Raw genomic sequence first — 57072 nt, 5'->3', positions numbered from 1 at the left:
GGCGTACACCTTCGCCACCAACCTCACCCAGGTGCTCGACGACGCCGAGGCGCTCGGCCTGCCGCATGTGGGCACCGCCTCCGGGCCCTGGCGCTACGGCTCCACGGTGGACGGCTGGAAGCGCTGTGCGGAGGAGTTCAACACCTACGGCGCGGCCGCCAAGGCGCGCGGGATGAAGTTCTACCAGCACAACCACGCCGAGGAGTTCTCCTTCGCGACCGACCGGCCGGACGTCCGCCTCTACGACGTGCTGCTCGCCGAGACCGACCCCGACCTGGTCCATCTGGAGATGGACATCTACTGGGCGTATGTGGCCCAGTACCGCTTCGGAAGGAAGGCCGACGGCTCACCGGCCCCCTTCGAGCCGCTGAACTACGTCCTGAAGGCCCCGCACCGCTATCCGCTCTTCCACGTCAAGGACGGGGAGCACGACGAAACCGTCCCCGACGGCTACCGGATGGTGGACGTCGGGGACGGTGACATCGACTACCGCCGCTTCCTGAGCGCGGTGGGCAAGACCCATGGCGGGCGGCGTGACCACCACTGGATGGTGGAGCACGACCAGCCCGCCGATTCGCTCACCACCGCCCGCCGCTCCGCCCGCTATCTGCGGTCGTTGCGCTGCGGCGGACGGGGCTGAGCGAGGGTCCCTCGCGGCCGGGCCGGGCGGGCCCGAGGCGCTAGACGGCCTCGCGGCTGATCGGCTGCGGGTTCGGGGCGATGCCCCGGGCCCGCGGCCGTCCTGGCTGCCGCAGCAGCAGGGCCACCGCGGCCGCCACCATGGAGATGCCGCCGGCGAGCGCGTACGCGCCGTCGTAGCCCCAGGAGTCGACCACCATCGAGCCCAGGCCGCCGCCGAACAGCCCGCTGATCAGCTTTCCGCTGTACACCAGGCCGTAGTTGGTGGCGTTGTAGTTCTCCCCGAAGTAGTCCGGGGTCAGCGCCGCGAACATCGGGTAGAAGGCGCCGCCGCCGAACCCGGAGAGGAAGGCGAAGAAGAGGAACAGCACCTCGTTGTGGATGTTGCCGGCCCAGATCACCCCGAACTGGGCGAGGCCCAGCACCACGATGACGAAGACCAGCGTCGTCTTCCGCCCCCACAGGTCCGAGAGCCAGCCGACCACACCGCGCCCGACACCGTTGACGACGGACATGATGCCCATGGACGAGGCCGCCACCAGCGGGCCGAAGCCCACCTCCTTGGCGTAGTCCACCTGGAAGGAGATGCCGAATATGGACACTCCCGCGGTGAGCACCAGGGAGAACCACATCAGCGGCAGCATGCCGGACTTGATGGCCTCCTTGGGCGTGTACTGCCGCACCGCCGGCGGGTTCTTGGCCAGGCTCGCCGCGCTCTTGGCGTTCCCGGCGTAGCTCAGCGGGTCGATGTCGGCGGGCCACCAGTTCTTCGGCGGGTCCTTGAAGAACCAGGCGCAGACCGCCACGACGATCAGCACATAGACCCCGATGAGGTCCAGGACCTCGTCGAAGTTCCCGGTGTCGAACCAGTAGTTGAAGATGAAGATGAACGGCAGCGCGCCGTAGGCGAACCCTCCGTTGACGAACCCCGTCCTCGCCCCGCGCCGCTCCGGGAACCACTTGCCCACCATATTGATGCAGGTGGCGTAGACGAACCCGGAGCCGAGGCCACCGATGACCCCGAAGCCGACGATCGCCGCGAAGACGTTGTCCAGGTGGGACAGGGCCAGGAAGCCGATCAGACACAGCCCCGCACCCAGGAACATCGCCTTGCGGGCGGTCAGGATCCCCTTCTCCCGCAGCCATCCGGCCGGGAAGGCGATGCCCGCCTGGAAGAACACCCAGACGCTCAGGATCCAGAAGGTGTTGCTCTGGGTCCAGCCGTGCGCCTCCGAGAGCGTGTCCTCCGCCGAGCCGTACGCGTACTCGGACACGCTGATGGCCATCATCGCGATCCACGGCAGATAGACCATCAGCTTCCGGCTGTGGCCCAGGATGTCGCGGTCGGTCTCGCCGATGCGATACGTACGTCCCTTGCTGTCCCGCACTTCACGGAAGGGGAGGACCCCTTCCGGCTGTTCTGCTGTGCTCATGTCGTCCCCTTGGCTTCGAAGGAACCCGGCCAGCGCCCCCTGTCCAAACTCTTCGTGCTCCGGGAAACGCGGGTTGCTCTGTGGATCGCTGGAAGTCGGCCGCGGTTCGATGGCGCCCCGAAGGGGCGCGAGGCCGTGTCGATGTGCGGCTCCGCCACGCGGGCGCGACCAGCCACGACGGCGCCGCAGACGATCGACGGCAAGGTCGGGGCACTTCCAGCGGAGCGCCTACGTGAGCAACCCCGCCGACCTGGCCCAGCGGTACTTGGCACCCAGGACGGCCACCGGCTTCTCGGTGGTGTACGGATAAGCCACGACCCCGCGCTCGAAGAGGTAGGCGCACGCCTCCTCGACCTCGGTGTCGCCCGCGAGCGAGGCCACCACCGGTTTGGCGATGCCCCGCGCGCGGAACTCCTCGACGACCCGCGCGGTCAGCTCGGCGAACACCATCGGCGGGGTGACGATGGTGTGCCAGTAGCCCAGGACCAGTGAGTGGATCCGCGGATCCGCCAGGCCCAGCCGGATGGTCGCCTCGTAGGTGGACGGCGGTTCGCCGCCGGTGATGTCCACCGGGTTCCCGGCCGCGCCGAACGGCGGGATGAAGCGGCGGAAGGCGGCGTCCAGGTCCTCCGGGATCTCCATCAGGGACAGCCCGTTGTCGACGATCGCGTCCGACAGCAGCACCCCCGAGCCCCCGGCGCCGGTGATGATGACGACGTTGTCACCCTGGGGTGCGGGCAGCACGGGCAGCGCCCGCGCGTACTCCAGCATCTCGTTGAGGCCCGGCGCCCGGATCACCCCGGCCTGCCGCAGGATGTCGTCGTAGACCGCGTCGTCCCCGGCCAGCGCGCCGGTGTGGGACCCGGCCGCCCTGGCGCCCGCCGCCGTACGGCCCGCCTTGAGCACCACCACCGGCTTCCGGGGCACCGTGGCCCGTGCCGCCTCCACGAAGGCCCGGCCGTCCTTGAGGTCCTCCAGGTGCATCGCGATGCACTGGGTGCGGTCGTCCTCACCGAACCAGGTGAGCAGGTCGTCCTCGTCCAGGTCCGACTTGTTGCCGAGGCCGACGATGGCCGAGACACCGGTCCTGGTCGTCCGGGCGAAGCCGAGGATGGCCATCCCGATGCCACCGGACTGCGAGGTGAGCGCCACCGGCCCCTTGACGTCGTACGGGGTGCAGAAGGTGGCGCACAGGTCCTGCCAGGTGGAGTAGTAGCCGTAGATGTTGGGCCCCAGCAGCCGCACCCCGTGCTCCTCGGCGATGGCCACGATCCGGTCCTGGAGCTCGTGTTCACCGGTCTCGGCGAAGCCGGACGGGATCAGCACCGCGTTCGGGATGCCCTTGCGGCCGACCTCCTCCAGCGCGGCGGGCACGAACTTCGCGGGGATCGCGAAGACCGCCACATCCACCTCGCCCGGGACGTCCGTGACGGTCTTGTACGCCTTGCGGCCCAGGATGTCGTCGGCCTTGGGGTTCACCGGGTGGATCTCCCCGGGGAAGCCGCCGTCGATGAGGTTGCGCATCACCGAATTGCCGATCTTCCCCTGCTCGCTGGAGGCGCCCACCACCGCCACCGAGCGCGGCTGCATCAGCCGGCGCATCGAGCCCAGGATCTCCTCGCGCGAGTAGCGGCGGCGCGTCCGCGGCGCCGGGTCCCCGATCAGCAGCCGCACATCGGCGGCGAGCACCCCGCTCGCGGTGGCGAACACCGGGTTGAGGTCGACCTCGGTGATCTCGGGGAAGTCCGCCACCAGCCGGGAGACCCGCACGATCAGATCGGCGAGCGCCGCGCGGTCCACCGCCTCACCGCCGCGCACCCCGCGCAGCACCTCGGCGGCGCGGATCCCGTCCAGCATCGACAGCGCCTCGCCCTCGGTCGCCGGGGCCAGCCGGAAGGTGATGTCCTTCAATACCTCCACCAGCACCCCGCCGAGCCCGAACGCCACGACCTTCCCGAAGGTGGGGTCGGTGACGGCGCCGACGATGACCTCCTGGCCGCCGTCCGGGATCATCTGCTGCACCTGGACGCCCAGGATCCGGGCCTTCGCGTCGTAGCCACGGGCGTTGTCGACGATCGTGGTGAACGCGCTCCGCACCTCGGCGCAGGAGGTCAGTCCCACCCGCACCCCGCCCGCGTCGGTCTTGTGCAGGATGTCCGGGGACACGATCTTGAGGACGACGGGGAAACCGATCCGGTCGGCGAGCGCCACCGCCTCGTCCGCGGTCTCCGCCAGCCCCTCGGCCGGGGTCGGGATACCGTACGCGTCGGTGATCCGTTTCCCCTCCGGGGCGGTCAGCGCCGTGCGCCCCTCGGCGCGGGCGGTGTCCAGCACCGCGCGCACGGCATCGTTGTCATACGTCACCGTCAGATCACTCCGTTCGTCTTGAGCAGCCGCACTTCCTCGTCGCCGAGCCCCAGCTCCCCGACGTACACCTCTGCGTTGTGCTCACCCAGCAGCGGGGAGCGCTCGACCCGGACCGGGGAGTCGGAGAGCTTCAGCGGGGAGCCGACCGTGGTGAAGGAGCCGCGTTCGGGGTGGTCGACCTCGACGATCATCTCGTTGGCCGCGAGCGACGCGTCCTCGACGATCTCCTTGGTGGACAGGATCGGCCCGCACGGGATGTTGTGCGCCGTGAGCTGCTCCAGCACCTCCCACTTCGGCAGCGTGCTGGACCACTCCTCGATCAGCTGGAACATCTTGGCCAGCTTCGGCAGCCGCGCCTCGGGCGAGGCCCACTCCGGGTCGTCGGCCAGCTCGGGGCGGCCGATCAGCCGGGTGATCGGCTCCCAGCCGACCGGCTGCACGATGACGTAGACGTAGTCGTTGGGCCCGCCGGGCGCGCACTTGACCGCCCAGCCGGGCTGGCCGCCGCCGCTGGCGTTGCCACTGCGCGGCACCTCGTCGCCGAAGTCCTCATTCGGGTACTCGGCGAGCGGACCGTGGGCCAGCCGCTGCTGGTCGCGCAGCTTCACCCGGCACAGATTGAGCACCGCGTGCTGCATCGCCACATTGACCCGCTGGCCGCGCCCGGTGTGGGTGCGCTGGTAGAGCGCGGCGAGGATGCCCGCCACACAGTGCACCCCGGTGCCGGAGTCGCCGATCTGGGCGCCGGTGGCCAGCGGCGGGCCGTCCTCGAAGCCGGTCGTGGACATGGACCCGCCCATGGCCTGCGCGACCACCTCGTACGCCTTGAACTTGGTGTACGGGCCGTCGCCGAACCCCTTGATCGAGGCGTAGACCAGCCGGGGGTTGATCTCCTGGATGCGCTCCCAGGAGAACCCCATGCGGTCCACCGCGCCCGGACCGAAGTTCTCGACCAGGACGTCGCTGCGGCGGATCAGCTCGGTCAGGAGCTCCTTGCCGCGCTCGCTCTTGGTGTTCAGGGTGATGCTCCGCTTGTTGCAGTTGAGCATCGTGAAGTAGAGCGAGTCCACATCCGGGAGGTCGCGCAGCTGCTTGCGGGTGATGTCGCCGGTGACGTTCTCCAGCTTGATCACATCCGCGCCGAGCCAGGCGAGCAGCTGGGTGGCGGAGGGACCGGACTGCACATGCGTCATGTCGAGGACGCGGATGCCCGACAGGGCCTGATTGGCCTCGGGAGCCTGGGACATGGTGGCGCCTCCCTACTTGTACATGGTCTGGTTCATGGTTCCGGGGGCGTACGCGTCCGGGTCCACCCAGACGTTGATCAGCGACGGCTTGCCGGACTCCCGGGCGCGGCGCAGTGCCGGGCCGATGTCCGCCGGGTCGCGGACCTCCTCGCCGTGGCCGCCGAGCATCCGCGCGAACTGGTCGTACGGCACATCGCCGAGGGTGTTGCCGACCCGCTCCCGCTCCTCGCCGTACTTGGCCTTCTGGCCGTAACGGATCTGGTTCATCGAGGAGTTGTTGCCGACGATGCCGACGAACGGCAGGTCGAAGCGGACCAGCGTCTCGAAGTCCCAGCCGGTCAGGGAGAACGCGCCGTCGCCGAAGAGCGCCACCACCTCCTTGTCGGGGCGGGCCTGCTTGGCGGCCATCACGAACGGAACGCCGACGCCGAGCGTCCCCAGCGGGCCCGGGTCCATCCAGTGGCCGGGCGACTTGGGCTGGATCACCTGGCCGGAGAAGGTGACGATGTCGCCGCCGTCGCCGATGTAGATCGAGTCCTCGGTGAGGAAGTCGTTGATCTCGCTGACCAGGCGGTAGGGGTGGATGGGGGAGGCGTCGGACCGGAGGTTGGGCAGCCGCTTCTCGATCGCCTTCTGCTCGGCGGCGCGCAGCTCGTCCAGCCACTCCTTGCGCTTGCTCGCCCCGCCGTTGATGGAGCCGGAAGCGGCCTGGGTGACGGCGGAGAGGATCAGCCCCGCGTCGCCCACGATGCCGAGGTCGATGTCCCGGTTCTTGCCGACCGTGCGGTAGTCGAGGTCGATCTGGACGACGGTGGCATCGGGGGAGAGCCGCTTGCCGTAGCCCATCCGGAAGTCGAAGGGCGTGCCGACGATGACGATGAGGTCGGCGTTGGAGAACGCGTAGCGGCGGGAGAGCTGGAAGTGGTGCGGATCGCCGGGTGGCAGGGTGCCGCGCCCCGCGCCGTTCATATACGCGGGCACATTGAGCGTACGCACCAGCTCGGTGGCCGAGTCGGTGGCGCGGGTGGTCCACACCTGACTGCCCAGCAGGATCGCCGGCTTCTCGGCCTGGACCAGCAGATCGGCCAGCTTCTGGACGGACTCGGGGTCGCCGGCGTTGCGGGTGGAGGCGCGGTAGTGCCCGGCCTGCGGGACGCGGGCCTTGTCCACCGGCACCTTGGCGTCCAGCACATCGCGCGGGATCTCCAGGAAGGAGGGCCCGGGGGCGCCGTGGAAGCACTCGCGGAAGGCCATGGAGACCATGTCGGCGGCGCGGGCGGTGTCCGGGACGGTGGCGGCGAACTTGGTGATCGGCGCCATCATGTCGACGTGCGGAAGGTCTTGGAGGGAGCCCATCTTGTGCTGGTTGTGGGCGCCCTGGCCGCCGATGAGCAGCATGGGTGACTCGGCGCGGAAGGCGTTGGCGACACCGGTGACCGCGTCGGTGGTGCCGGGGCCCGCGGTGACGACGGCGCAGCCGGGCTTGCCGGTGATCCGGGCGTAGCCGTCGGCGGCGTGGGCGGCGACCTGTTCGTGGCGCACATCGATGACATCGATGCCCTCGTCGACGCAGCCGTCGTAGATGTCGATGATGTGGCCGCCGCAGAGGGTGTAGATGACCTCGACGCCTTCTGCCTTGAGTGCTTTGGCGACCAAGTGCCCGCCGGAGATGAGGTCCTGGCTGTCGTCGGGCATGGCGAATCGCGTCCCTTCGTAGGGGTTCGGTGCTGCCTCGCGGATGGATCGCTGGATTGCGCATCGCTGGATTGCATACAGTCGACGTTATCCTGTATGAACTTTGTTATCCCACCATCGGCCGAGCGATGTCCAGGGGGCGTGCGCCACTCGTTCCATCCAGTGCTGGATCAAGCGCTGTTGACGGGCCATCAGGGAGCACAGGGAGCTGGCAATGGACCTGTACGAACATCAGGCACGGGAACTCCTCCATGACAACGGTGTCTTGGTGCCCAGGGCGGAGGTCGTGGACACGGCCGAAGCCGCCCGCGCGGCCGCCGAACGGCTCGGCGGACGCGTCGTCATCAAGGCCCAGGTGAAGACCGGCGGCCGGGGCAAGGCGGGCGGGGTGAAGCTCGCCGACGACCCGGCCGCGGCCGAGCTGACCGCACGCCGGATCCTCGGCATGGACATCAAGGGCCACACCGTCCACCGGGTGATGGTCGCCGAACCCGTCGAGATGGCACGGGAGATGTACCTCGGCTTCACCCTGGACCGGGCCGCGGGCCGCTTCCTCGCCATCGTCTCCGCCGAGGGCGGTATGGAGATCGAGGAGGTCGCGGCGCGCCGCCCCGAGGCGGTGGCCCGGATCGCCGTCGACCCGGCCGAGGGGGTGACCGAGGCGAAGGCCGCCGAGATCGCCGTCGCCGGGGGACTGCCGCGCGAGACGATCGGGACCATCCGCCGGCTGTGGACCGTCCTGACCGCGCACGACGCCCTCCTCGTCGAGGTCAATCCGCTGGTGGTGACCCGCGACGGCGCGATCGTGGCCCTGGACGGAAAGGTCACCCTGGACGACAACGCCCGCTTCCGGCAGCCGTCATGGGACGCCGCCGACGACCGTGCCCGGGACCCGCTGGAGGCCCGGGCCGCGGCCGCCGGGCTCGGCTACGTCAAGCTCGACGGCCGGGTGGGCGTCATCGGCAACGGCGCGGGCCTGGTGATGTCCACCCTGGACGTCGTCGCGGGCTGCGGCGCCCGCCCCGCCGACTTCCTCGACATCGGCGGCGGCGCCTCGGCCCAGGTGATGGCCGACGGTCTCTCCCTCGTCCTCGACGACCCGGATGTGCGCTCCGTCCTGGTCAATGTCTTCGGTGGCATCACCGCCTGCGACGCGGTGGCCGACGGCATCGTGCGCGCCCTGGGCGCCGTGACCCTCACCAAACCGCTCGTGGTCCGGCTGGACGGCAACAACGCCGCACGTGGCCGGGCCATCCTTGGCCAATTGGCTCATCCACTCGTCCACCAGGCCGACACCATGGACGGCGCCGCCGCGCGCGCCGCCGAACTCGCCGCGTAGGGGGCGCACATCATGGCCATCTTCCTCACCAAGGACAGCAAGGTCATCGTCCAGGGCATGACCGGCGCGGAAGGCATGAAGCACACCCGGCGGATGCTCGCCGCGGGCACCGATGTCGTCGGCGGTGTCAATCCGCGCAAGGCCGGGACCCGGGTCGACATCGACGGCCGTACGGTGCCCGTCTTCGGCTCCGTACGCGACGCCGTGGACACCACCGGCGCCGATGTGAGCGTCCTCTTCGTCCCGCCGCCGCACGCCAAGGCCGCCGTCACCGAGGCCGCCGACGCCCGGATCCCGCTCGCCGTCGTCATCACCGAGGGCATCCCGGTGCATGACGCGGTCGCCTTCCAGGCGTACGCCCGGGCCCGCGCCACCAGGGTCATCGGCCCGAACTGCCCCGGACTGATCTCCCCGGGCCAGTCCAACGCCGGGATCATCCCCGCCGACATCACCAAACCGGGCCGGATCGGGCTGGTGTCCAAGTCCGGCACCCTCACCTACCAACTGATGTACGAGCTGCGCGACATCGGCTTCTCCACCTGTGTGGGCATCGGCGGCGACCCGGTCATCGGCACCACCCACATCGACGCCCTCGCCGCCTTCGAAGCCGACTCCGAAACGGACCTCATCGTGATGATCGGCGAGATCGGCGGCGACGCGGAGGAGCGGGCCGCGCGGTACGTCGCCGATCACGTCACCAAGCCGGTCGTCGGCTACATCGCGGGCTTCACCGCCCCCGAGGGCAGGACGATGGGCCACGCGGGCGCCATCGTCTCCGGCTCCTCGGGCACCGCGGCGGCCAAGAAGGCGGCGCTGGAGGCGGCGGGCGTCAGCGTCGGAGCGACCCCCACCGAGACCGCCGGGCTGGTATTGGCCCTTCTGGCCGAAACACCCGGCAACCTCGCGTGATGTGAGCCATACCCGGCCCGCCACCGGGTCACGGTCACGCTCCGTGCCACTACCTTGCTCCCCGTACGCACACCCATGCCGTACGGGCGTCGTACGCACACCCATGCCGTACGGCGTCGCCGCCGTACGGCCCGCCACATCCCGCCCCGCCTGTGCAACGAGAGCGGAGATCACCGATGGCACCCACCCTCACCCTCAAGCCCGGAACCGCCTGGGGCGACGCCTGGCAGCGCTGCCTGGCCGTCGCCCCCGAGGCGTTCCAGGACGACCGAGTCCTCAACCTCTGGGACGGCACCTGGCACCGCGACGGCCGGGCCCTCCCCGCCACCACCCCCGTGGACGGCACCCCCATCGCGGGCCCGCCACGGCTCGACGCCACCACCGCCCACCAGGCCGTACGCGCCTCCCTCGACCAGCACCGCGGCTGGCGCCACATCGCCCTCCCGGAGCGCCGGGCGCGGGTGTCCGCCACCCTCGACGCGCTCTGTGAACACCGCGAGCTGCTCGCCCTGCTCCTGGTCTGGGAGATCGGCAAGCCCTGGCGGCTGGCCCAGGCCGATGTGGACCGGGCCATCGACGGCGTCCGCTGGTACGTCGACGAGATCGACCGCATGGCCGAGGGCCGCACCCCGCTGCCCGGCCCGGTCTCCAACATCGCCAGCTGGAACTACCCGATGAGCGTCCTCGCCCACGCCATGCTCGTCCAGGCGCTGGCCGGCAACGCCGTCATCGCCAAGACGCCCACCGACGGCGGGCTGGCCTGCCTCACCCTGGCCTGCGCGCTCGCCGCCCGCGAGGGCATCCCGGTCACCCTCCTCAGCGGCAGCGGCGGAGAGCTCTCCGAGGCCCTGGTCCGCTCGCCCGAGATCGGCTGCGTCTCCTTCGTCGGCGGCCGCGACACCGGCGCCCGGGTCGCCACCGCCGTCGCCGACCTCGGCAAGCGCCACATCCTCGAACAGGAGGGGCTCAACGCCTGGGGCATCTGGAACTTCACCGACTGGGACGCCCTCGCCCCGCTGATCCGCAAGACCTTCGACTACGGCAAGCAGCGCTGCACCGCCTATCCGCGCTTCGTCGTCCAGCGCTCGTCCTTCGACGCCTTCCTCTCCGTCTACCTGCCCGCGGTGCGCTCGATCCGCGTCGGCCACCCCCTGGCGGTGGAACCCCCCTCCGACCACCTCCCCGACCTGGACTTCGGCCCCCTGATCAACGCGGCCAAGGCCAAGGAGCTCGCCGACCAGGTGGCCGAGGCCATCGACCGCGGCGCCGTCCCCCTCCACCGCGGCGACCTCGCCGAAGGCCACTTCCTCCCCGGCCAGGACCTCTCCGCCTACACCGCCCCCGTCACCCTCCTCAACCCGCCCTCGACCTCCCCGCTCCACCACGCCGAACCCTTCGGCCCGGTCGACACCCTCGTCCTGGTCGACACCGAGGCCGAACTGCTCGCCGCCATGAACGCCAGCAACGGCGCCCTCGTCGCCACCCTCTCCTGCGACGACCCCGCCACCTACGACCGCCTCGCCCCCCAGATCCGCGCGTTCAAGACCGGCCACGGCAAGCCCCGCTCCCGCGGCGACCGCGACGAGCTCTTCGGCGGCTTCGGCGCCTCCTGGCGCGGCGCCTTCGTCGGCGGCGACCTCCTGGTCCGCGCCGTAACAGAGGGCCCGGCCCCCGAACGCCTCCCCGGCAACTTCCCCGACTACCACCTGATGCCCGACTGACCACCCTCCGTGCCAACCCCCGCTTCCCCCCAGGTCGGCGCGGGGGTGGGCGCCCGGCATACGCAGGTGAAACGCACTCCGAAACCTTGGTATCGTGGTCCATGTCGCCGCGGCCGAGCCGCGGAGCACACCTGGTCCGGGTGGCGGAATGGCAGACGCGCTAGCTTGAGGTGCTAGTGCCCTTTATCGGGCGTGGGGGTTCAAGTCCCCCCTCGGACACGTTCACTATGCACGTAGTCGGTGCGGGCCGGGTTTCCGCCAGCACCGTTTGCGTTTCATGGTCGTAGGTCAGGTGCAGTCCGAGCTGCCGGTAGACCTCGGCCTTGTCGGCGGGGTCGGCCTGACGGAGCACGGACAGCAGTCCGCCGAGAGCATCGACCAGGCCCCGGATCTCGTCCCGGCTCATCCGGTGACGGCGGCCGCGCCCGTTCTCGATCCGGGCCAGATTGGCTTCGGCTGTCACGCGCTGGGCCTGGACCTCACGGCTCCAGGCGGCGACCAGGGCGGGGGTCCGCTCCCGCCTCCAGCGCGGCGCGGTGGCGGGCGAGCTTGCGGTCGTACTCCTCCAGGTCCCTGCGCGCTGCCCCCACCCGGGCGTCGGTGTCGGTTTGCGCTTCCTCCATCACGGTGAGGGAGTGCTCGATGCGCTGCGGGGCGAAGGCATCGGCCAGCCAGGCGTCCAGCGGCTCCAGGACGGCGTCCTCGCGCACGTAAAAGGTCAGCATCTAATGGTTCAACTGCCTACCGGCATAACCAGTCGCGGGCACCAACGGAAGACCCAGCACCGCTCCTACCGGCGCTGATAACGCACTCGGTCCTTCCCGGCTACAGGGAGATCGAATGGGAATGCGAAGTGGAGAAGGGGTTGGTATGGCTACTGGCGATGCGGTCGAACTTCAGCGGATGAGCATCAGGCGTGCGGCCACTGTCTAAAACGCGATTCGTTCCGACTACTCGCTGTGCCTCAAGAGCCTTCCGGCATCCTCTGCCAGGTAGACGGAGGCAAGGCGCTGGGGATGCCACATGACGATCTGTGTTGTGCCGGACCCGTACCAGCCCGGTCCGCCGAACGCTGCCATCAAGCCGGATTCTTGCCACTGCTCGATTCGGCTGCGGTCGTCCTGACTCACCGAATACGGCGAGGACGTGATCGCGGTCGGCAGTCCGTCCTTGAGCCAGAAAATGGGGTGATCAAGCCAGCTCGCATCGTCGCGAGGGGCAGAACCATACATCCCGCACGCGTCGGGTTCACACTGCCTACTGGCATTGCGCAACAGCCACCGCGGGCAGCACCCGCTCTCGCTGCTTCGCAGACCGTGGTCTTCGGCCCATTCGACGATGACCTGTTGAGCTACGCGAGCGTGGGCAGCTGCCTTCTCATACTGCTCCTCGCTGAGCCCGCTGCGTCGCCGGTTCGGGGTAGCGAGTCCGTAAGGCCACAAGATCTCGCCTTGCTGCTTCTTGAAGATCTTCGACGCCCGCATTTCCAATTCGCGGCTCAATTCTGCCTCCTGGGGTCGGCGAACAGGTCATGACCGTCGTGTCGCCCGGTGAGGGGCTACGGCTGGACTACCCAGAACAGAAGCCATCGTACGCTCGGCGACAGGGCACGGCGGTGGCTCTGTCCTTCTTTCATGCTGTCCATTCGCTTACATGAGCACAAGTTGTTGGACCGTGTGTCCCGTGTTGCTGCGGCAGCGTGTCTCGCTACATCCGGTCCCGGCGCCGGAGCGAGCAGTGGGCTCTCGCCGAGCGGGAAGCCCGCTCGTTGCGGCTTATGACTCCAGCCTTGAGATAGACCACCTCGTGCGCAGCGAGCGCCATGAGCCCGGCAAGGACCCGAGCTCGTGCCAACTCTGGGAGGGCTGCGACGGCATGAGAGACGGGAAGCGCTCGCAGGGCCGCCCGTCCATCGCGATAGGTCAGAAAGGCGGCGTCGGCGTGGGTGAGGGGGTAGGTCGCCACGATGTGTGTGAAGACCTGTCGGCGGCGCGTCTGGGACCAGTCAACGGCCACCTGCCGATGGACGGGGAGGCTGCTCGGCGACCGAAGGAGAACCTGTTGGGCGGCCTGCTCCGGTGTCTGCCCGTCGCGGACAGGGCCGGAGGGCAGGAGTAGATCGCCGCACAGTTCGGTGAGGAGCAAGTCGGTCCCTACGGGGACGAGAAGGGTCACCGCCGCTATTGGGGGTCGCCAGTTCTCGTATCGGGCTCTGATGGGCCGCGGTCCGGCACGGTCGGCAGTAGAGATCGCGACAGTGGGCGTTGGCTTAGGTGCCATGCCCAAGCTCCGTCACAGAGGCCACGAGCTGGTCGAGGTGCTTGGGGCTGCTGGTGCTGGGGATTGGCGCGACGTGGTCGCCGAGACTGAGTAGCCAGTTGAGGGCTGCGTCGATGCGTCCCTGAGCCGCGAGGGTGCCGGCGTCGAGCGGCCGGTATGGCACGTAAGGGATGGAGAGGTCTCGGCAGACTTCGAGGGCCGAGTCGTGCCGGTCGGTCATGTTGAGCACGTTCTGCACGGCCGCGATGGTGATGTCATTGGAGAGCGTGCGGATGTGTTCGGGCGTGACCTTGGAGAGGCCGATGTGCCTGATCTTGCCCTCGTCCTTGAGGGCTTGGAGGGTGCCGATCTGGTCGGTGATGGGCACCTCGGGGTCGATGCGGTGGAGGTAGCAGAGGTCCAGCCGGTCCGTTCCCAGCCGTCGCAGGCTCGCTTCGACGCACGCCCGGAGGTAGGCGGGATGGCCGTGCGGGGTCCATACGTCGGGGGCAGGGCGCAGTAGGCCGACCTTGGTCGCGATCAGCACGTGCTCGGGGTAGGGGTGCAGGGCGTCGTGGATGAGGTGTTCGACGGTGTGGGGCCCGTAGGCGTCTGCGGTGTCGATGTGGGTGATGCCGTAGGTGTGGACGGCTTGGCGGAGCAGGGTGAGCGCGGTGGCGCGGTCGGTTGGGTCACCCCAGATGCCGGGGCCGGTCAGGCGCATCGTGCCGAAGCCGAGTCGGGAGACGGCCTTCCCGGCGATGGTGATGGTGCCCGCGGGCAGCGTGATGGTCATAGGGCGGCCTCCGGGAGGCAGAGCTGAAGGGCGCGTTCGATGGCGTGGGTCTGGCTTTCGTGGTCGCTGGTGACGCGCTGGTGCCGGATCCCGTCGTCGCTCAAGAGGCCGTGGACGTGGTGGTCCACCAGGAGGCGGTAGCGGTGGTCGTGGTCGTGACTCTGGTCGACGGGTACGTCCGGGTCCAGCACGGTCGCGAGAAGGAGGTCATACTTCGGCGCCTGCGTCGAGGCAAGGAGCCTCAGGCGTTCCCTCTCCAGCCGGTGAACGTGCTCGCCGCGGTGCTCGAGGGCCGCGTGGTAGTACGCGAGGGCGTCGAAGGAGGCGCGGTCGACGAGGACGACGTCGGCGCCTTGTGCTGCGGCGGCGATGTCGTCGGCGATGCCCTGCGTGATGATCCACTCAGTGGAGGCCGCGGTGTGGTGCTGCATTTTCGGCAGGCCGATGGCCGCAGCGCGTTTGGCGAGTCGGCCTGTGCGGGCCACGGTGAACCCGTGGCCGCGCAGTTCCATTTGGATCCGCTTGAGCAGGGTCGTCTTGCCGGTGGAGTGGGTGCCGAGCACGCCGATACGGATGGGTGGCTGGTGGGTCACCACAGGGTGGGGTCCTCTTCTGGCTCGGGGGCGCCCGGCAGGCCGGGCGGCACGGCCGCGGCGACGAGCTGGTCCCAGGTGTCGTAGTGGCGGGCCATGGTGATGAGGAGCTGTGCCGTGGCGTAGGCGTCGTAGGTGGCACGGTGCCGCTGGGCGGGAGCGGCCGTGAGGTCCGGCGCGGTGTGCTTGATCAGGGCGTCGAGGCTGTAGCCGGGCAGGTCCTTGTACGTGGCCTTGGCCAGGCGGAGCGTGTCGAGGACCCCTGCCGGTTCCCACGTCGGCAGGTGTGCCTTGAGCACGCGGTAGTCCGTGTGCGCGTTGTGGGCGCAGATCCACGCCTTACCCAGGAGCCCGTGGACCTGCTCGGCGACCTCCCCCCACCGGGGGGACTGCGCCAGAACTCCGTCGGTCAGGCCGTGGATGCCGCCTACGCGGGAGGTGACGGGCCGGGGCGGGCGGATGAGCCACGCCCCGGCCGTGCTGGTGTCCGGCCCGCCGTCGCGAACGGGTAGGGCGGCCACCTCGACCAGGTCGGGCGGGTTGGCGCCGTTGCCCTCGACGTCCACGACGAACAGGGTGGGCCAGGTGGCGAAGTTCATGGTGCGGGCGTTCCGTTCTCTGTCGGCCAGCCGATGGGGGCGCGGCCGTGCTGGCGGTAGTGGTGAGGCTTCTCGCGGTCGTGGCACTGGTAGCCGAAGCCGTGCTGGAGGTAGTAGCGCGGCGGCTCGTCCAGGCCCTCGACGATGATGGCCCGGTCGGTGATCTCAACGGGCCCGGTCGCGCCAAGGGCTCGGGCGCTTTCGGTGACGTCCGCGAGGTCGGGTTTGTCCCAGGCTGCATGGCACAGTGCGAGCTGCCTTTCCGGACAGATGTTGCACAGCTCACGGATGCCGTAGTGGCCGTTGTAGTCGGCCTCTCCGTGGGCGTAGGCCACGCCGCAGCTCGTCTTGCGGAACAACGCTCCCCACGGGGCGCAGACGTCCTCGAGGGTGCGGAAGGCATCGAGCACCCGCCGCTCGGCCACTTCGGGAAGGATCTTGCGCCGGGCGGTGTCCTCGTACGGCACGGGCAACCCGTACGCCTGGTAGTAGGCGGCGATCTCCTGGCGGAAGAACAGGCCGGTGAAGACCGTGGCGTGCGCGTGACGGGACAGCTCGCGCGCCCGCGCCAGGTGGGCGTCGGAGTCGTTGAGCCCGGGGACGATCGGCCGCCAGTACAGGATGGTGCGGTATCGCTCGGCGTGCTCGTAGAGGGTGCGCAGGCTTTCGGCAGCGATCTGGGAGTCCACCGGCTCGATGGCCTCGTGGTCGATGCCGGAGTGGGTGACCAGCACGGTCAGGCGCAGGTTCTCGAAGCTGTTGAGTACCGCGCAGTCGGCCGGGGAGACGCGCCAGCGGGTGATGACCAGGACATGGTTGGTCAGGCCCCCGTCGTCCAGGTGCCGCAGCACGGTGAACAGGTGTGGTTTGACGGCTGGCAGCATGGGGTCGGTCGCTCGGTTGAGGAGCTGGAGCGGAGTGGTGTGCGGCCGGAAGTACGGGTGCTTAACGAGCGTGGTGACCGCCTCTTCGTCGCTCATCAGCCGACGGGGAATCTTCATCTCGAAGTTGCCGAAGGTGTGGCGGATGCAGTATCCGCAGTCCAGCGGGCAGCCGATGATCCAGTTCAGGGAGAGTCCGGACTTGCGGTACTCGATCACATCCGCCAGTGCGGGCTTCAGCTCCCCGATCTCCTCCCTAGCGATGATCGGTAAGGGGCGTTGCTGGTACGGCTCGCTCATGGTGCCTCCAGTTCGAGGGATTGGGCGTTACGTCTCGACGGATGTGCGCTGGTGCGGGGCAAACGGCGGGGAGAGCAGAGCGCGGTGGCGGGCGCCGTACCAAGTGCCGAAGTCGCGGCGGGCGGCGTCCGGGTCGTCACTGGTGTGTACGAGATTGCGGACCAGGCGTTGCTCGGCCAGCGCTGCCGTCAGGCTGTCGTTGCCGAGGTCGCCGCGGATGGTGCCGGGCTCGGCCCGGGTGGGGTCGAAGTGTCCCAGGAGCTGGCGAAGGCGGTGATGCATGCCCGGTTCTCCATGGGCCAGTGCCACGGTGACGGGGCGGTTGGCGTACTCCGCGTCCAGGCAGGCGGGGATGTCACGGTCGGGGAACCAGTCGGCGTCCACCAGCAAGTCCCAGTAGTGGACATGCGCTTGCCAGGCTTGTGCGGTGAGGTCGAGCCGATCCGACACCGCGACCTGGGCCGCCTCGATCCGGTCCAGAACGGCATCCACCAGGCCCCGCTCAACCGCGTCGGGCTTGCACAGGATGACCGCCCAGCGGGCGAAGTCGATCCCTTCCACTACGCTCCCGCTCGGCGGCTTCCGGCTCACTGCTCGCCGCCGTCCAGGGCGGCAGCGTATGCGGACCAGCGATGGCCGACGAGCCACCGCAGGCCCGGGTCCAGAGCATTGAGGACGTCGGGGTTCACCGCGTCCACGTGGTCGTGCTGGATCTGTCGATAGACCTCGAACAGCAACAGGACCTGTTGCCAGTAGGGATCAAGACCCGATGCCTGGATGTGTGCCGCGCTGTAGTGGGCCTTGTTGGTACGTAGAGCCTCCTCATGCTCAAGGACGTCTGCCACGGTCGCTGCGGTGGTGCTCGTCGGCATCGCCGGGAACGGGAACTGGATCGGTGCGGACCGGGCGACGGCTTCCACGAGGACGCGGTGGACGCGCTCGGCGTTGCGGTCGCAGATGTGGGCCGAGCCGATGAAGTGGGTGTAGGAGCCCATCTCCAGGCCGAGCTGGACGGCTGCGAACTCCTGAAGCATGGTGAAGCTGAAAACATCGGAGAGCAGGCCACAGTCGAGATCGTTGGCTCGCATGTAGCACACCATGTGCAGTCGCCCGTCCCGGACCAACAAGTGCAGCCCGGCGAGGCACGCCATATCCGGGTTGTCACTGATCGCCAGCTCGTCAGCGGCGAAGACGGGAATGTAACCCCGCTTGCTGTCCGACTCGCTGCGGAGCAGCTCCAGGACACGGTCAAAAAGTGACAGCGTGTCGCCGTTGGCCGGGTTGAAGATGGTGTGGCCGTACGCGGACCCGCCTAGATGGAATCCGTCCCGCGAACTGGAGCGCATGGACGGTGCGTAGTAGCCGATCATCTCCAGGTCCCGGCGGCCGGCCAGGTACCAGAGCGCTTCGGCGAAATGGAAGATCGGGTTCACCTTACGCTCGGCCAGGAAGGGCAGTCGCCGACGTGGGTCCGATAAGCGGAAGCTCGCGCCGATCACTTCGCGGGCGTCGTTGCCGCGGGCAGAGATATGGTGATTGTGGTCCTCGGATACCAGCCTCAATAAGGACAGATATGCCTCTTCGAGACCGGGGAGACTGAGAGGTGTGAGCATGACTCTCCTTGGACCGCTCGGGGCCTCGGGATCGGTGTCGACCGGGGCCCCGAGCGGGACCTATTCGACAGACTCTGATGGGGGTGGCGCGCAGGTGAGCGAGCGGGCAGACGGGCGGCTAGGCGGCGGTTCGTCCCGTCAGGTTTTCCAGGTCCACGGCTGTGCAGCCATGCACAGAGACCACCTCGCGGCAGGCGAGTGTCCATCGGAGTCTCGGGTCGTCGTACGCCACGAACGACAGCTTGTGGCCATTGTCACCGGGGAGAGGCTCAAGGGTGTCGGGCGAGTACACGATGCCGACGACACCCCAAGGTGAGGTGTACGCCACGAGCGCCGCCACATACCCCGCGCGCGGGGACGGGCCTTCCAGGACCGCCTCAAGAGCGCACCCATCGCACACCGGGGGTGTGGTGGTCTTCTCCCCCTCGGCAAGCGGCTGCCCAGCTTCCGAGGCAACAAGGAAGAGGTGCCGCCGATCGGGGCGGCCGCCAGCGGTGGGTTTGCCGCAGCCTCGACACAGCAGGTGATTAATGGCTTGCCGCTGACGCAAGGCGTGAACTCGACCGGGCAACGGGGCACCAGCACCGGGCTTGACCGGCACCCTGATCCAAAGAACGCCCCTCCGGCGATCAGCGTTGTCGTACTCGTCCGCGTAGCCGATTTCCGTGCCCACGCGACCGTGTCGAGTCGTGATCGCAGCCGGGCGCGCGTTTTCTCCTGTCCACGGAGCGATGTAGGGCACGCGAATGCCACCCACGAAGTATTGAGGCGGCCGTGGACGCCGAACGCCAACTGGGCTGCCCGGCAACCCGCCTGTGGGACACGGGAACTCGTCCCGGTGCATTTCAGTCCTCTCGAGGTGTTAGGAGTGATGGGCACGTGTTACGCCCGGTGTAGCCGCCGCCCCTCCCTTCCTGGCAGTTGGAGCAGGGGCGGCGGCTTTCCTCACCAAGGGAGGTTCCGGGTTAACGCGGTCCGGGCCGGTAAAGCCCCTCGTTGATTTCCTGTGGACGGTGAATGTCGGGCCACCGGCATCATGGTCCGACCCCCGCCTCGCGGCGCGGGTAGAGACGCAGCCCCTCTTCCAGACAGGAATGAAGGACGGCCGCGCTGGGCAGCTCCAGCGGAGCCCGTTTGGTGAGACGCCACGGCGGAGTGTCCCAACGAGCCCCGCGCGTCGGCGGCAGAGTGATCCGTGCATAAGCACCGGCCATGACCTGCACTCCAGCAAGCGCGGAGACGTGTACCCCGCTGCCGCGCGCAACGAGGAACGTGCCCGTCTCGCCGTACAAGAGGCATGGCAGAATCGCACCTATCCGGTCGAGCCGGACCAGCGCGGCCGTGACGACTTTGCGTGAGGCGGTCACCGCGTCGAACTTGGTACAGGCCGCCAGCAAGACCCTTCTGGGGTTGCGGGCGAAAACATGTTGCACCCTGTCTGCGTCCATCGGCTCCGTGCCGACAAACAGTGTCCACCCGAGCAGCTCTGCATCCGCATATGTGTTCACCAGGGCTTCGCGGCTTCGTGGGGGCCACGCGGAAGTCGTCATCACCAGCTCCCTCAAGGGCTGCCCATCGCTCCTACTCGAAAGGCGCACTCCAAAGCCAGTGATCCGTCCGCCCCGAACGTGACCGCCTGGAAGCTGGTCGCCGACAGGCCGCGGCCGGAAGCCATCCGGGTGGGTTCCGGAGCTCATTGCCGCCCTCTCGGCCAGAGACCTCGCTTCGCATGCGCCATGCGTTCGCGATCTCCCTGACACTGCTCATTGGTAGGGCGCATGCGCGGTCACCACCTGCGTAGCCACTTGATCGCTCACCGCGATTAAGCTGGACCGGGTGTGCGCTGGGTCACTGACTACACATGAACTTACTGTGACCAAGCGGGCAAAAAAACTGACACAGAGTATGAGTTGCACACGCCGAACCACGCGGGAGCACGGCATGGCACCACAGAAGCGATCGGGCTCCAGGAGAGCAACACTGACTCGTGGTCAGGGTTCTCGATCCCGCGCTGCCGGTGGCATCGTCTGCGGTCATCTGCTGAAGATCATCCGTGAGCGCATTCCGCTGACTCAGTCCCGACTGGCCGAGGGACTCGGCATCGACACCACGACCGTCCAGAGCTGGGAATCAGGCCGCCGCTCCCTGACGGCCGTCTCCTCCACGCAATTCCTGCGCTTGAAGCGACACCTGCTAGGACGTGGCGCGGAGGCAACGCTTCTGCCTCTCCTGGATCTCGCAGTCGAGGCCGACGCCGTGATCGAGTATTCGCTCGACCACACACTCGACAGTGACGACATCACCCAGCACCCCCTGCACAGCTGGGTCTTCACCCGAGCATCGACTCACATGATCACCTGGGCCCTGACCGGTGAGCAGCCCACAGCTCTCCCCGAAGCACCGGCCTCGACCCCTCGGCGGCGAGGTCCCACGCCTGACTCGCCACTGCTGCCGGCCCCTGATCGGGAAAGGCTGTTCGCCGATCTCCGCCGCACAGCGGAGATCGCTGATCGGGCCGGGGAGCGTGGCTCGCTTCTGCGCCGGCAGGCGCTCTACCTGTGTGCGTACGACACCAGCGCCGATGCCCACTCCTGGCTTGCTGACATGCAGCAACGCCGTCCAGTGCCACTGCGTCACACATCGTGGACACCAGCCTGGTCCGACGCCAGGTCGGTGGCAACGTCCCTGATCCGCCATGGAGATATCGAGACGCTTCAGGCATTCATCGAGCGGGGCATGGGAGAAGACCCCGGCGAGATGGCCAACCTCAATTACTGGGCGCACTGGCTGGGCCTCGACCCGGTGCCCCGCGCGAGCGACGCCTTCATGAGCGACGTCGACGGTCAGTCCTGGGAGGCCCTCCCGCTCCTGCGCGCCCTTGCCGACCGGCTTGATCCGTCGCTGCGCGCCGTGGACTTGAACATCCACTCGGTGTGGGCGCTGATCCGCTCAAAGCCAGGCGTTCTCTCAGCCGATCTGGCACTGCACCGCGATCTGACCGCCCGAGTCGGTCGCTTGCTCGACAGCGACGTGATCTCTCGACAGGCCAGGCGTGAGTTGGAGAACGTGCATTACGGTCTGAGACTGAGTAGTCGGTGATCCGCTTGAAGGGGACGATCTACATGACTGACGACCAGGCCGACAAGGGGACCGTTGGCTATCTCCTGGAGATGGGCGCCCTCAAGCGGGGGAAGCGCAGCGGTTGGTGGATCGCCGGCGTCAAGGACCCCGAGACCATCGCCGAGCACTCGTTTCGCACCGCGATCATCGGCGCTGTGCTCGCGATGATGGAGGGCGCCGACCCGGCGAAGGTCGCGCTCCTGTGCACGTTCCACGACACCCAGGAGACCCGCGTCGGGGACATCCCCTGGATCGGACGCCGCTACCTCGAAGCCGCGACGAACGAGAAGGTCACCGCCGACCAAGTCTCGAAGGCCCACCCAGCCGTGGCGGAGGGGATCAAGGCCGTGGTCCACGAGTACGAGAACGGCGACTCACTGGAGGTCCTCGTGGCACACGACGCGGACAAGCTCGAATGCATGCTGCAAGGCATGGAGTACCTGGAGCAGGGCTACCGCAACGCCCAGGAATGGGTGGACACCACGCGAGCGAAGCTGAAGACACCTTCAGCCCTGGCGCTCGCTGAAGCAGCTCAGGGCATGTCGTCCGCCGAATGGAAGCACACTTACCTGAGCTGAACGGGCACGGAGGCGCTCGTCCGGCCAACCGCCCATGCAAGCGCGGACATCGTCCCTGAAGTTGCCCGAGCCGTCATGACAGCGCCGCCGTGCCCCGAAGTCGAGAGGCGCAACGGCAAGGTTTTCGAACCGATGTCGCAGGCTGACGGGAATGAGCGCCTTGTGCCAGGGGCTCCGGGGAGTGCGCCAGTGGTGTCAGTTCAGCATCTTCAGCGACGCCACGTAGTACAAATCGGGCTCGTCGAAGCCGTCTTCGAAAATCTGCTCGGCCCATGTCGGGTCCCGCAGCGGCGCGCGGCCGACGACAGAGATTCCCCGTACGCCAATCGTGCCGAAGGGTAGAAACTCGCCAGGAGCATTGGGCAACCCCAGCGGCCGACCACACGCCCGCATCTCGCTGTCGGCGGACGAGATGAGAGTTGAGGCAAGCGAAGGTGAAGGTAGCGAATGCAGGTACCAGCAACCTAGAATCAGACGGTATCCATCTCCTCGAATGAGATGACTGATCGGTCAGCGTCAAAAGCCGAGACCTTCATGGTTGCATTTCGTCCTGGCGGGGCATCGAGGATGCCTCGAACTACTACTGGCCGACGCTCTCCGTGGTAATGGGCCGCCAGCCTGTAAGTTTCTAGATCCAGGTCGAATGTAACGGTCCGCTTTCTACCGTCTATAGCCGTTTCCATCGCCACCTTTCCGCTGGTTTCGTTTGCTTTCAGAGAAAGACGCCGAATCACTCCGTAAAGGACTCGCTCAGACGGTAGATTGGCCTCTTTGAGCTCGGCTTCAACTTCTCCCAGGATACGGATCGAGTCATCAGTGAAGACAATTGAATCTGCTGCATCGTCCGGCACGGGGGCGGCAGGGGCCCAATTGAATTTGACATCGAACTGGGAAACTCCGCCCTTAAAGAGGACATTTAACACTGCACCGCACAACTCACTAGATACACCCTCGTCGACTGAGCTTCGCATCTCATCTCGGCTCGGCGACCGCTCCCGGTTTACCGCCATCTCCGCAAGCGTCTCGAGAGCATGTGAAAGCGTGGTAACGATGCGCCTGTCGTGGTATGAGTCGTCCGATTCGAGGCGCAGTTGAGGCTCCAGGGAAATCCGATCGACCGGATCGCTGAAACGCGCTCTACTGATGATTGGAACGATGTACGACCCTTGCCTGGTCTGCCCCAGTCGCATCCTCCGGGCATGGGCCCGTGCTGCTGGCGGCATGCCCCGACCGTAGGATCCCTGCCTATTAATGGTGGCTGCGGCAGCCGAAACAATCAAACGGTTAGCCGACTCAAAGAGCTGGACGCCCGCGTTGAGAGCGATTGTTCCGTCGGCGATATCGTCGTCCTCAGCCCGAAGGTCAGTGACGTCGACGAACTGGCGGGATATATCGCGAGCGATATCCTCAGGTGGTCTGTTTTCCTTGCGGGCGATCTCTTTGGTGAGCAGCATGAGACTGCGTTCAAAGTCAGGCGCCCCCGACTCTTTTGGCACCATCACTGAAATCCCGGCGTGCTGGCTAGACTCCCAAAGCTCAGCCAGCCGACCCGACGCGGCCCGTTGCCAACCTGATCGACTCAGGTAGCTGACAAGTTCTTCGAATCCAATCTCGGAGGCGATCATCAGGCAGCCTCGTCTTGTATCGGCCCGAAAAGCCTCTCATGAGAATACTTGAACATGACGTCCAAGCCGCTGGAGTCGATCCTTTGAAGCCTGGGCACATGGATGGCCTTTGTCACCTTCCCGGTCGCGGGTGGCTCATCTTGTAGCCTCGCATAGTACCCGGATGCCCTCATGAGAAGAGTTTCAGCATCTATATCGTGCGTAAGCCATTCATCGACATCGCGAGAGACTACTACAAGGCCGAGGTAGCCGGCCGCCATTCGATGTTCGTGCCGGAGGTTATCGTAAGCTCTGATGTCTAAGTCATACGAGTACGTGTCACCACCAGTCAGAAGATAGGCGTCAAAAGAACACTTCATTTGGAACTCTATTAACGAAGTTCCGCGTTTCAAGGTGACATCTACGCTGGCGTTGTCAACATTCCAACTTGCGACCGTCGCACCAGCCTGTGTCGCTACGGCTGCCATGTATGCAAGGCTGATCTGTTCCTGCTGCCAAGAGCCAGGATCCCCCACGCATCCTCCCCACGCACGCCCCCAGTCATCGGATGATAACCGTGCGCTCCCCCTTTGAAACCAGGTAAGAAGGGTCCGCACGAGCAGCGCACAGCAGAGCTGCTGACCAGCCAGTACGAAGACTCGGGGTGGATCATGGCCGGGGTCTTCCTCGTGCTGCGGTTCGGACGTGCGCGGATGGGGTCAGCGGTGGCAGGTGGCCCGCTCTTTGAAAAGGTCGAAGCCACGCCGCATCATCGCGACCGTGCGGTCCGTGGCCCAAAACAGCACCATGGGGGAACTGGTGATCTGCATGAGGTTCACGCGGCCCTGAGCCTCCACGACGCTCCGCTCCAGGATGTTGAGGGTGCCGTAGACATCGCCGTGCGCCAACGAACTGCAACTGCTCCAGACGGCCTCTGCTTGGCTGGCGCCCATAGGCGTTGTGGCTCCCGCCTCGCGCACGATCTCTGAGTACGTTGCGGGCTTGAGGGCCTTCTTGGCACTAGCCGGGTCCGTTCCCGCCTTGACGACGAGGTCCGTCAGTTGCTGCATCCGTACGTCCAGCGCCCGCTTGGGCTGCTGCTGGAGGAGCAAAGCCATGCGGTCGGAGTTCTTATGCTCGCCAGCCTGCATGCACAGGCGTCGTTGTATGCGTACCAGGCGCTGGGCGGGGCTGAGCATCCACACAGCGCGGGCGCTGTTCTCGAAAGCCCCGCGCAGCAGCGAGTACTGTCCGTGAGTGTGGAGCGTGATCGACACCGAGTTGTCCTGCGGGTCGCCCGCGAACGTCGAGCGGAAGCAGTGGAGGTGGTCGACAGCCACGCTCAGAGCGTTCCAAGCGTTGTGGGACACCTGGTAAGGGTCGGTCTTAGCGTCATCCCCGGCGAGTGCACTCCCGGGCTGCACTTGCCACTGCTTGGAGTCGGACTGGGTGAGGCTCTCGTACGGCCGAGCACAGTCCAGCAAGGTCAGGATTCGTTTGAGGAATTCGTCTTCCTCAGTCGATATTGCCATACCTCGATCGTATGAGCGTAGGTCATGCTAGTGCGCGTGATTTACGCATATACTGACCGGCCTAGCGTCGGCCGGGGTCGGGGGACACACATTAGCGGCATTCCGAAACCACAGCTGGTCTTCGTACACGGCATTGGAGATCCGCAGAATCCGGACGAGGAACGGGTTGCTTGGAAGCGGGGTTGGCGGGCGGAGTCCAAGCCGCAGGGTTCGCCTCCGAGATCTCCGCGCTGACCATAGAACTGGACGATGGACTGCTCCTACGCCTACTACGGCGATCTCTTCACCGTCGGTGAGGGCCAGGGCGCCGACGCCCCGGACGCCATCGACGAGAAAGAAGCGGCCATAGTCCTCGGTCTGCTCGCCGAATTCGAGCCTGCTCGGGAACGGATGACCGCCCGCAGGCTCGCTCCCTCCCCTTCTTTGCCGAGTGGGCCAAGGATCAGTCGGATACGTGACGTCTGCAACTGAGATTATCCCGCGACGGCTGGTGTGATCACGGCGTCAACGTCGTCCTGGATAGGTCCGTTCAGCGACTGAGCCCGCGTCTGCTCGGGAAGCTGGTGACCGTGCTGCGGCAAAACGGTGTGGACGCCGCTGGCAAGGGCGGACCGTGGGGGCTACCGCTGGAAGATCGAGTGCTGCTGGTGGTGGCCTACTGGCAACGGAACTTGACAATGCGCCAGCTCGCGCCCTTGTTCGGCGTGTCGAAGTCCGCTGCGGGCCCGCATCATCGACCAGCTTGGGCCGATGTTCGCGCTCCGGCCCCGCAAGCGGTTCAGGAAGGACACCGTTCACGGCTGCCACGAAGACCACCGCACAGCCACGTCGAACCAGGCTCTCCGTGTTAGGACCCGTAGTCTTTCCCGCCACCTATCCCACCACCAGCCTCGTCTGCTGTGCCATGGCATGTGCGTAGTGGTCGTGTCGGTCCTCGGACACTTTTTGATAGCCCACAGGCTTCGCGAGAGTGCTGGTCGAGTGTCATCTCGGCCAGCACTTTGTGTTTCCCGCAGTCGTACGTCAGTCGCAGTCCCAGCTGCCGGTGGATCTCGGCTTTGTTTTCGTCCTCAGCCAGCCTGCCGTACGACATTGGCCACGTCCTTGATCGGGCGGACGAGCCGGGCGATCTCGTCGCAGGACATCCGGGTTTTCACACCCTTCGATGACGCGTGCAGCTCAGCTTCGGCCTATGGCCCGGCGGGCTTGGGTTTCGGTGATCCACTGGGTGACGAGAGTGGGATCGGCGTCTGCTTCGAGGGCAACGCGGTGGGCGGTGAGCTCGACGTCGCGGCCAGAGATTCCCCGGCCCGGCCCCGAGCCGACCAGGGCCCGGCGGGTGGGGGCAGCCGGGAGGGGACTTCGATCCGGGACAGGAGGTGGCTGAGGCTGAGAGCCTGCCGCCCCCGCTGACGGCTCCACACTCAACTCCGCGGCGGCGCGGTGCTCGCCCGTACCACGAATTCCACCGGTGGGAGCTCGGCAGCCTGGAACTCTCCTCCCTCGGTGAGCGAAACCAGCGCCTGTGCGGCGGCGCGCCCCCAGGTCAGCACGTCCTGGCGCACCGTCGTCAGCGGTGGCGCGATGCAGTCGGCCAGCGGGATGTCGTCGAAGCCCACCACCGACAGGTCCTCGGGGACCCGCAGTCCGCGGCTGGTCGCGGCGGTGATCCCGGCGATGGCCATCAGGTCGTTGGCGTACACGATGGCGGTCGGTGGACGGTCCAGGTCCAGCAGCTGATGCGTGGCCCGGGCGCCGGCCGCGCCGGTGAAGTCCGCGGCCACGGGCGGGATCTCGGGCAGGTCGGCATCCGCCAGCGCACCGCGCCAGGCGTCGCACCGGGCCTCGGTGTGCACAAACCCCGCGGCGCCGCAGACGTGTCCGATCCACCGGTGGCCGAGTGAGCGCAGATGGCTGACCGCACGCCGCACCCCGCTGCCGTCGTCGACCCCGAGGGCCGGCACCTGGCCGCCGTGCTGCGGTGGTCCGACGATCAGTGCGCTGATGCCCAGCTCCGTCACGAGTGCCGGTCGCGGGTCGTCGGTGCGCAGATCGGTGAGGAACACGCCGTCGACCCGACCGTCACGGGCCAGCCGCTCATACGCCTGCCGTTCGGTTTCCTCGTCGGGGACGACTTGTAGCACGAGCGCGTAGCCGAGCGGCGCCAGGCCGGTCTCGATGCCGGCGACGAACTGCGGGAAGAACGGGTCGGTACTCAGCAGTTCCGGCGGCCGGCGCATCACCAGGCCGAGGGTCTGGGACCGCTTGGTGGAGAGCGCCCGGGCGCCGGCGTTGGGCTGCCAGCCCAGCTGGTCGATCGCGTCCAGGACCCGCTGGCGCGCCTGCGGGCTGACCCCGGGGCGGTCGTTGATGACGAAGGAGACCGTCGCCTTGGAGACCTGAGCCAGCGCGGCGACATCACCGATCGTCGGCCGACTGCCCCCGCCCCGGCGTGACGGCGGAGGCATCGCCTGGCGGGAACCGCCCGCCGATCCACCCGCTTTGCCCTGGTCCCGCACCATACCGCCTCGCCTTCCAATGATTCGGGACGTACGGCTCCTGGGTGGGACAGTTCTGCGCCACCCAGGTTACCGAAACGTTTCGCACCCGTCCTTGACGCTTAGATATTAAACCGGTTTGATGACGCTCGTAACCCCGCGGTGATCATTCTGGCGGGGCGGGTCGGCGGCGATGGGGGGAGAGTCGCTTCGGACCCTCATCCACCCGCATGGAAGGGAGTTGGGCACAATGAGGCGTTTTCCGCGCGTTGGGGTGCTGGCCGCCGCCGCGGCGCTTGTCCTGCCATTGTCCGCCTGCGGTTCGGGCGACGCCGGCGGCGGCAAGCCGACCTCGGGACCGATCGACATCTGGTACTCGACGAATGAGCAGGAGCAAGCCTGGGCCAAGGCCACAGTTTCTGCCTGGAACGCCGAGCACCCCAAGGAGAAGGTCACCGCCAAGGCGGTGCCGTCGGGCAAGTCCACCGAAGACGTCGTCGGGGCCGCGATCACCGCGGGCAACACCCCGTGCCTCGTCTACAACACCGCTCCGGCGGCGGTCGCCGCATTCCAGAAGCAGGGCGGTCTGGTGAATCTCTCCGACACCTTCGGCGATGCCGAGTCCTTCATCAAGAAGCGCTCCGGCGGTGCCGCGGACGGCTTCCGTTCCCCGGATGGCAAGTTGTATCAAGTGCCGTGGAAAACCAACCCGTTCATGCTCTATTACAACAAGGACGTCTTCAAAAAGGCCGGTCTGGACGCCGAGAATCCGAAGCTGAGCACGTACGACGATGTGCTGGCCGCGGCGAAGAAGATCAAGAGCAGCAAGGCGGCGAAGTTCACCTTGTATCCGCCGGCGACCAGTGACTACACCAATGCGCTGTTCGACTTCTATCCGCTGTACCTGGCCAACTCCGGCGGCAAGCAACTGGTGAAGGACAAGAAGGCCACCTTCACGTCCCGGGCCGGACGGCAGACCCTCGGCTTCTGGCAGCAGATGTATGCCAAGGGCTACTCGTCCCCGGAGGCGTACAGCGGCGACAAGTGGGCGGGCCCGTTCGCCGACGGGGTGGCCGCCATGGGCATCGCCGGGCCGTGGGGCAAGGGACAGTTCGACGGCAAGGTGAAGTACGGCGTGGTGCCGCTGCCCACGGCCGCGGGGATACCGGCAGACAAGACATCGACGTTCGCGGACTCCAAGAACGTCGGCCTGTTCACCTCGTGCAAGCACAAGCAGACCGCCTGGGAATTCACCAAGTTCTCGATGAGCGCGAAGAACGACGCGGCACTGCTGGAGGAGACGGGACAGTTCCCCACCCGCAGTGACGTGGCCGCCGTCGCGGGCGGCTATCTCAAGGACAATCCCTTCTACCAGCCCTTCGCCGACGCGGTGCCGCGGGCGGTGGACGTGCCGAACGTCGCTGGTTCGACCGAGGTGTGGAAGACGTTCCGCACAGCCTGGGAAGACGCGGTGCTGCCCGGGAAGGGCGATGTGAAGTCGACTTTTGACAAGGCCGCGCAGCAGATCGACGACCAGATCGTCGGCTGACGAGGCACACCATGACATCACTCCGTGACAGCCGCGATGGGACTCAGGCCGCAGGTGATCCGCCCCGCGGCCGGCGTCCCCGGCCATCGACCCGGCACGCACCACCGGCAGCCGGACCCGAACGCCGTATGCCGGGTCGCCGGCCCGGCGCCTCGCGGCTCGAGCGTTGGCTGGGCAACAGCCCGCTCGGGCTCGTCCTGACCGCGCCGTACACCGCCTACGTCCTGGTCGTGTTCATCATCCCGTTCGGGGTCGGCGTATGGATGGCCTTCCACGACTACTTCTTCACCGCGCCCGGCGTCTCCGTGCCGCACCCGTTCGTCGGGTTCGACAACTTCACCGAGGTCCTCGGAGAGGAGAAGACCCAGCGCGCCTTCGCCAACCTCGGGTTGTTCATGGCGATCAACATTCCGCTGACCGTGGTGCTGGCGCTCGTGCTGGCGTCAGCACTGAATGCCGCGACTCACTGGCGCGGCTTCTTCCGGGTGGCGTACTACGTGCCGTACGTGACGGCCTCGGTCGCCACGCTGGCGGTCTGGCTGTTTCTGTTCAATGGCTCCGGTGCCGTCAACAACGTCCTCGGCCCCTGGGCCCCGGACCCGTCCTGGCTGGCGAACAAGCACCTGGCGATGCCGCTCATCGCCGTCTACGTCACCTGGAAGCAGCTCGGGTTCTACATCCTGCTCTACCTCGCCGCGCTACAGAACGTGCCCAAGGAACTGCACGAGGCGGCACTGACCGACGGAGCCGGGCGCTGGCAGGCGTTCCGGGCCGTCACCCTGCCAGCCGTCCGGCCCGTCACCTCGCTCGTCATCCTGCTGTCGATCATCACCGCCGGGCAGATCTTCACCGAGCCGTTCCTGCTCACCGGCGGCGGCCCGAGCGGCGCCTCGCTCACCCCCGCGCTGCTGGTGTACCAGCGGGGCATCGAGCAGGGCGAGCCGGATGCCGCGGCCGCCATCGGACTGATTCTCGTCACCGGCGTGCTCATCATCGCGACCGTCGCCCGGCGCGTCATGGAGAGGGACTGATATGGCCCGCACCTTGCGCATCCTGCGCTACGCCGCGCTCGGCCTCGGCGCCATCGCCGCGCTGCTGCCGTTCTACTACATGCTCATCGGGGCGCTACAGAAGAAGCGCGACACCGGCCTCGGCGGCCTACTGCCGAAGCCGAGCAACCTGACCCTGGACAACCTCGCCGGTGTCGACGACTCCTTCAGTCTGTTGGGCGCCCTGGCCAACTCGCTGATCATGACGGTCGGAGTGGTGGTCTGCACGCTGGTCTTCGGCCTGCTGGCCGGCTACGCCCTGGCGATCCTGCGCTTCCGCGGCCGCGGCCTGGTGTTCGCGCTCGTCCTGCTGGTCCAGGCGATCCCGTTCCAGTTGCTGATGATCCCGCTGTACGTGATGGTGGTGCGTTACTTCGGCCTCGCCGACAGCTACGCCGGAATGATCCTGCCGTTCGCCATCAACTCCGTCGCCGTGCTCATCTTCCGCCAGTACTTCCTCCAGATCCCGCGCGAGATCTTCGACGCGGCGCGCATGGACGGAGCGAGTGAGCTGCGCATCCTGCGCTCCGTGGCGGTGCCACTGGTGCGCCCGGCGATTCTCACAGCCATGCTGGTGACCTTCATCGGCCCGTGGAACGAGTTCCTCTGGCCGTTCCTGGTGACCAAGGACCAGGGGATGCAGCCCCTCGCGGTCAGCCTCGCGAACTTCTCGCAGGCCAATTCCACCTTCCAGGCCAATCCCATGGGCGCTGTGCTCGCCGGTGCCTGCGTGCTGGCGGTGCCAGCCGTCGTCCTCTTTCTGCTCTTCCAGCGCCACTTCACCTCCGCCAACCTCGGATCCGCGATCAAAGGCTAGGTATGACCCGGCTCAACACCGAAAGCGCGCTCCCGTATGCACTGAACCGGGTCGGCGTACTCATGAACGCCGACCCCGCCGACCCCCTGGAGGCCGAGGGCGTCCTCAATCCGGCCACCGCCTGGGGACCCGACGGCGAGCTCTATCTCTTTCCCCGCATGGTCGCGGCAGGCAATGTCTCCCGGATCGGCCGCGCCCGAGTCGTGATCGAAGACGGCGTACCGGTCGGCGTCGAGCGCCAGGGCGTGGTGCTGTCCCCGGACGAAGGCTTCGAGCGGGGTGCACACAATGCCGGCGTGGAGGACCCCCGCATCACCTTCATCCCCGACCTGGGCGTGCACGTCATGACGTACGTCGCCTACGGTCCGCTCGGCCCGCGGCCCGCGTTGGCCGTCTCTACGGACACGATCAGCTGGCGCCGTCTGGGCCCACTGCATTTTACGTATCAGTCGCACCTGTCCACCGACTTGAACTTCTTCCCCAACAAAGACCTCGTCTTCTTCCCCGAGATCGTGCCCGGCCCCGACGGCCGTGCGAGCTTTGCGATGCTGCACCGGCCGATGTGGGACCTGGACTGGCTGCGCCCGGGCGAGGGCGCCCCGGCCCCGGCCGGGGTGGCCGACGGCCGCCCGTCGATCTGGATCGCGTACGTAGACGCCGAGGCGGCCCGCCGCGATCTTTCGGCGCTGACCTCGCTGCGGCACTCCGCTCCGGTGGCCGCTCCGGAGATGCCGTTCGAGGTGGCGAAGATCGGTGCGGGTCCGCCGCCGCTGCGGGTGCCCGAGGGCTGGCTGCTCATCCACCACGGTGTGACCGGTCCGGTCGCGAGGGGCTTCGAGCTCAGCCATGGCGCCGTCTACCGGGCCGGGGGCATGCTGCTGGACCCGGACGATCCGGCGCGGGTGCTGGCGCGCTCGCAGGAGCCGTGGCTGTCTCCGGAGACCCGCGAGGAGACGGTAGGAACGCTTGGCAACGTTGTCTTCCCGACTGCGATCGAGCGCATCGCGGGGACTGTCTATGTGTTCTACGGGATGGCGGACAGCGCGATCGGCGTAGCCGCTCTGGAGCGGACCGCGGACTGACGCCTCTGACCTGTGAACCGGCTTGCGGCCGGCGGAGAGAAGCCGTCGGCCGCAAGCCGGTTCATGTCTGCGCTTCGCGTCACCTGAGGGGCTGCGTCACCGTCTTGCCGAGGTTCGGGCCGGCGCCCAGCGGGAAGCTGGCGCGACGGGTGCGGCCGGGGGCGGCAAGGGTGACGGAGACCGTCAGGCCGGGCTGGTCGGGGTTGGCGACACTCACCACGGCGGAGCTGCCGTCCTCGTCGAGCATGATGAGGGCGGGCTGATCGACCCGCAGCGTGCGGCCTGATCCCAGGTCGAGGGAGCCTGCGGCGTGGAAGGTCGCCATCGTCAGCCGCAGCCGCGGGTGGCGGACCGCTTGGACCTGCTCGTCGTTGCGCAGGATCCTGACGACCGGCTTGGCCGCATAGGACCGGACCTTGTCGGGTGTCGCGCCGGGAAGGAGGACGTAGGCGTATGTGGCTCCGTCCGGGGTGGTGCCGTGGTCGAAGAAGAGGGTAAAGGCATTCCGCTTCACCGGATCACGGTCGAGCCAGCTCCCGGTCTGCTCCTTGTTCGAGACCTTCAACGGCCCACCCTCCGGGAAGACATAGCCGATCTCGTCGTTGTACGCCCAAGAGGCGGCGGTGGCAGCTGAATCGGTCCCCGGGCGTACGGCCTTGCCGCCGACGGAGGCATTGGGCCGGGCCGCTCCCTGGTTGACGGTCGTATGGACGGCGTGCCGCGAGGTGGAACTGATCCCGGCGCCGAGCGCGACCATCTCATCGTCGAAGTAGAAGTAGCTCTTGCGCCCCGTCGTCGAGAACCGGTCGAGGGTGAAGACGCTTGCCCCGTACCGCCCGTCGGAGACGCCGCCGGTGAAGCTGCCGCGGTTGGCGGGACTCGACTGCGTCGTCACCTTGGTGTAAGGCGCGGTGACGCCCGGGTAGTGGAACCAGTCGAAGGCGGGTACGAGGTCATCGTATTCCCGGTTCGTGACCTGGATCGAGGTGGCTCCCGCCGCATTCCAGTCGATCTCGTTGCCGACTTCGGGCCGGAAGGTGGAGCGGTACTCGCTGCCCTTCATGCGAGGGGAATTGACCCTGGTGAAGATTCCATACCCGTCCCGCAGATGTGAGGAGAACTCCGAGCGCCAGAAGTACTTATGCCCGGTGACGCCGTTCTCCCGGATCTTCCCGCGGATATTGTCGGCAAGTCGCTGATACGCCGCCGAGTTCGTCTCATCGGCCCGCACCATCCGGTCGAGCGGCTCGAGGAAGTCGGCCGCGTAACTCGTGATGCCATCGATGGTGTTGGGGGGCCGGTACCCGAGATACATCATCCCGATCTCCCCGCGGATCAGCCAGCGGGTCCCGTCGAGGATGTAGAAGGCGATGGCGTCGATGTCCTCGGGCGAGAAGGCGAAGCTGGTGCCGCGCGCGACATCGGCCCAGGCCGCCACGATGGTGAACAGGGCCATGCCGTAGCCCTCGCTGTAGAGCTGCGCCCCATGTGCCCAGAAGGACGAGTCCACCTGCACGGCCTCGGTGACCTTACCGCTGCTGTCGACGGCGACCGTCTGCGACATGGTGGCGTAACCCTGCTCGATGTCGGCGGTCGCATGTTTCGCGACGGCCTCATAGAGGTAGTTCTCGGTCCTCCAGGAGCCGTTCGCCCCGACAGGGTCCAGGCGGCCGGTGTTGTGGGCGTAGGTCACCTCCCGCGCCTCGGTGCTGAGTTCGTCGCCGACGAAGATTGACACCCGGCCCATGGCCATCGACTTGCCGATCTCGACTTCCCACCAGTTCGTGCTGGTCGGTTTGACACTGTCCCAGTAGAGAAGCGCACGGTTCAGGGCCTCGATCAGCTCCGATTTGCCGTAGCCCGCTGCATCCGGGTCACGGTAGGCGTGAGCCATTGCGGTCATGCGGTACAGCGCGTGATAGGGCGACCAGACCCGACCGTTGGCGGAACTGGTGGTGTCGCCGTAGTCCACATCGGGCCACGAGCCGTCGGCGCGCAGGGACTCGACATAGGTCAGGGCCTCGGACGTACGGGCCAGGAAGATGCCATTGGCGATCCTCACCTGGTCGCCCTGGGCAAGGAACCGCTGTCGCAGGCGTTCGATGATGAGTTGAATGTCATCCGTGACCGCTCGACTCCCACCGGCCTCCGCAGCCCGCGCGAGGGCTGGCACCGACAGCGTCAGCCCGGCGACACCGGCGGTGATCCCGAGGCCCCCGAGTAGGACGCGACGTCGATCGGGCAGGGGTACGACTCCGTTTTCCGTCATGCGGACTCCTTTGGGCGCGCCCAGATCCTGACAACGCTGCCGTGGGGGCGTGCGTCGGTTGACGAGGTTTTCCGGGTGCTGATTCGGCCACGGCTTCGGCTTGTTGCGTACCGGTTTCTAAACCGGTTTGAAGTCGACTCGTCAACAGTTACCGGCTACGGCCTGGGTACGTCAACAGTCGCGACGCTGGGTGGGCGAGGGCGGCTTCGGCTCCCTGAGGGGGGCAATACCAGTGATTCAGGTGGTTTTCCGGCGAGGTCGGTCTGGGGCTCCGTCGGTCCCCAAGACCGGGCGTGCCTTCCTGCCGATGGTCGCCGGGCTCATGTTCCACGCTCCTATCCCAACTCGTGTGGGTTGTGCGTACCCGGATCGGCCCTCAGCCGGATCAGCCGGGCGGGCTTGTCGTGGCCGCCGCTGCCGAAGCGTTCGCCCGCGGCGGTCACCCACAGGGCGTCCGGGTCCTCCGGGTCGATCGCCACGGAGGTGCTGGTCTCGACGCCCTGGTCGGCGCGGGCGATATCCGTGCGCCGTCCGTCCGGAGCCAGCCGCAGCACGCTGTCGAGCGTGTGGGTGGCCAGATAGAGGGTCCCGTCGTCGTGCACCGCGAAATCGTCCGCGAACAGGCGCTCGGCCACGACCTCGAGGTGTGTGGTGTCGGTGGCGGCGGCCGGTACGCGCAGCAGCGGCGCACGCGCGGTGTTGGTCAGGAAGACGTCAGCGTGGGGAGCGGACGGACTCACGCCGCGGGAGGCGGCGCTGGTACGCGCGCTGTCCTGGTCGGTCGCGGTGGCCCTGCGCCGCGCCTGCGCCAACACGCCGCCGCCCGCGGCGCGGGGCGTGCCCGGCCCGGGCGTACTCGTGCTCGACCAGGTCGGCCGCACCGTGGTCGCCAATGAGATGGCACGGTACTGGTTGCACGAGCCCGGCACGCTGCCACTCCACGTGGTGGCGGCGGCCCGGGCCGGGCGAGGCGGAGGGGCCTATCTGCGAGTGCGGGCCCGCACCGGACGTTGGCTGTCGGCGATGAAGGCGTGCGATCTCGCCCATGCCGGGGAGGGGGAGGCCCTGGTGGGTGTCCCCTCCCCGGTGGGTGGGGTCAGCGCAGGCGCAGGGCCTCCCGGACGGTGGTGAACAGGTCGGTCTGGTTGGTCACACCGAGGACGCGGTACACCTCGGGCCCCTGGGCGGCGATGCGCACCTGGGTGCTCCTTGCCGTCGAAGGGGGCCCGGCTGTGCGTCGGGCCCGGCCGGATCCGGCTTCAACTAACTTGCGTGTCGACTAACAAGTTTATACGCTGCTCGTCATCCCCAAGGAGGCTTTGATGATCGATATGGATGAGCGGGCTCTTGACGCGCTGCTGGCCGAGGACCCCGGCGGCCCGGTGGTGATGCTGAACCTGCTGCGGTTCCGCCCGGACGGAGGCCGCGAGAGCTACCAGCGCTATATGGAGGCGCTGGGCCCGGAGATCCACGGGCGGTACGGACTGCGGGTGGAGTACCTGGGGGACGGCGGTCGTGCCCTGGTCGCCGAGGACGGGCAGGCATGGGACACGGTGCTCCTGGTGCGCTACCCCAGCCGCCAGGCGTTCGCCGACATGGCCCGGGACCCCGACTATCGGGCGGTGGCCCATCTCCGCGCCGAGGCGCTGGTGGAATCGGTCCTGCAACCCACGGTGCCGCTCCAGGGCAGTGTGATCTGATGCCCGCGGTCTTCGTACACGGCAATCCCGAGACGGCGGCCGTCTGGGATCTGCTGCTCGCCGAACTGGAGGCCGCCGGTGCCGCCCCGGCCGAGCTGATCCGGCTGTCCCCGCCCGGGTTCGGCGCTCCGCTGCCGGACGGATTCGGGGCGACCGTCCATGACTATCGCGACTGGCTGATCGGGGAGCTGACACGCTTCGCCGAGCCCGTCGACCTGGTGGGCCACGACTGGGGCGGCGGACACGTCCTCAACGCGGTGATGAGCCGCCCGGACCTCGTACGCAGCTGGGCCAGCGACACGATCGGGGTCTACGACCCCGACTACGTCTGGCATGAGCTCGCCCAGCGGTGGCAGACACCGGGAGTCGGCGAGGCGGATGTGGCCGAGCGCTTCGGCGCGCCCCTCGAGCGGCGGATCGCGACGCTCGTCGAGCGGGGGATGGGCGAGGCGGTGGCCGAGCGGGTCGCCGAGGGCCAGAACGAGGCGATGGGCCGGGCCGTGATCGCGCTCTACACCTCCGCCACGCGACCGGTGATGAACGAACTCGGCCGGGACCTGGAGAACGCGGCCCAGCGACCGGGGCTCGTACTGCTCGCCACCGAGGACCACGTGGTCGGGACCGTCGAGCAGCGACGCCGCGGCGCGCGCCGGGCCGGTGCCCGGGTGGAGGTGCTCGACGGGCTGGGCCACTGGTGGATGACGCATGACCCGCGCCGTGGTGCCGAGGTTCTCACCCGCTTCTGGGCCTCCCTGGACCGCGGGTAGCCGAGCCGCCCGGACGTGGATGCCGCATGTACGAGGCCGCCGTCCCCGCCCCGCCGATGGCTCAGGGGCGGGGGCGCAGTCCGGGTGCGGTGGGGGGCTTGCCGGTGAGGTTGGTGATCAGCTCGGTGCACAGCTCGCGGAGTTTGATGTTGCGGTGCTGGGAGGCGGAGCGCAGGATGCCGAAGGCCTCCTGGGCGGTGCACCGGCGCTGTCCCATGATGATGCCGAGGGCCTGGTCGATGACGCTGCGGTGGGCCATGGCGTCTTGCAGCTGGCCGGCGAATTCCAGTGTGTCGGTGATGCGCTGGGCCAGGGCGATGGCGCCGGTCGCCTGGGCGGCGAGCGAGCGCAAGGAGGTGAGATCGGCTTGTGCGTACGCCCTCGGCGGGGCCGCGTACAGGTTGAGGGCGCCGGTGGTGTGGGTGCGGGCCGCTATCGGCAAGGAGAGGGATGAACGCATCCCGCAGGCGACGGCGTAGGCGGGGTAGTCGCCCCACCTGGTCTCCGCGAGCATGTCGTCGATGAGGAGTTCCTCTCCGGTGCGCAGCGCCTGTGGACAGGGGCCCTCGTCCTGGCCGTACCGCTTCTCGTCCAGCTCCGGCGCCGCGGTACCGGAGCTGACCACGGTCAGCGGCCGGCCGTCCCGTTGCAGCGTGAGGCCGGCGCCCTGGGCGCGGGACAATCGCAGGGCCGCGTCGGTCAGTGTCTGTAGGAAGTCTTCGAGTGAGTCGGTGTCCAGCAGCCACTGCGTGATGTCGCTGCCGTCGTACGTGTCGTCGACACTCATCCGGGGTCCCTTCGCGAGGCCCGCGGCCTCTCGGCCGGCATCGTGATGTGCCACCGGGGCAACGGAATCCAAGTCCGAAGGAACACCTCCGGTGCGGCCACTGCCTGACGTCGGAGTTGAACGGCGCGGCAAGGCCCTTACGCCCGCACGAGTACCACTTTGTGCCCCATGGAATCCGTGAGCGAGCACATCCGCGCAGCGGTCCCTGCCCGCATGAACCGCGTTTGCCGGGAGTGATCCAGATGGCTACGGTCGGGCCCATGGCGGATATCGCGGACGACGAACGCACCCGCGCGGCGCGGTTGGTGGATGCCCAGGCGAAGGCCGTGCGGCTCTTCGCGGAGATCGAGGAGCGCGGGCTGGTGGCGTCCGGGGAGGGGGAGCGGGCGGTCAGTGACCGGATCCGGGACCTGGCGAACGAGATGTTCGGTACGACCCGGCACTGGCACAAGCGGATCGTGCGCTCGGGGCCGAACACCCTCCTGCCGTACCGGGAGAATCCGCCGGACCGGGTGATCGGTGCGGACGACATCGTGTTCGCCGACTTCGGGCCGATCTTCGAGGAGTACGAGGCCGACTTCGGCAGGACGTTCGTCCTCGGCGACGACCCGGCCAAGCACCGGCTGCGGGACGATCTGCCCAGGGTGTTCGCCGCCGGGAAGGCCTTCTTCGAGGGCGATCCGGAGATCACCGGCGAGCGGCTGCACGCCGAGGTCGGCCGGCTGGCCGCCGAGGGCGGCTGGGAGCTGGGCGGCTGGCACGCGGGGCACCTGGTCGGGGAGTTCCCGCACGAGACGATCGACGGCGCGGACGTGGAGTCGTACATCACGCCCGGCAACGGCACACCGCTGCGGCGCACCGACAGGACCGGGCGCCACTGCCACTGGATCCTGGAGATCCACCTCGTCGACCGGGAGCGGGGGTTCGGCGGGTTCCACGAGGAACTGCTCACCCTGTGAGCCGGACGCACCGATGGCGGACCGTGTCCCTACGCACCGGCCCCCGCGGCAGGCCCGGATATCCGCTGCCGATGAGGGAGTTGGAGCTGATGCCGAGCCACGCGGCGTCACCGGGTGCGGTTCGGGCCTCAGCGGCGTCGTTCGGGCCTCAGCGGCGTCGTTCGGGCCGTCGGCCCGGCGGTTGGGCGGGCTCGGGGAGGGCGGTGGGCGGGTCGAGCGGCCGGGTCTGCGGGGCGTCCTCAAAGAGGGTGATGACCTCGCCGCCGTGGCTGATCCGGACGGGGTCGCCCTGCCGCAGCGCATAGGTGACCCGCGAGCCCGTGATGTCGACGCGCAGACAGCTCTGCCGGACCCGCAGCGAGAAGGCCAGCCGGTGGAGACTCTCGGGAAGCCGGGGTGCGAAGTACAGGACGTCCCCGTGGTCGCGCAGGCCGCCGAAACCGGCGACCAGTCCGATCCAGGTGCCCGCGAGGGAGGCGATGTGCAGACCGTCGCGGGTGTTCTTCTCCAGGTCCGCCAGGTCCATCAGCGCGGCCTCGCCCAAGTAGTCGTAGGCCAGCCGCAGATGGCCCACTTCGGCGGCCATCACACACTGCACACAGGCCGACAGTGAGGAGTCCCGGACGGTCAGCGGCTCGTAGTAGGCGAAGTCGCGCGCCTTCTGGTCGCGTTCGAAGGCATCGCCGCACAGGTACATCGCCAGCACCAGGTCCGCCTGCTTGACCACCTGCTTCCGGTACAGATCGAAGTACGGGAAGTGCAGCATCAGCGGATAGCGCTCGGGTGGTGTGCCCTCGAAGTCCCATACGTCGAGCCCGGTGTAGCCCGCCGACTGCTCATGGAGGCCCAGCGCGTCGACGTACGGTACGAACATCGCCCTGGCGGCATCGCGCCATCCGGCGGTCTCCGCCTCGTCGACACCGAGCGCCGCGGCCTCCGCCGGGTGGCGCTCGGCCACATCGGCGGCGGCCCGCAGGTTCGCCCGGGCCATGAGGTTGGTGTACGCGTTGTCGTTCGCGAGCGCGCTGTACTCGTCGGGGCCGGTGACGCCGTCGATGTGGAAGCGGCCCCCGGAGTCGTGATGGCCGAGGGAGCGCCACAGCCGGGCCGTCTCCACCAGCAGTTCCACCCCGGTCCGCCGCTCGAAGTCGGTGTCGCCGGAGGCCCGGACGTAGCGCACGGCGGCCGCGGCGATGTCCGCGTTGATGTGGAAGGCCGCGGTGCCGGCCGGCCAGTACCCGGAGCACTCCGCGCCGTCGATCGTGCGCCACGGGAAGGCCGCACCCCGCAACCCGAGCTGCCGGGCGCGCTCCCGCGCCGCGGGCAGCGTGTTCTGCCGCCAGTGCAGGGCCTCGGCGACGCAGTTCGGCGAGGTGTAGGTGAGCAGGGGCAGCACGAACGCCTCGGTGTCCCAGAAGGCGTGTCCGTCGTAGCCGGAGCCGGTCAGGCCCTTGGCCGGGATCGCCCGCTGTTCGGCCCGGGTACCCGCCTGGAGGACGTGGAAGAGGGCGAAGCGCACGGCCTGCTGGATCTCCGCGTCGCCGTCGACCTCGATGTCGGAGTGGTGCCAGAAGCCGTCGAGGAACTCCCGCTGCTGGTCGATCAGGCCCTGCCAGCCGGTGTTGCGCGCACCGCTGAGCGCGGCCTCCACCTGGTCCCGGACGGCCGGCAGCGAGCGGAAACCGGACCAGCCGTACGCCACGAACTTCTCGACGCGCAGCCGCTCACCGGGGTCGAGCACGGCGGTGACGGTCACGCGCCCCACGTCATCCGTGCTCTCGCCGGCGGTGCGGGTGGATCCGGGGCCCCGCACCACATGGTCGGCGGCGGCCGCGACCCGCTGCCCGCTCGCCGCCGTACGGTGCACAAGACGCAGTCGGAGGTCGAGCGCGAAGTTCTCCTCGGGCAGCAGACATGACTCCAGAGCGGCGCCCACCCGGGGATCGCCGCCGAGCGTGGGCAGTTGCTCATTGGCGACGAGCTCCGACTGGACGACCACGTTCGTACGATCGTCCAGCGGCTCCACTTCGTAGGCGACCGCGGCGATGGCGCGCTGGCTGAAGGAGATCATCCTGGTGGAGCGCACCCGGACCGTCTTGCCGACCGGCGAGGTCCACTCGCAGACGCGGTGGAGCAGTCCGGTACGCAGATCGAGCACCCGCTCATGGGCGCGCAACCGCCCGTAGCGCAGGTCGAACGGTTCGTCGTCGACCAGCAGCCGGATGAGCTTGCCGTTGGTCACGTTGATGACCGACTGGCCGGACTCGGGGAATCCGTAACCGCCCTCCGGGTACGGCAGCGGATGCCGCTCGTACACACCGTTGAGATAGCTGCCGGGCAGGGCGTGCGGCTCGCCCTCGTCGAGGTTGCCGCGCCAGCCGACATGCCCGTTGGACACCGAGAAGACGGATTCGCTCTGGGCGAGTACGTCCAGGTTGAGCTCGGTCTCGCGCAGACACCACGGCTCGACGGCATAGGCATGGTGGCTGATCACTTGCGACCCTCCAGCAGCTCGTAGAGAGAGGTTCGATGCCACGCCGCGCACCGTGTCCGGGATGCCCAACTTCGCCGTATTGGAAATACTACCGGCGATATCAGCCGCACGCCGTGGCGGGCTGCCCCATGGCGTCGAGTTCATCCCGGCCCGGGTCGAGGCACTGGGCGAGGCAGCGGGTGTGGGACAGCCCGAAGATTCCGTAGAGGAGCACACCCAAGCCCATCAGCGCCGGTAGGAGCCAGAACCCGGCGCGGGGCTGCTCCCCGTAGAGCGTCACCCCGAGACAGAAACTCACCGAGGCGTCGCCCAGCGTCAGAGCGGGCTGCGAGCCGATGAGCGGGCCCCCTTGCATGGCCACGCCGAGCAGGAACAGCGAAAAGGCGCCGACGGCCGCGAAGCCGTACGTCTGCCAGGCGGTGAAGAAGGCCGCGGCGCCCCGGGCGGAGAGAATGTTCATGGCCGACTTGACCAGTGCCGCGGTGACGGCGTTTCCGATGGCCGCCGCCGCGGCGAGCGATGCCGCCCGCAGCAGACCGGCGGGGCGCCGCAGACCGGTGAGCACGAGGGCGGCACCGAGCCCTCCGGTGACCGCGAGCGCGGGCAGCCACCAGATCCCGGGCACCTGTTCACGCCCTCCGGTGGGAGCCAGCGAGAGCAGGACCAGAGCCAGTCCGGCGACGATGCAGGCCACACAGAGCCATGCCTTCCGCGACAGCCCGACATGGAAGACCATTCCTCCGATCACCAGGGCGAGGGGGAGTTCAAGGATGAAGATGGGCTGTACGGCGGCCAGTGATCCGGTGGCCAGGGCGAGCGCCTGGAAGAGGGCGGCGAAGACCACGCCGAGCATGCCGCCGAACCAGACCGGAGTGTGCACCAGGTCGCGGATCAGCCCGATGCGCAATGACCGTGACGCCGGAACGGTGAGCGCCGCGCGCCGCTGCAATACCGTGCCGAGCGCGTTGCTGCCGGCCGCGAGCAGAGCGAACGTGATCGACAGCAGAATCGTCACCATGGGCACCACTCCCGGGTTCGCGCTTCATCGTCGCGGTGCGCTCCCTCGGCCCTTCGGCCAGGCTACGCCTCCCGGGGGAGCGCGTGGATCGCGCGCGGTGTGGTCATGAACGGCGTGGTCATGAACGGCGTGGTCATGAATGGTGCGGTCATGAACTCCGAGTGTTCGCCCTCGAGGCGGGAGAGATGGTCGAGCAGAATGCCCTCGCGCAGGGCCCATGGGCAGACGGTGAGTCGTTTCACCGCCATGACCTCCATGGCGGCCTCCGCGACGATGGCACCGGCCAGGCACTGATGCGCCCTGGCGGCGGAGATGCCACGCAGCTTGGCTCGCTGCCGGTCCGTTCTGACCGCCAGCCGTGACACCCAGGGCAGCAGCTCCTTACGGCTGAGGCTGTGGACCGCGCGCGGACCGTTGCCGGGCCGCCGGGTTCCGGCGAGGCGGGCCAGCTGGGCGAACGTCCTGGACGTGGCGACGCAGGAGAGGGGCGCGGGCTGTGCGCGCAGTTCGGCGGTGGCCTGTCCGAGGGCGGCGCGTACGTGCCGGCGCAACGCCTTGACGTCCCGCTTCGGCACCGGTGTGGCATCGGGCAGATGGTGGCGGGTGAGCCGGTCGGCTCCCAGCGGCAGGGAGATGGCGAGGGCGGGGTGCGTGCCGCTTCCGCAGGCGATTTCCAGGGAGCCGCCGCCGATGTCGAGGAGCAGTATCCGCCCGGCCGACCAGCCGAGCCAGCCGCGCACCGCCCGGAACGTCAGCCGTGCCTCCTCCACGCCGCTCATGAAACCCACGCGGATACCGGTGGCGGCCTCGATCTCGTCGAGCACCGCGTCCCGGTTGGTCGCGTCCCGCACCGCCGAGGTGGCGAAGGGGATCAGCCGGTCGATGTGGTGGGCGGACGCGGCGGCGGCGCTCGCGGTGACGGCGCCGACCAGGGACCGGATCGCGTCGCGGGGGATCACCCCCTGGCGATCGGTCGCGTCGGCCAGGCGGACCGGCTGCTTCCACGAGGCCACCGGCTCCGGGGGTCTACCGGGGAACAGGTCGGCGATCTTGAGATGGACGGTACGGGATCCGATGTCGAGCACTCCACAGCGCATCCGTGATGAGTGCCCCTACCTGACATATTCCAGACGTCGGATGATCGCGCGCCGTCCGGAGATCCGGCGGCGTTCCGCGCTCCGGACCCGCTCGGGGCCCGCCTCGCGCTTACTCCGGGCCCGCCCCGCGCCGTGACCTCGGCGGCCTGCGGCGGTGGCTGGTGTCGCACCACGGGTAGCGTGCGCTGCGACCGCACAGGCACACGGCGACCGTGAAGCGGTCGGAGCGCACCACGCTGCCATCGGGCAGGGTGACCTCGACCGGTCCCTCGATCAGCATCGGGCCGTCGGTCCCCACGCGCACGCTCACCGCGTGATCACTTGTGTCGTTCGGCACGGATCACCACCAGCTCTTCCTTCGTCTCGCCCGGGGCGATCAGCCCATGGGCCGCCAGCCAGGGGGCCTGTTCGCGCAGCACCGGCCCGAAGGGGATCGTGCGGCGGTCGGTCACGGCCGCCCGCAGCCCCGCCCCCGCCGACTCCAACTGTTCCACCGTACGATCCGGGCCGCACAGCCCCGAGTGCACCAGGAGCAGCACCCCGCCGGGGCGCAGCAGCGGTGGCGCGTCGCGGCAGATCCGGTCGACCACCGCCCGCCCGTCGGCCCCGGCCCGCCAGGCCACGCCACGGCCCCGGCGGATCCGCCGCCCCGCCACCGGCACATACGGCGGATTGGCCACGATGAGATCGAACCCGCGGTCGGCGACCGGTGTCAGCAGATCGCCCTGGAGGACACGCACCGGCAGCCCTTTGAGGCGGGCGCGCAGCCATGTGGCGCCCACGGCGAGCGGTGAGACATCGACCGCGGTGACCTGGGCCGCGCCGCGTCCGGCCGCGGCGAGGGCCAGGACCCCGCTGCCGGTCCCCACGTCCAGCACCGCCGTGTCGGCCGTGATGTCCTCGCGCAGCAGGGCCTCGGACAACAGCCATGTGTCGTCCTGCGGGGCGTACACACCCGGAGGCGTCCTGAACACCATCAACGGCGAGTACCCCCGGCGGGACGTGATGTGCGGGTGAGATGTCCGAGAGGAGTCACAGGCAGTCCCGGGGCAGCGTCTCGTTCCAGGTGCGCGAGAAGACCCGGCGGTCGCCCTCGTAGCCGTCCAGCGTGGCGTCCACGAAGAACTCCGTCTCGCTGGAGCGCAGCACCGTGCTGGTCACCACCCGCACATCCCAGTCGTCGCGGTGGAAGCGCATGGTCCAGGTGGACTCGCCACCGACCGAGGTGAAGTCGTCCGCGACCGCCGTATAGCGCTCGTACGCCCGGCGGCCGACGTCCAGCCCGATGTCGTCGAAGCGCAGGGTGCCCGCGTCCTTGACGATCTCCAGCTCGGACCCGTAGCCCACCAGGTCGCGCTTGACGTCCCAGCGCTCCTCGTGGGGTGTGATCCAGGTGGTGGCGGCGGGCGGTGTGCCCTCCGGCTCGCCGAACGGGCGCTGGGGCCGGTCCTCGCCCGCGGGCTCCCGGCGCAGCGGCAGCGTGAGGGCGCTGGCGGCCTCGTACACGGTCAGCAGCGCCGGCCGGGGCGGGGGCCAGGCGAGCGGCCAGTACGACGTGGACAGCGACAGCCGGATGCGGTGGCCGGGCGGGAACGCCTGGGCCACTCCGTTGAGCCGCACCCGGGCGCGGTAGCGACGGCCGGGCTCCAGCGGTTCGGGGTCGCCGATGGTCTCGCGGTGGGCGATGTTGAGCAGACCGTAGGTGACCCGGGTGGCGCGGCCGTCCGGAGCCACATCGGAGAGCCGGGCGGCGACCATGGCGACCGGTTCACTGACCGACAGCTCCAGTTCGACGGAGGGCGAGCCGAGGATCTCCACCCGCTCGGTGAGCGGATCGGTCTGGAACACCAGCGAACCGCCGTCCTCCTCCCGCTGGTCGTACGGCAGGTCAGGAGGCGCGTTGTAGGAGGCCCACTTGCCCGCGAACTGGCCCACGGACAGCGGCGACTGGACGGTCAGCGGCTCGCCCGGCGCTTCCTTCCCGGGCGGTGCGTCGCCGGGGTCGGCGATGCGGTGGCCGGTGAGCGGGTGCACCACCGGCTCGACATTGGGGGAGGGCCACCGGGGCTCGGCGATCCAGCGGCCGGGCCGCTCCTCGTAGGCGGTGGACGGTGGCACGCTGTCCTGCATCCACGTCCACAGCATGGGCCCGTCCATGACGCCGTTGTCCACGCCCTTCAGCCAGTGGTCCCACCACCGCACCACCTCCTGGAGGTAGCCGATGGCCGGGCCCGGCTCGCCCAGGTGCGGGTACTTGTGCGACCACGGCCCGATCAGGCCCTTGCGCGGTACGTCCAGATTGCCGAGCAGCCGGGTCACGGCGTTGGAGTAGCCGTCCGCCCAGCCGCTGGAGGCCAGCACGGGGCACCGCACGGCCTGGTAGTCCTCGCACACCGAGGCATGCCGCCAGTAGTCGTCGCGGCGCTGGTGGCGCAGCCACTCCACCACCCAGGGGCGGGCGTTCTCCAGCCGCTCGTGCCACATCCCGCGCCAGCGCTCGCCGACCACCGCCGGATCCGGCGGGCAGGTGGCGTAGGCGAACATCGTGCCCGCCTCGGCGAGGTTGTCCGACAGCAGCGCACCGCCCATGTAGTGCATGTCATCGGCGTACCGGTCGTCGGTGAAGGACGCGATGACGATGGCGCGCAGGCTCGGCGGACGCCGGGCGGCCACCTGGAGGGCGGCGAAGGCACCCCAGGAGATGCCCATCATGCCGGTGGCGCCGTCGCACCAGGGCCGCTCGGCCAGCCACGCCAGGATCTCCTCGGCGTCCGTCTGCTCCTGCCCCAGGTATTCGTCCGTCAGCACCCCCTCCGACTCCCCGGTGCCCCGCAGGTCGACGCGGACACACGCATAGCCGTGACCGGCGATGTAGGGGTGGTGGATGGAGTCGCGCACGGAGGTCAGATCCCGTTTGCGGTAGGGGATGTACTCCAGCACCGCGGGCACCGGCTCCTCGTCCGAGGACGTGGGACGCCAGACGCGCGCCGACAGGCGAACGCCGTCGGACATCGGGATCGTGATGTGTTCCTCTTCCTTCGTGGCGCACGGCAGATTGCTCACGAGGCGCATAGGCCGACATGCTCCTTTCCTGGTGGCGGTGTCGGTCGGGGGCTCAGCGGCGCTGTTGCCCCCGTATCTCCTGCTCCGGCTCCGGCTGCTGCTCCCGCCGCTCCCGCCGGGCGCCCGGGGCGGTGGTGTCGAAGAGGAGGTTCAGGGCGGCGACACAGCGGTCGTACTTCTCGCGCAGGTCCTCCTCGCTGTCCCCGCCGGTGAAGATGTGGGCGAGTTCGAAGCTGTAGCTGTCCTGCTGCTCCAGCTGCGACAGCCGCTGTCCCCCCTCGGGCACCACATCGATCCGTACGCCGGGGATCTCCCGCTCGATGCGCTCGATCTCCTCGTCGACGGGGGCGTCATGGACCACACCGTCGGCGAACCACCGGTAGTACCACTTGGCGGCCATCGCGTAGGGACCCTCCCGGTACGGCAGGGCGGGGTCCTCGCCGAGGGCGAGGCTGAGCATGCAGTGGTGGTTGGGCACCCCGTCGACGTAGGCGAAGAGTTCGGCGTGCGACTGGGAGTGGCGGGGGTTGATCTCCAGGAGATTGATCTCGTCCGTGGCGGCGTCGTAGAAGTACTCGATGCTGAACGTGGCCCCGTCCATGCCGATCTGCCGCATCACCCGCCGCGAGACGTCATGCAGCCGCCGGATCACGGGCTCGGGCAGCGCGGAGGGGTACTGGTGGCGCAGGAAGGACGAGCTGTCGGGGTAGTCGATGGAGTCCAGCACGCCGTAGACGGTCACCTCGCCCTGGTGGACATATCCCTCCACGGCGACCTGCACCCCGCTCAGCGCCTCCTCCGCGAGGCACACCTGGCCGCCCACACCCTCCATCTCCGGCGGGAGCTCGAGCCGTTCGAGGACGGCGTCGAAGGGCCTGCCGACGCGGCCGATGCCCTCACGGATCCGGCTCACCGCCGCACCGAACTCCTCCTCGTCCTTGACGGAGAAGGCCAGCTCGGAGGAGTACGCGAGGGCGGGCTTGAGCCACATCGGGAAGCGGACGCCCTCCGGCGGCCGCGGGTCCCGCGCCTCCAGATCCACCCGGCCGAACCGCGGATGCTCCTCGATCACCTTCCGCTGCTCCAGCCGGCTCCAGTACTTGTGCTCGCACTTGACCACCGACTCCAGGCTGGTGCTGCGCGTGCCGTAGCGCTCGCTGAGGATCGGCACGAGTGTGCTCACCGGGAAGTCCCAGTAGCCGACGATCGCGTCGATACCGCCCTCGAAGGCGTCCAGAACGCCTTCCGCCTTCGCGATCAGGTCCGCCACGGACACCTCGCCGCTCTGGAGGTCCTCGACCGTGAGCAGGTGGTGGAACCGGTACCGGCCGGCACCGGGCCCACTCTCCAGGATGGGCACATTGGCCTCGTCCAGGCCGATCACAAAGATGTTCTTCTCGTCCACGGGCGTGTTCCCTCCCTGCGCCGACGATTTCCGGCGTCCTGAGTACCCGTGTGCGGGCCGTCAATCCTCAGGGTTCAGGGGCGGGGCCCCTGCCAGGCGGTGGTTGACCCTGACCCAGGGGCAGCCTCGCAGCATGGTCGGCATGACGACGACGCAGCGCTTCACGGTCCACCACGACGGTGTCACGATCCCGGTGTCCCGGGGCGGTCGGGGACGGCCGCTGGTCCTGTGCCCCGGCCTGAACTCCACCCGGGCCGATCTGCACGAGCTGGTCGAACTCCTGCGGCGCGACCACGACGTGGTGACCTTCGACCTCCGGGGCCATGGCCTCGCCTCCGCCGCCGACCGGTACTCCTTCGACGCGTTTCGCGGCGATCTCTTCGCCGTGCTGGCGGAGTCGGGGCGCCTCGGCCCACCCTCGCCGCCCGTGCTCGTGGGCTACTCGCTGGGTGCGGACCTGGCCGTGCACTACGCCGCCGAGTGCCCTGAGGCCGTCGCCGGGCTCGTCCTCATCGACGGGGCGAACCCGCTGCCCGAACCGTTCATCACCGACGCCGACCTGCCGGAGTTCCGCGCGATGGCGGAGGACCCGGCCATGTGGCGGGAGATCGGGCGGGCCAGGGGCACCGCGCGTCAGGTGTTGCTCAGCCCCCGGGACATCCTCGATGTGCAGCTCGAGATGGATGTCGTGCGGGCCGGAATCCTCGACCGGTACCGGAAGATCGACCGCCCGATCCACATGATCATGTCGGCCGCCATCGCGGGCGGCGGCACCGAGGGGCGTGTGCCCCGCCACAACCGGCTCTGGCGCGCGGGCATCGACCGGCTGGTGCACGAACGGCCCGACACCTCCGTGACCTGGCTCGACACCGGCCACCGGCTGGTCTTCACCCACGCCCGGGAGATCGCGGAGATCATCCGGCGCCACTCGCCCGACGGGCCGACCCCGTGAGCGATGCGAGCGATTCCCGGGAGACTGGTCCGATGCTGACCATCGGCGAGCTGGCGTCGTACGCCGGAGTGACCGTGCGCGCGGTGCGCCACTACCACGCCAAGGGGCTGCTGCCCGAGCCGGAGCGGGACCACTCCGGCTATCGGCGGTACGGCGCCGACGCCGTCGTCGAGCTGATCAGGATCCGCACCCTCGCCGAGGCCGGGGTTCCGCTGGCGCGCGTACGGGAGCTGCTCCGGGCCGGTGAGGAGGAGTTCGCCGCGGCGGTCGCGGAGATCGACCGGCGGCTGCGGGCGGAGATCCGGGAGCGGCAGCGGCACCGCGCCCGGATCGCCCGCCTGGCCGCCGGGGACAGCCTGGCGCTGCCCCCGGAGGTGGTGGAGTTTCTCGACCGGCTGCGGGCGCTCGGGGTCGATGAGCGGATCGTCCGGGTGGAGCGCGACGGCTGGATCCCGCTGGCCGCGCACGCGCCCGAGCGGGTCCCGGAGTGGATGGCACGCAAGCGGGAGCAGATCGCCGACCCGCGGTTCATCGGCTTCTACCGCACCCTGGGCCAGGCGCTCGACCGCGCCGACGACGACCCACGGCTGGCCGGGCTGGCCGACGAGCTGGCCGCCTACCTCACGGGGATGGCCGAGGAGCGGGGCGAGGACTACATCGACGACGCCGAGATCGAGCCACCGCTGGTCAGGGTGATGGACACCCTCGCGTTCGACACCATGCCGTCGGCCCGCCGGCTGATCGAGCTGCTGAGGCAGCGGGGCTGGACCGGCTGGACCAAGGTCGGGCGCGTCGACAGGGGCGCGGCCGGACCACGCGGGAACTCGGCAAAGACGAGGAGCTCGGCAAGAACGGGAGCTCGGCAAGAACGGGAGCTCGGCAAGAACGGGAGCTCGGCGGAAAGGGGGTTCGGCAGAAGGGGCCGGGCGGGTGAGGATGGGCGGATGACCGCCACCTCGCGTGCCCATTCGTTCAACGCGGCCGCCGCCCAGTACGCCGCGAACCGCCCCTCCTACCCGCCCGCCCTCTTCGACGCCGTCGAGGAGCTCGCCGGACGCCCGCTCGCGGGCGCCCGCGTCGCCGACGTCGGCGCGGGCACCGGCATCGCCACCGCGCTCCTGCGCGGGCGCGGCGCCGATGTGATCGCCGTCGAGCCGGGCGCGGGCATGGCCGCCGAGTTCCGCCGGGCGCTTCCGGACGTGCCGATCGTCCGGGGCGACGGCAACGCCCTGCCCCTCGCCGACGCCTCCCGCGACCTGATCACGTATGCGCAGTCCTGGCACTGGACCGACACCGACCGGTCCGTTCCGGAGGCGCTGCGGGTGCTGCGCCCGGGTGGCGCGCTGGCGGTCTGGTGGAACACCACCGCCTTCGACGTGCCGTGGATCGCCGCCCAGGCCGAGCGCGTCGCGGTCCACTCCGGTGTGACGTCGAAGCCTTACGTGCGTCCCGACGACAGCCGGGCCGCCCGGCTCGCGGGCCTCTCCGGTCTCCGCGTCACCCGCCGCCAGGTGCGCTGGAGCCGCGTCGTCTCCCTCGACACCCACCTGGCCAACATCACCAGTCACTCGGCGTTCCTCGTCCTCGGCGAGTCCGGTACCCAGGAGTTCCTCGCCGCCGAGCGCGGGCGGCTGCGCGAGCTCTTCCCGGACGAGAAGGTGGAGGAGACCTATCTGGTGGACCTACTGGTGGCCGCCCGTCCCTGAGCCTTCGCCCCGGCTCTCCTCCTGGGCGTCGACGTTGGGCGTGATGGCGTCCCCCGACTCGCCGTAACGGCTGTCCTCCTCGTCGTCGGTCACCCGTGTCTCGGCCTCGGTGATCTCCGCCTCGATCTCCTCGGCCGCCGTCCGGGCGCCCGTCTTCTCGCCCTTCTCGCCGCTCATGATCGTGTCCTCCCTCGGCGGGCCGCCGCGTTCCCGGGCGGGCCGCCGCATGCGTAGGTACTGCCGACCGGTGGCCGGGTGCCCCGGCCGGCCGTGACCCATGCGCGCGGCGCTTACCGGTGCGCGCCACGTTTACCGGCCCGGTCGACGGCTACTCCTGTGAGGTGCTTCGTGCAGCACTACCGAGGAGGCGCCGTGGCTCAGGTATCGGATTTCGTACTCGCTCGGCTGCGGGAGTGGGGGGTGGCGCGGGTCTTCGGCTATCCGGGTGATGGGATCAACGGTCTGCTCGGGGCGTTCGACCGTGCCAAGGGCGATCCCGAGTTCATCCAGGTCCGGCACGAGGAGATGGCCGCGTTCATGGCCTGCGGCCACGCCAAGTTCACCGGTGAGGTCGGAGTCTGCGTCGCCACCTCGGGGCCCGGCGCCGTCCACCTGCTCAACGGACTGTACGACGCCAAGCTGGACCACCAGCCGGTGGTCGCCATCGTGGGTCAGCAGAAGCGGCTCAGCCTCGGCACCCACTACCAGCAGGAAATCCACGTGGACCGGCTCTTCGCCGACGTCTCCGAGTACTGCGAGATGGTCACCCACCCCGGCCAGGCACGGCATGTCATCGACCGTGCCTTCAAGACCGCGCTGACCACCCGCGGCGTGGCGACCATCGTGATCCCCAACGACATCCAGGAGGAGGACGCCCAGCCCTCCCCGCCCAAAGCGCACGGATCGGTGTTCTCCAGCGTGGGCTGGAGCCGCCCCCGCGTCCTGCCCGACCCCGATGAGCTCCGCCGCGCCGCCGATGTCCTCAACGAGGGCGAGAGGGTCGCCATCCTCGTCGGCCAGGGCGCGGCCGACGCCGCGGGCGAGGTCGTCGGAGTGGCGGAGCTGCTGGGCGCCGGGGTGGCCAAGGCGCTGCTGGGCCGGGACGTCCTCCCCGACGACCTGCCCTATGTGACCGGGCCGATCGGTCTGCTGGGCAGTACCGCCAGCGACAAGATGATCAAGGAGTGCGACACCCTCTTCCTGATCGGCACCAGCTTTCCGTACTCCGAGTGGCTGCCGGACGAGGGGCAGGCCCGAGGCGTCGAGATCGACATCGACGGCCGCATGATCGGGATGCGCTACCCCATGGACGCCCATCTGGTGGGCGACGCGAAGGAGACCCTCAAGGCGCTCCTCCCGCTGCTGCGGCGCAAGGAGAAGCGCAGCTGGCGGAAGAAGGTCGAGAAGGATGTGCGGGAGTGGCTCACCATCTGCGACACCTGGGCCGGCCAGCACTTCGGGGACACCATCAACCCCCAGTCGGTGGCCGCCGAGCTCTCCTCACGGCTGCCGGACCGGGCGATCCTCACCGCCGACTCCGGATCCGCCACCAACTGGTGGGCGCGCCATCTGAAGCTGCGCGACGGAATGGACGCCTCGCTGTCCGGCACGCTGGCCACCATGGGCCCCGGGGTGCCGTACGCGATCGCGGCCCGATTCGCGTACCCCACCCGCCCGGTGATCACCTTCGTGGGAGACGGCGCCTTCCAGATGAACGGCATGAACGAGATGATCACCGTCAAGCGCTATCTGGACCGGCTGGCGGGCGGCCCGCCGCTCGTCTTCTGCGTCTTCAACAACCAGGACCTCAACCAGGTCACCTGGGAGCAGCGCGCCATGGCCGGGGACCCGAAGTACCCCGCCTCCCAGACCATCCCCGACATCCCCTACGGCGCGTACGCCGAGCTGCTGGGGCTGCGCGGGATCCGCTGCGAGTCCCCGAAGAAGGTCGGCAGGGCCTGGGACGAGGCGCTGGCCAGTGACCGGCCGGTCGTCCTGGAGTTCACGGTCGACCAGGAGATCGCCCCGATCCCGCCCCACCTCATGGTCCCCATGGCGAAGAAGACGGTGAAGGCCGCGCTGCACGACCCCGAGCTGGCCGGGATCGCCCACCGGGGCATCCGGCAGAAGGTCGCCCAGTACGCCGAGCGCCTGCCGGGACGCGGACACGCCTGACGGAAGGGGGAGACGCGGCATGCGTACCGCGAGCGGGCTTGAGGGGGCACTGCGTGCGGAGGTGGACGCCGAGGTCAGGTTTGACGCGGGCAGCCGGGGCGCGTACGCCACGGACGGCTCCAACTACCGCCAGGTGCCCATCGGCGTCGTCGTCCCGCGCACCGTGGAGGCCGGGGCGCGGGCGGTGGAGGTGTGCGCGCGCTTCGGCGCGCCCGTCCTGTCGCGCGGCGGCGGCACCAGCCTGGCCGGTCAGTCCACCAACACCGCCGTCGTGATCGACTGGAGCAAGTACTGCCACGCCCTGGTCTCGGTGGATCCCGAGGCGCGCACCTGTGTGGTGGAGCCGGGGCTGGTGCTGGACGAGCTCAACCGCCAACTCGCCGACCACCAACTCCAGTTCGGGCCCAAGCCGTCCACGCACAGCCACTGCGCGCTGGGCGGAATGATCGGCAACAACTCGTGCGGCGCGTCGGCGCAGGCGTTCGGCAAGACCGTGGACAACGTGCGCCGCCTGGAGGTCCTCACCTACGACGGCGTGCGCATGTGGGTGGGGCCGACGTCCAAGGCCGAGCGGGCGCGGATCGCGGCGGAGGGCGGCCGCCGGGCCGAGATCTACGACGGACTGGACCGCGTCGTCGGCGAGTACCTCGCGGACATCCGGCGCGGCTACCCGAAGATCCCGCGCCGGGTCTCCGGCTACAACCTGGACTCGCTGCTCCCGGAGAACGGCTTCGACGTGGCCCGGGCCCTGGTGGGCAGCGAGGGCACGCTGGTGACGGTGGTGCGCGCCGAGGTGGACCTGGTGCCCGTACCGCCGTACCAGTCGCTGCTGGTGCTCGGCTACGACGACATCTGCGCCGCCGCCGACGATGTGCCCCGGCTCCTGGAGCGCTGCACACCCGGCGAACTGGAGGCCCTCGACGGGCGGATGGCCGAGCTGATGCGCGAGGAGCACGCTTACCTCGAATCCCTCAACTCCCTTCCTGAGGGCGACAGTTGGCTGATGGTGCAGTTCGGTGGGGACTCCCAGGAGGACGTCGACGAGCAGGCGCACGCACTGCTGCGCTCGGTGGGGCGGGACGAGAAGGACGCCACGGTGGCCTTCTCCGACGACCCCCGGCGCGAGCAGCGGATGCTCAGGGCCCGCGAGGCGGGCCTCGGGGTGACCGCGCGTCCGCCGGACGACCGGGAGACCTGGGAGGGTTGGGAGGACTCCGCCGTCCCGCCCGAGCGTCTGGGGGACTATCTGCGCGATCTGAAGGACCTGTTCGCGGAGTTCGGCTACGACCATCCGTCGCTGTACGGCCACTTCGGGCAGGGCTGTGTGCACACCCGCATCCCGTTCGGGATGAAGACCGCCGAGGGTGTGGCCGACTTCCGCCGCTTCCTGGAACACGCCGCCGACCTGGTGGTCTCGTACGGCGGTTCGCTGTCCGGCGAGCACGGGGACGGGCAGGCGCGGGGCGAACTGCTCACCCGGATGTTCGGCGAGCGGCTGGTGACCGCCTTCGGCGAGATGAAGGCGGTGTTCGACCCGGAGAACCGGATGAACCCGGGCAAGGTCACCGGCCCGAGCCCGAGCCCCGGTAAGGCCACCGGCCCCGGCAAGGCCACCGGCCCGAACCCGGTCGACGGTCAGCTGCGCCTGGGCCCGGGGTGGCGGCCGGACACCCCCGACACCCACTTCGGCTACCCCGACGACGACCACTCCTTCACCCGTGCCGTCATGCGCTGTGTCGGCATCGGCAACTGCCGCAGCCACCACGGCGCCGTGATGTGCCCATCGTACCGGGCCACCAACGAGGAGGAACACTCCACCCGCGGCCGGGCCCGGCTGCTGTTCGAGATGCTCGACGGCCACCCGGACTCCGCCGTCACCGACGGCTGGCGCTCCACCGAGGTCCATGACGCCCTGGACCTGTGCCTGGCGTGCAAGGGCTGCAAGTCCGACTGCCCGACCGGTGTCGACATGGCGACGCTCAAGGCCGAGTTCCTCGCCCACCACTACGCGGGCCGCCCGCGCCCGGCGGCGCACTACTCCATGGGCTGGCTGCCGGTGTGGGCCCGGCTGTCCCGTATCGCGCCCTCGCTGGTCAACACCGTGGCCCGGGCGCCGGGCGTGGCCGGTCTCGGCAAGCGGCTGGCCGGTGTGGACGGCGCGCGCCAGGCGCCGGTGTTCGCGCCGCGGTCCTTCCTCCAGTGGTGGCGCGCCCGCGCCGCCGAGGAGCCGGACCCGGCCGACCCGCGGACCGTGGTGGTGTGGCCCGACACCTTCAGCACCTACTTCCACCCCTCGGTCGCCATCTCGGCCGTCCGGGTGCTGGAGGACGCCGGCTTCCGGGTCGCCGTACCGACCGAGCCCGTGTGCTGCGGTCTGACCTGGATCTCCACCGGGCAACTGGCCACCGCGAAGAAGGTGTTGCGGCGTACGCTGCGGGTGCTGCGGCCCTATCTCGAGGCGGGCACCCCGATCATCGGCCTCGAACCCTCCTGCACCGCGGTGTTCCGGGCCGACGCACCCGAACTGATGCCCGCCGACCAGGACGTGGGGCGGCTGGCCGGGCAATTCCGCACCTTCGCCGAACACCTCGTCCAGCACGCCCCCGACGGCTGGCGGCCACCCGCGCTCAGCCGGCAGGCCGTCGTCCAGACCCACTGCCACCAGCACGCCATCATGAAGGACGACGCGGACCGCGAACTGATGCGCCGCGCCCACCTCGTCACCGACGTCCTGGACGAGGGCTGCTGCGGTCTGGCCGGAAACTTCGGCTTCGAACGCGGCCACCACGAGGTCTCGATGGCCATCGCGGAACAGGGTGTGCTGCCCGCCGTGCGCGCGGCCGCCCCCGGCAGTCTGCTGCTCGCGGACGGCTTCAGCTGCCGCACCCAGATCGAGCAAGGGGACACCGGCCGCGGTGCCCTCCACCTGGCCGAGGCGCTGGCCCTGGGCCTCGACACCACCCTGCCCAGCGAGCGGCCCGAACGCCTGGCCCAGCTCATGGCCCCGGCCTCGCGCGCGGCCCGCTGGGCGACCACCGCCGGCGCCGCCGCCCTCACGGCGACGGCCGTGGCGGGGGCCGCGGCGGGCGTCGGCCGCGCCGCCTCGCGACGCACGCGCCGCGGGGGACGGTGACCGCACGGTGGTGACAGGTCGCGTCCTGGCGGGAGGCGTGGACGAGCGCGTCGTGGACGGGGTGGACAGCGCCGTCTACACGGTGCCCACCGACGCCCCCGAGGCCGACGCCACCCTCGGCTGGGACAGCACCACCCTCGTCCTCGCCACCGTCCGCTGCGGCCGGGTCACCGGCCTCGGCTACACCTACGCTCCCGCCGCCACGGCCCTGGTCATCGACGATCTGCTCGCCGACGTCGTCACCGGCACCCCGGCCCTCGATGTGCCACGCGCGAACGAGGCCATGCACCGCGCCGTGCGCAACGCCGGACTGCCCGGCGTGGCCGCCCAGGCCATCGCCGCCGTGGACATCGCCCTGTGGGACTGCAAGGCCCGCCTGCTCGACCTGCCCCTCGCGCACCTCCTCGGCAGGGCGCGCGACGAGGTGCCCGTGTACGGCAGCGGCGGCTTCACCACGTACGACGCCGAGCGCCAGGACCGGCAGCTGCGCGGCTGGACCGAGGAAGAGGGCATCCCGCGCGTCAAAATCAAAATCGGGGAGTCCTGGGGGCGGTGCGAGGAACGCGACCGGAAACGCGTCGCCGAGGCCCGTACGAGCATCGGCGACACCACCGCCCTGTACGTGGACGCCAACGGCGGCTACGACGCCAAACAGGCCATCCGCATGGCCGACACACTCGCCGACCACGGTGTGACCTGGTTCGAGGAACCCGTCTCCTCGGACCACCTCACCACGCTCGCCACCATCCGCGACCGGGTCCCGATGGAGGTGACGGCCGGTGAATACGGCTACACCCTGCCCTACTTCGCGCAGATGCTCGCCGCCGGTGCGGTGGACTGCCTCCAGGCCGATGTCACCCGCTGCGGCGGCATCACCGTCTGGCTGCGCGCCGCCGCGCTCGCCCACGGCCAGGGCCTGGAGATCTCCGGCCACTGCGCCCCACACGCCCACGCCCACGCCGCCGCGTCCGTACCCAACCTGCGCCACCTGGAGTGGTTCCACGACCATGTGCGCATCGAGCGCCTTCTCTTCGACGGCGCCCTCGCGCCCGACGGTGGCAGCCTCACCCCGGGCCACGACGGCGCGCCCGGGCTGGGACTCACGCTGAACAGCGAGCGGGCGCGGCCGTACCGGGTGGCCTGAGCCGCGTATCGATAGGTGTCGGGGAGGGGCGGGGATCGGCTCGCCGCAGGCGGCACGATCAGCCGGGCGCCCCCTTTGACGACAGACCCTAGCTTGATCTTTAACCTGTGCGGCGGGGCCGTGGGTTGGACGTTTTGTTCGTTTGCCGTTTCGCTGGCTTCGTTTTGCGGGGTGTGTGCACGT

The 57072-nt window shown here is 69.0% G+C and carries 48 protein-coding genes, 1 tRNA gene and 2 pseudogenes (1 of these 51 only partly in view); 22 read left to right on the top strand and 29 right to left on the bottom strand.

Annotation, left to right across the window (positions count from 1 at the left end; all coding sequences use genetic code 11):
- Positions 1 to 640, top strand: the 3' portion of a protein-coding gene (locus ABD329_RS37115) for a sugar phosphate isomerase/epimerase family protein (RefSeq protein WP_198278995.1). The gene continues 404 nt to the left of window position 1, outside the view; the window shows 640 of its 1044 coding nt (coding positions 405-1044); its start codon lies off the left edge, out of view; its stop codon occupies positions 638 to 640.
- Positions 641 to 680: 40 nt separating this feature from the next.
- Here ABD329_RS37115 and ABD329_RS37110 read toward each other — a convergent pair whose 3' ends face one another.
- The 4 genes from ABD329_RS37110 to ABD329_RS37095 all read right to left on the bottom strand — a co-directional run bounded on the left by ABD329_RS37110 (position 681) and on the right by ABD329_RS37095 (position 7381).
- Positions 681 to 2072, bottom strand: coding sequence for an OFA family MFS transporter (locus tag ABD329_RS37110; RefSeq protein ID WP_198278996.1), 1392 nt, complete (start codon positions 2070 to 2072; stop codon positions 681 to 683).
- Positions 2073 to 2300: 228 nt separating this feature from the next.
- Entirely contained in the window at positions 2301 to 4436 is a 2136-nt protein-coding gene (locus ABD329_RS37105) for an acetate--CoA ligase family protein (RefSeq protein WP_198278997.1), read from the bottom strand.
- 2 nt (positions 4437 to 4438) lie between these two features.
- Positions 4439 to 5686, bottom strand: coding sequence for a formyl-CoA transferase (gene frc, locus ABD329_RS37100; protein ID WP_198278998.1), 1248 nt, complete (start codon positions 5684 to 5686; stop codon positions 4439 to 4441).
- A 12-nt stretch (positions 5687 to 5698) separates the two neighbouring features.
- Positions 5699 to 7381: a thiamine pyrophosphate-binding protein gene (locus ABD329_RS37095; RefSeq protein WP_198278999.1), complete on the bottom strand. Its 1683-nt coding sequence runs from the start codon at positions 7379 to 7381 to the stop codon at positions 5699 to 5701.
- Between the two features lie 214 nt (positions 7382 to 7595).
- On the opposite strand from ABD329_RS37095, the gene sucC reads away from it, so the two are divergent.
- From sucC to ABD329_RS37075, 4 genes are all read left to right on the top strand, one after another.
- Positions 7596 to 8720 (top strand): ADP-forming succinate--CoA ligase subunit beta, encoded by a 1125-nt coding sequence (gene sucC / locus ABD329_RS37090; protein ID WP_198279000.1) that lies wholly within the window; start codon positions 7596 to 7598, stop codon positions 8718 to 8720.
- A 12-nt stretch (positions 8721 to 8732) separates the two neighbouring features.
- On the top strand, positions 8733 to 9629 hold the full coding sequence (gene sucD, locus ABD329_RS37085; protein ID WP_198279001.1) for a succinate--CoA ligase subunit alpha: 897 nt from the start codon (positions 8733 to 8735) through the stop codon (positions 9627 to 9629).
- 176 nt (positions 9630 to 9805) lie between these two features.
- A complete protein-coding gene (locus ABD329_RS37080; protein ID WP_344317512.1) occupies positions 9806 to 11350 on the top strand; it encodes an aldehyde dehydrogenase family protein in 1545 nt (514 codons plus the stop codon).
- 134 nt (positions 11351 to 11484) lie between these two features.
- A tRNA-Leu gene (locus tag ABD329_RS37075) sits at positions 11485 to 11569 on the top strand.
- Between the two features lie 260 nt (positions 11570 to 11829).
- Here the strand turns inward: ABD329_RS37075 and ABD329_RS37070 are convergent.
- From ABD329_RS37070 to ABD329_RS37025, 10 genes are all read right to left on the bottom strand, one after another.
- Positions 11830 to 12075, bottom strand: a complete 246-nt coding sequence (locus ABD329_RS37070; RefSeq protein ID WP_198276130.1) for a hypothetical protein — start codon at positions 12073 to 12075, stop codon at positions 11830 to 11832.
- A 225-nt stretch (positions 12076 to 12300) separates the two neighbouring features.
- The gene (locus ABD329_RS37065; RefSeq protein WP_198276129.1) at positions 12301 to 12852 is read right to left on the bottom strand and encodes a hypothetical protein; all 552 of its coding nucleotides are present in this window, start codon (positions 12850 to 12852) and stop codon (positions 12301 to 12303) included.
- Positions 12853 to 13619: 767 nt separating this feature from the next.
- Entirely contained in the window at positions 13620 to 14405 is a 786-nt protein-coding gene (locus ABD329_RS37060) for an aldo/keto reductase (protein ID WP_198276128.1), read from the bottom strand.
- Positions 14402 to 14998 carry an AAA family ATPase gene (locus tag ABD329_RS37055; RefSeq protein ID WP_309142661.1) on the bottom strand — a complete coding sequence of 199 codons (597 nt, stop codon included), beginning with the start codon at positions 14996 to 14998 and terminating at the stop codon, positions 14402 to 14404. The genes ABD329_RS37060 and ABD329_RS37055 overlap by 4 nt, the downstream gene beginning before the upstream one ends.
- Complete coding sequence (locus tag ABD329_RS37050) at positions 14995 to 15597, bottom strand: 3'-5' exonuclease (RefSeq protein WP_198276126.1); 603 nt, start codon at positions 15595 to 15597, stop codon at positions 14995 to 14997. Before ABD329_RS37050 ends, ABD329_RS37055 begins: the two co-directional genes overlap by 4 nt.
- Positions 15594 to 16778, bottom strand: a complete 1185-nt coding sequence (locus ABD329_RS37045; protein WP_198276125.1) for a radical SAM protein — start codon at positions 16776 to 16778, stop codon at positions 15594 to 15596. The genes ABD329_RS37050 and ABD329_RS37045 overlap by 4 nt, the downstream gene beginning before the upstream one ends.
- 27 nt (positions 16779 to 16805) lie before the next feature.
- Positions 16806 to 17339, bottom strand: coding sequence for a nucleoside-diphosphate kinase (locus ABD329_RS37040; protein ID WP_309142660.1), 534 nt, complete (start codon positions 17337 to 17339; stop codon positions 16806 to 16808).
- 26 nt (positions 17340 to 17365) lie between these two features.
- Positions 17366 to 18391: a thymidylate synthase gene (locus ABD329_RS37035; RefSeq protein ID WP_198276123.1), complete on the bottom strand. Its 1026-nt coding sequence runs from the start codon at positions 18389 to 18391 to the stop codon at positions 17366 to 17368.
- Positions 18392 to 18509: 118 nt separating this feature from the next.
- Complete coding sequence (locus ABD329_RS37030; protein ID WP_198276122.1) at positions 18510 to 19064, bottom strand: hypothetical protein; 555 nt, start codon at positions 19062 to 19064, stop codon at positions 18510 to 18512.
- 361 nt (positions 19065 to 19425) lie between these two features.
- On the bottom strand, positions 19426 to 19941 hold the full coding sequence (locus tag ABD329_RS37025; protein ID WP_198276121.1) for a hypothetical protein: 516 nt from the start codon (positions 19939 to 19941) through the stop codon (positions 19426 to 19428).
- A 391-nt stretch (positions 19942 to 20332) separates the two neighbouring features.
- Here ABD329_RS37025 and ABD329_RS37020 point away from each other — a divergent pair, with 391 nt between their 5' ends.
- Positions 20333 to 21490, top strand: coding sequence for a helix-turn-helix domain-containing protein (locus ABD329_RS37020; RefSeq protein WP_198276120.1), 1158 nt, complete (start codon positions 20333 to 20335; stop codon positions 21488 to 21490).
- A 23-nt stretch (positions 21491 to 21513) separates the two neighbouring features.
- Positions 21514 to 22089, top strand: coding sequence for an HD domain-containing protein (locus ABD329_RS37015; RefSeq protein ID WP_198276119.1), 576 nt, complete (start codon positions 21514 to 21516; stop codon positions 22087 to 22089).
- A gap of 470 nt (positions 22090 to 22559) precedes the next feature.
- On the opposite strand, the gene ABD329_RS37010 is transcribed toward ABD329_RS37015, so the two are convergent.
- From ABD329_RS37010 to ABD329_RS37000, 3 genes are all read right to left on the bottom strand, one after another.
- Positions 22560 to 23543 carry a hypothetical protein gene (locus tag ABD329_RS37010; protein WP_198276118.1) on the bottom strand — a complete coding sequence of 328 codons (984 nt, stop codon included), beginning with the start codon at positions 23541 to 23543 and terminating at the stop codon, positions 22560 to 22562.
- A 170-nt stretch (positions 23544 to 23713) separates the two neighbouring features.
- Positions 23714 to 24229, bottom strand: a complete 516-nt coding sequence (locus tag ABD329_RS37005) for a DUF4365 domain-containing protein (protein WP_198276117.1) — start codon at positions 24227 to 24229, stop codon at positions 23714 to 23716.
- A gap of 183 nt (positions 24230 to 24412) precedes the next feature.
- Positions 24413 to 25225 (bottom strand): hypothetical protein, encoded by an 813-nt coding sequence (locus ABD329_RS37000; protein ID WP_198276116.1) that lies wholly within the window; start codon positions 25223 to 25225, stop codon positions 24413 to 24415.
- Between the two features lie 249 nt (positions 25226 to 25474).
- Here ABD329_RS37000 and ABD329_RS36995 point away from each other — a divergent pair, with 249 nt between their 5' ends.
- Both ABD329_RS36995 and ABD329_RS36990 read left to right on the top strand, forming a co-directional pair.
- The gene (locus ABD329_RS36995) at positions 25475 to 25696 is read left to right on the top strand and encodes a hypothetical protein (RefSeq protein ID WP_198276115.1); all 222 of its coding nucleotides are present in this window, start codon (positions 25475 to 25477) and stop codon (positions 25694 to 25696) included.
- A 21-nt stretch (positions 25697 to 25717) separates the two neighbouring features.
- Positions 25718 to 26020, top strand: a pseudogene (locus ABD329_RS36990) (helix-turn-helix domain-containing protein); the annotation flags it as partial.
- 629 nt (positions 26021 to 26649) lie between these two features.
- Here ABD329_RS36990 and ABD329_RS36985 read toward each other — a convergent pair.
- Entirely contained in the window at positions 26650 to 27693 is a 1044-nt protein-coding gene (locus ABD329_RS36985; RefSeq protein WP_198276114.1) for a LacI family DNA-binding transcriptional regulator, read from the bottom strand.
- A gap of 304 nt (positions 27694 to 27997) precedes the next feature.
- Between ABD329_RS36985 and ABD329_RS36980 the strand changes: the two genes are divergently transcribed.
- The 4 genes from ABD329_RS36980 to ABD329_RS36965 all read left to right on the top strand — a co-directional run bounded on the left by ABD329_RS36980 (position 27998) and on the right by ABD329_RS36965 (position 32220).
- Positions 27998 to 29272: an extracellular solute-binding protein gene (locus ABD329_RS36980; RefSeq protein WP_309142659.1), complete on the top strand. Its 1275-nt coding sequence runs from the start codon at positions 27998 to 28000 to the stop codon at positions 29270 to 29272.
- Between the two features lie 128 nt (positions 29273 to 29400).
- Positions 29401 to 30303 (top strand): carbohydrate ABC transporter permease, encoded by a 903-nt coding sequence (locus ABD329_RS36975; protein WP_198276112.1) that lies wholly within the window; start codon positions 29401 to 29403, stop codon positions 30301 to 30303.
- A gap of 1 nt (position 30304) precedes the next feature.
- Entirely contained in the window at positions 30305 to 31138 is an 834-nt protein-coding gene (locus ABD329_RS36970; protein WP_198276111.1) for a carbohydrate ABC transporter permease, read from the top strand.
- 2 nt (positions 31139 to 31140) lie between these two features.
- Positions 31141 to 32220, top strand: a complete 1080-nt coding sequence (locus ABD329_RS36965) for a glycoside hydrolase family 130 protein (RefSeq protein WP_198276110.1) — start codon at positions 31141 to 31143, stop codon at positions 32218 to 32220.
- Between the two features lie 79 nt (positions 32221 to 32299).
- Here ABD329_RS36965 and ABD329_RS36960 read toward each other — a convergent pair whose 3' ends face one another.
- Together ABD329_RS36960 and ABD329_RS36955 are read right to left on the bottom strand one after the other, a co-directional pair.
- Entirely contained in the window at positions 32300 to 34489 is a 2190-nt protein-coding gene (locus ABD329_RS36960) for a polysaccharide lyase family 8 super-sandwich domain-containing protein (protein WP_198276109.1), read from the bottom strand.
- A gap of 335 nt (positions 34490 to 34824) precedes the next feature.
- Positions 34825 to 35382: an SMP-30/gluconolactonase/LRE family protein gene (locus tag ABD329_RS36955; RefSeq protein WP_198276108.1), complete on the bottom strand. Its 558-nt coding sequence runs from the start codon at positions 35380 to 35382 to the stop codon at positions 34825 to 34827.
- Positions 35383 to 35811: 429 nt separating this feature from the next.
- Between ABD329_RS36955 and ABD329_RS36950 the strand changes: the two genes are divergently transcribed.
- Both ABD329_RS36950 and ABD329_RS36945 read left to right on the top strand, forming a co-directional pair.
- The gene (locus tag ABD329_RS36950; protein ID WP_198276107.1) at positions 35812 to 36189 is read left to right on the top strand and encodes a DUF1330 domain-containing protein; all 378 of its coding nucleotides are present in this window, start codon (positions 35812 to 35814) and stop codon (positions 36187 to 36189) included.
- Positions 36189 to 36956, top strand: coding sequence for an alpha/beta fold hydrolase (locus ABD329_RS36945; protein ID WP_198276106.1), 768 nt, complete (start codon positions 36189 to 36191; stop codon positions 36954 to 36956). The genes ABD329_RS36950 and ABD329_RS36945 overlap by 1 nt, the downstream gene beginning before the upstream one ends.
- Before the next feature lie 61 nt (positions 36957 to 37017).
- Here ABD329_RS36945 and ABD329_RS36940 read toward each other — a convergent pair whose 3' ends face one another.
- The gene (locus tag ABD329_RS36940; RefSeq protein ID WP_198276105.1) at positions 37018 to 37743 is read right to left on the bottom strand and encodes a GAF and ANTAR domain-containing protein; all 726 of its coding nucleotides are present in this window, start codon (positions 37741 to 37743) and stop codon (positions 37018 to 37020) included.
- Positions 37744 to 38012: 269 nt separating this feature from the next.
- On the opposite strand from ABD329_RS36940, the gene ABD329_RS36935 reads away from it, so the two are divergent.
- Complete coding sequence (locus ABD329_RS36935) at positions 38013 to 38702, top strand: M24 family metallopeptidase (RefSeq protein ID WP_198276131.1); 690 nt, start codon at positions 38013 to 38015, stop codon at positions 38700 to 38702.
- 148 nt (positions 38703 to 38850) lie between these two features.
- On the opposite strand, the gene ABD329_RS36930 is transcribed toward ABD329_RS36935, so the two are convergent.
- The 7 genes from ABD329_RS36930 to ABD329_RS36900 form a co-directional block, all read right to left on the bottom strand.
- Complete coding sequence (locus tag ABD329_RS36930) at positions 38851 to 41196, bottom strand: glycoside hydrolase family 65 protein (RefSeq protein WP_344317508.1); 2346 nt, start codon at positions 41194 to 41196, stop codon at positions 38851 to 38853.
- Positions 41197 to 41296: 100 nt separating this feature from the next.
- Positions 41297 to 42214, bottom strand: a complete 918-nt coding sequence (locus ABD329_RS36925) for a DMT family transporter (protein WP_344317507.1) — start codon at positions 42212 to 42214, stop codon at positions 41297 to 41299.
- 62 nt (positions 42215 to 42276) lie between these two features.
- Positions 42277 to 43299 carry a Ppx/GppA phosphatase family protein gene (locus ABD329_RS36920; protein ID WP_344317506.1) on the bottom strand — a complete coding sequence of 341 codons (1023 nt, stop codon included), beginning with the start codon at positions 43297 to 43299 and terminating at the stop codon, positions 42277 to 42279.
- Positions 43300 to 43420: 121 nt separating this feature from the next.
- The gene (locus ABD329_RS36915; RefSeq protein ID WP_425574429.1) at positions 43421 to 43648 is read right to left on the bottom strand and encodes a CDGSH iron-sulfur domain-containing protein; all 228 of its coding nucleotides are present in this window, start codon (positions 43646 to 43648) and stop codon (positions 43421 to 43423) included.
- Positions 43629 to 44288 (bottom strand): HemK2/MTQ2 family protein methyltransferase, encoded by a 660-nt coding sequence (locus tag ABD329_RS36910; protein WP_344317505.1) that lies wholly within the window; start codon positions 44286 to 44288, stop codon positions 43629 to 43631. The genes ABD329_RS36915 and ABD329_RS36910 overlap by 20 nt, the downstream gene beginning before the upstream one ends.
- Positions 44289 to 44343: 55 nt before the next feature.
- A complete protein-coding gene (locus ABD329_RS36905) occupies positions 44344 to 46383 on the bottom strand; it encodes a CocE/NonD family hydrolase (protein ID WP_198281079.1) in 2040 nt (679 codons plus the stop codon).
- Positions 46384 to 46426: 43 nt separating this feature from the next.
- Positions 46427 to 47779: an ATP-grasp domain-containing protein gene (locus ABD329_RS36900; RefSeq protein WP_198281080.1), complete on the bottom strand. Its 1353-nt coding sequence runs from the start codon at positions 47777 to 47779 to the stop codon at positions 46427 to 46429.
- A 142-nt stretch (positions 47780 to 47921) separates the two neighbouring features.
- Between ABD329_RS36900 and ABD329_RS36895 the strand changes: the two genes are divergently transcribed.
- From ABD329_RS36895 to ABD329_RS36885, 3 genes and pseudogenes are all read left to right on the top strand, one after another.
- Positions 47922 to 48731, top strand: a complete 810-nt coding sequence (locus ABD329_RS36895) for an alpha/beta fold hydrolase (protein ID WP_246619031.1) — start codon at positions 47922 to 47924, stop codon at positions 48729 to 48731.
- A gap of 32 nt (positions 48732 to 48763) precedes the next feature.
- A pseudogene (locus ABD329_RS36890) lies at positions 48764 to 48961 on the top strand (MerR family transcriptional regulator); the annotation flags it as partial.
- A 714-nt stretch (positions 48962 to 49675) separates the two neighbouring features.
- The gene (locus ABD329_RS36885) at positions 49676 to 50437 is read left to right on the top strand and encodes a class I SAM-dependent methyltransferase (RefSeq protein ID WP_344317515.1); all 762 of its coding nucleotides are present in this window, start codon (positions 49676 to 49678) and stop codon (positions 50435 to 50437) included.
- Here ABD329_RS36885 and ABD329_RS36880 read toward each other — a convergent pair.
- The gene (locus tag ABD329_RS36880) at positions 50414 to 50614 is read right to left on the bottom strand and encodes a hypothetical protein (RefSeq protein WP_198282350.1); all 201 of its coding nucleotides are present in this window, start codon (positions 50612 to 50614) and stop codon (positions 50414 to 50416) included. The genes ABD329_RS36885 and ABD329_RS36880 overlap by 24 nt on opposite strands.
- A gap of 195 nt (positions 50615 to 50809) precedes the next feature.
- Here ABD329_RS36880 and ABD329_RS36875 point away from each other — a divergent pair, with 195 nt between their 5' ends.
- Genes ABD329_RS36875 through ABD329_RS36865 form a run of 3 tightly spaced genes read left to right on the top strand, consistent with a single transcriptional unit; the run spans position 50810 to position 56889 of the window.
- Positions 50810 to 52612 carry a thiamine pyrophosphate-requiring protein gene (locus ABD329_RS36875; RefSeq protein WP_344317504.1) on the top strand — a complete coding sequence of 601 codons (1803 nt, stop codon included), beginning with the start codon at positions 50810 to 50812 and terminating at the stop codon, positions 52610 to 52612.
- 19 nt (positions 52613 to 52631) lie between these two features.
- A complete protein-coding gene (locus ABD329_RS36870; protein WP_344317503.1) occupies positions 52632 to 55745 on the top strand; it encodes an FAD-binding and (Fe-S)-binding domain-containing protein in 3114 nt (1037 codons plus the stop codon).
- 10 nt (positions 55746 to 55755) lie between these two features.
- On the top strand, positions 55756 to 56889 hold the full coding sequence (locus tag ABD329_RS36865) for an enolase C-terminal domain-like protein (RefSeq protein WP_309142908.1): 1134 nt from the start codon (positions 55756 to 55758) through the stop codon (positions 56887 to 56889).
- Positions 56890 to 57072: the final 183 nt, after the last annotated feature.

Source organism: Streptomyces javensis (assembly GCF_039525925.1).
Taxonomy (GTDB): Bacteria; Actinomycetota; Actinomycetes; order Streptomycetales; family Streptomycetaceae; genus Streptomyces; species Streptomyces asiaticus.
This window is presented reverse-complemented; position numbering and strand designations above follow the sequence as displayed.

What these genes read in the sequence shown, in the direction of transcription:
- sucD (WP_198279001.1), top strand. Translation starts at nt 8,733, where the DNA reads ATGGCCATCTTCCTCACCAAGGACAGCAAGGTCATCGTCCAGGGCATG.
- frc (WP_198278998.1), bottom strand. Translation starts at nt 5,686, where the DNA reads ATGTCCCAGGCTCCCGAGGCCAATCAGGCCCTGTCGGGCATCCGCGTC.
- ABD329_RS37060 (WP_198276128.1), bottom strand. Translation starts at nt 14,405, where the DNA reads ATGACCATCACGCTGCCCGCGGGCACCATCACCATCGCCGGGAAGGCC.
- ABD329_RS36965 (WP_198276110.1), top strand. Translation starts at nt 31,141, where the DNA reads ATGACCCGGCTCAACACCGAAAGCGCGCTCCCGTATGCACTGAACCGG.
- ABD329_RS36995 (WP_198276115.1), top strand. Translation starts at nt 25,475, where the DNA reads ATGGACTGCTCCTACGCCTACTACGGCGATCTCTTCACCGTCGGTGAG.
- ABD329_RS37020 (WP_198276120.1), top strand. Translation starts at nt 20,333, where the DNA reads ATGGCACCACAGAAGCGATCGGGCTCCAGGAGAGCAACACTGACTCGT.
- ABD329_RS36905 (WP_198281079.1), bottom strand. Translation starts at nt 46,383, where the DNA reads ATGCGCCTCGTGAGCAATCTGCCGTGCGCCACGAAGGAAGAGGAACAC.
- ABD329_RS36950 (WP_198276107.1), top strand. Translation starts at nt 35,812, where the DNA reads ATGATCGATATGGATGAGCGGGCTCTTGACGCGCTGCTGGCCGAGGAC.
- ABD329_RS37080 (WP_344317512.1), top strand. Translation starts at nt 9,806, where the DNA reads ATGGCACCCACCCTCACCCTCAAGCCCGGAACCGCCTGGGGCGACGCC.
- ABD329_RS36925 (WP_344317507.1), bottom strand. Translation starts at nt 42,214, where the DNA reads ATGGTGACGATTCTGCTGTCGATCACGTTCGCTCTGCTCGCGGCCGGC.
- ABD329_RS36975 (WP_198276112.1), top strand. Translation starts at nt 29,401, where the DNA reads ATGCCGGGTCGCCGGCCCGGCGCCTCGCGGCTCGAGCGTTGGCTGGGC.
- sucC (WP_198279000.1), top strand. Translation starts at nt 7,596, where the DNA reads ATGGACCTGTACGAACATCAGGCACGGGAACTCCTCCATGACAACGGT.
- ABD329_RS36895 (WP_246619031.1), top strand. Translation starts at nt 47,922, where the DNA reads ATGACGACGACGCAGCGCTTCACGGTCCACCACGACGGTGTCACGATC.
- ABD329_RS37045 (WP_198276125.1), bottom strand. Translation starts at nt 16,778, where the DNA reads ATGAGCGAGCCGTACCAGCAACGCCCCTTACCGATCATCGCTAGGGAG.
- ABD329_RS36960 (WP_198276109.1), bottom strand. Translation starts at nt 34,489, where the DNA reads ATGACGGAAAACGGAGTCGTACCCCTGCCCGATCGACGTCGCGTCCTA.
- ABD329_RS36910 (WP_344317505.1), bottom strand. Translation starts at nt 44,288, where the DNA reads ATGGTGTTCAGGACGCCTCCGGGTGTGTACGCCCCGCAGGACGACACA.
- ABD329_RS37025 (WP_198276121.1), bottom strand. Translation starts at nt 19,941, where the DNA reads ATGACGACTTCCGCGTGGCCCCCACGAAGCCGCGAAGCCCTGGTGAAC.
- ABD329_RS37010 (WP_198276118.1), bottom strand. Translation starts at nt 23,543, where the DNA reads ATGCTGCTCACCAAAGAGATCGCCCGCAAGGAAAACAGACCACCTGAG.
- ABD329_RS37000 (WP_198276116.1), bottom strand. Translation starts at nt 25,225, where the DNA reads ATGGCAATATCGACTGAGGAAGACGAATTCCTCAAACGAATCCTGACC.
- ABD329_RS37070 (WP_198276130.1), bottom strand. Translation starts at nt 12,075, where the DNA reads ATGCTGACCTTTTACGTGCGCGAGGACGCCGTCCTGGAGCCGCTGGAC.
- ABD329_RS36885 (WP_344317515.1), top strand. Translation starts at nt 49,676, where the DNA reads ATGACCGCCACCTCGCGTGCCCATTCGTTCAACGCGGCCGCCGCCCAG.
- ABD329_RS37095 (WP_198278999.1), bottom strand. Translation starts at nt 7,381, where the DNA reads ATGCCCGACGACAGCCAGGACCTCATCTCCGGCGGGCACTTGGTCGCC.
- ABD329_RS36970 (WP_198276111.1), top strand. Translation starts at nt 30,305, where the DNA reads ATGGCCCGCACCTTGCGCATCCTGCGCTACGCCGCGCTCGGCCTCGGC.
- ABD329_RS37035 (WP_198276123.1), bottom strand. Translation starts at nt 18,391, where the DNA reads ATGCTCACACCTCTCAGTCTCCCCGGTCTCGAAGAGGCATATCTGTCC.
- ABD329_RS36940 (WP_198276105.1), bottom strand. Translation starts at nt 37,743, where the DNA reads ATGAGTGTCGACGACACGTACGACGGCAGCGACATCACGCAGTGGCTG.
- ABD329_RS36945 (WP_198276106.1), top strand. Translation starts at nt 36,189, where the DNA reads ATGCCCGCGGTCTTCGTACACGGCAATCCCGAGACGGCGGCCGTCTGG.
- ABD329_RS36985 (WP_198276114.1), bottom strand. Translation starts at nt 27,693, where the DNA reads ATGCCTCCGCCGTCACGCCGGGGCGGGGGCAGTCGGCCGACGATCGGT.
- ABD329_RS37015 (WP_198276119.1), top strand. Translation starts at nt 21,514, where the DNA reads ATGACTGACGACCAGGCCGACAAGGGGACCGTTGGCTATCTCCTGGAG.
- ABD329_RS37050 (WP_198276126.1), bottom strand. Translation starts at nt 15,597, where the DNA reads ATGAACTTCGCCACCTGGCCCACCCTGTTCGTCGTGGACGTCGAGGGC.
- ABD329_RS36880 (WP_198282350.1), bottom strand. Translation starts at nt 50,614, where the DNA reads ATGAGCGGCGAGAAGGGCGAGAAGACGGGCGCCCGGACGGCGGCCGAG.
- ABD329_RS36870 (WP_344317503.1), top strand. Translation starts at nt 52,632, where the DNA reads ATGCGTACCGCGAGCGGGCTTGAGGGGGCACTGCGTGCGGAGGTGGAC.
- ABD329_RS37110 (WP_198278996.1), bottom strand. Translation starts at nt 2,072, where the DNA reads ATGAGCACAGCAGAACAGCCGGAAGGGGTCCTCCCCTTCCGTGAAGTG.